Consider the following 57,671-nt stretch of genomic DNA (forward strand, 5'->3'; position numbering starts at 1 on the left):
CATGATTCGTGCTTTTTTGAACTTATGCCGCTAACTTGGTAAAGTGTATATATAGAGTAGTATAAATCTTCTATATGGCGCCTCAGCCATTTAGAAATAACATTCGAATAGGGTCGGCAGCCATCCAAGCCTTGGAGCATGCGCACAGGGAGCAGGGCTACGCTGTACATAGAAGCGCACTGCAGATTCGAAGAATTTCGACATTCCAAGAAATATCCACAGAGAGAAAGGGTGTAGAGAGAACATGTCAGAACTTGTCGTTCAAACGAAAGACGGGCGCATTCAAGGCAGTTCGGAAAACGGAGTACGTGTATGGAAGGGAATCCCTTATGCGAAACCCCCAGTAGGCCCACTTCGTTTCCGTGCTCCTGTTCCCCCCGATTCATGGGACGGGATAAAAGATACCACCGCTTTCAGCCCCATGTGCCTTCAGCCACTAGAATCCACGTCAAGCATGCTGGGCGGAGGAGTGACCAAAACGGTGTCCGAGGATTGTCTCTACCTCAATGTGTGGGCACCCCTGAACACGCCAGCGGAGCCGCTGCCCGTCATGGTATGGATTCACGGGGGCACTTTCATCACGGGCTCCGGCAGTTTGCCAAGCTATAACGGTTCATCTTTCGTACTCCGAGGCGACGTGATTGTGGTCACCATCAATTACCGTCTGGGTCCGCTAGGCTTTCTCCATCTCTCCCCATACGGCGAATCCTTTGCCTCTAATACCGGTTTATTGGACCAGATTGCCGCCCTGCAATGGGTACGGGATCATATCTCGGCCTTCGGCGGCGACCCCAAACGGGTTACGGTATTCGGAGAGTCGGCCGGCAGCATGAGCATTGCAGCTTTACTTGCAATGCCGGCAGCCAAAGGGTTGTTTCAGCGAGCCATCATGGAAAGCGGTGCTGCCCAGGTGATGGCTCCGGAGCAGGCACAGATGATAACGGCTGGTTTGCTTAAAGAGCTGGACATCACGCCGGATAAGGCCCATCAGCTTGAATCCCTCACAGGTGAGCAAATATTCGAAGCCGGGGAACGGCTGAAGAAACGGATCGGTCCCGGGGTCAGCATGATCTTCCAACCAGTGCTGGAACCCCACACGCTGCCTCATGATCCGCTGCAGGCTGTCCAATCGGGCTGGGCAAAGGACGTGCCGATCCTGATCGGAACGAATCTCGATGAAGGCGCCTTGTTCTTCCGGCCGGACATGCCGCTTGTGAAGGAGGACGATCTTGTCCGCACCGTTGAAATGATGACCGGCATCCAGGATGCAGCACCCATCACCAAGGAATACCCGTACAGCATCGACGGACATGCCCAGATTATGACCGACCTGTATTTCTGGCGCTCGGCCCTGCAATTCGCTTCCGCTCAGAGCAAGCACGCGCCGGTATGGATGTACCGATTCGATTGGACGCTGCCGAATCATCCGGTTCTCGGCAAAGCGATGCACGCCCTGGAAATACCGTTTGTATTCAACACGCTGGCGCTGTTTCAGAACATCGGTGTTCAAGTCGATGCCGCCACGCAAGCCCTGTCCGACCGGATACAGGATGCTTGGATTGCATTTGCGCGCAATGGCTCACCGGATACGGAGGCGCTGCCGTGGCCTGCTTATGATCCAGTATCACGTTCAACGATGATATTTAACAACGACAGCAGGATCATCGAGGACCCGGATGCGGAGAAGCGCGAAATGCTGCAATTATAAAATGGTCAAGCCATAAGCAAGTTCCCCTCTCGCAGGAGGGAACTCTTATGGAAGCAAAAAAGCTGTATTTCCAGACATGACATCATGGATATCATGCCGGAATACAGCTATTTGTTATGAGCGGCAAATCCATAAACAAAAAAAAAGCCAGCAGATCAGGGTCTTCGTCCTGATCTGCTGGCGAGGATCGGCTATCATTTCATAGCCCGATTCAACCTACTCCAACCATTTTTTATGAATGCCTGCAAACTTGCCTTGCAGCTTCATTTCATCAATCCACATTTCCAGATAGCTTGCATATTCAAAATCACCGCGAGGAATCATGTAGCCTTTTTCGCTGTTCGTGAAAGGCTTATCCGTCAATGCAGCGTACAGTCTGGAGTCTGCTTTTGCATACGTAATCGCTTCGATCGTATCGGTAATCATCACGTCATACGTACCGTCCGCTACCAAATGCGGGATATCCAGGTTATTGGGAACGACAGTCACATTAGCTTTCGTCAGATGCTCGCGTACGAACACTTCGTTTGTTCCGCCCGGATTCACGCCAATGCGAACCGAAGGTTTGTTAATGTCTTCAATCGTCAGGTATTTGTTCTTGTCTTTGGCACGGATCAATGGTGCTTTACCGAAGGAAATGTAACCTTGGGATACATAAGCCGTTTTTTGTCTTGCCGTGTTGCGGGTAACGCCGCCCACTGCGATGTCGAATTTATCAGCCTGCAGATCCTTCATCATGTTGGACCAAGTGGTGTTGACGTAGCGAACTTCCACGCCTAGATCTTTACCAAGCTCTTCCATGGCGTCAACGTCATAACCTTCATACTCTTTTGTAACAGGATTCAAATATGTAAACGGTTTGTAATCCCCTGTCATCCCAACCCGGATGTAGCCTCTTTCGATAATTTCGTCAAGCTGGGAAGCTGCTTGTTTCTTTAGTTGCCCGGGTGCATTGGTCGAAGCCGATTTAGCGGATACCTCCGGCGATGTGAGCACTTCGTTTGCAGCAAAACCCGTTGCTACCAATGATAAGCTGACTACCCCTGCTAGTAATACCTTTTTCCAATTCTTAGCCATGTCTTCGTTTCCTCCAGTTTTCTTCTAGTTGTACATCCTAATGCCTTGATTGGCGGTGGCATTGTCTGCCTTCCCACTCTGAAAGACCTTAGCCTTTCCCTTGCTGCTTACTACCTCTTACTTCCTTGCCTTCACGTACTGCTCGATCCTCATTCCTTCCAGGCATCCCCCCTCTCAAGTACCCATATGTGCGGTCCATAAGATGTAGGGAATGCTACAGACTGAATTTGGCAAGCTCTTTGCTAAGCTCCTGGGCCACCGTTTCCAGCTGTCTAACGGAGTTGGAAATTTCCTTGATGGTTGAGATTTGATCTTCCACAGCGGTAGACACATTTTGTGCGTCGCTTGAAGTCAGATCCGCGATGGATTTCAGCTCTTCCACCGAAGCGCTGACCTGTTCGGATCCCGCCGACATTTCCTCGGAAGCCGCCGATACCTCCAGAATGTGATCAGCCACGTTGCGTGTCGCACTCAGAATGTTATCGAATTTCTCGCGCACCTCTTCAATCAACGCAATTCCATTCTGTACATCCTTCCGGCTGACGTCCATGACCTGTACGGCATTAATCGTGTCCTCGCGTATTTCTGTGATCAGCTTCGCGATCTGATCGGTCGATACCTCGGACTGTCCAGCCAGTTTCTTGACTTCTTCAGCTACGACTGCAAATCCGCGTCCATGCTCGCCAGCTCTGGCTGCTTCGATGGAAGCATTCAAGGACAGCAAGCGAATCCGGGAGGTCACTTCCGTGATGAAGCTCAGAATCTGCTCGATTTCGGAAGAACGCTCATTCAAACGCTCAATCGCCGTTCCGACCTTGGTTGTACCCACCCCGATGTTGCCGATCTGCTTCACGGCTTGTTCAACGACAACCGATCCGGTCTCTGCTTGACTTGCCGCTTCCTGTGCAGCTTCGGACACCATGGAGGACGTTTCGGCAATTTTGACGATCCCGCTGGCCATGTCACTCATGGATACTGCGATTTCGTTGGAGCTTGAGGCGTGAGCATTCGCACCGCTTGCAATTTGACGAATGGAGGAGCCGATACGATCCACGCTGTCCATAGCCGTCTCTACCCCGCTCGAGACAATTTCCGTGACCGACATAACTTGGCGGGAAGAATCGTTCACCCCGACGACCAGATGCTTCAGATGTGAAACCGTCTGGTTAAAATCGTTGGATAGGACCGCAACCTCATCCTTACCCTCAACCTGGATCGTTTTGGTTAAATCGCCTGCTGCAACTTCTTTAACAGCCGTATTAAGTCTGCGGATCGGCCGGACAATCTGTGCCGTAAACCAGACCGCAGCACCGGCAGAAACGAATAGCGCAACTACGGATATAATGACTAACGTGACCGACATCTCCGTGATCGGAGCATTCAGCTCCTTGGTCGGTGCCGTTACGAATATTCCCCAATTCAAATTGGATGGAGCGAAGGCTGCCGTGTATTCGACATGATCCAGATCATATTCGAATTGTCCCATCTCTCCTTGACGCACCTTGTCAAAAGCTTGCGATAATTCCGTGCTTTCCACATCTTCTACCTTCTTTTGAAGGACGAAGTCCTCGGATGGATGCCACATGAACGTCCCCGCTTTGCTTAGAAGAAAAGCGTATCCGGTATCTCCGAAGGTTTGGGAGGATACCTTTTTCTGCACCTCGTTGATCGGAAGGGTAGAGCCCATGTAGCCGTACTGTTTCCCGCCCTTCATCAGCGGAATGATCATCGTTACGATGTTGTTGCCCGTACGCTTGGAAAGCACGGGCTCCGATACAACCAGCTTGCCTTCGCCCTTCCCGGCCTCCTGATAGTGAACGCGATCGGATACGTCGGTCACTTCGCCCAGAAAGTTAATGACATTCTTCCCTGTCAAATCGTACGAGAAGAAAAAAGTTTCAAATTCCGGGTTCACTTCCTGCGCCGCTTGTATCAATTGCAAATCTTGCTCTTTATTCCCTGTAACGAATTTGCCCACGCTTTCAACCTTCGCAATTTCCACGTCCAGAAATTGGTCGATCTGAAGCGCCAGCTTCTCCGCGTTAAGCTGTGCCTCCTTGTCTAAGCTCTCCTGCAGCAAGTCAGATGACCGGTTGTAAGTTACGGCAAAGACGGATCCAAGACTGACGAGCAAGAGCAAACAAATCATTGTAATCATTTTTTGCTTGAGACTCTTAAGCATGCTGTAAACCCTCCCCAAAATAGTTCTTGGGTCCTATCCGATCATTCATCCAAAATTTTTGCAAGTGCTCTTTTTTCTGTAAGGACTTTCTCTCTACAAACAAAAACGAACAAATTATGTCGAAAAATTATGGTATAAAATGGTGTAATAAGACTCCACTTTATTAGTTATCGGTAGGGTATGTTCGTTTTTTGAGAGGTTAACAAGACATTTTACACAATTCGACATTAACCTGGGAGAGCGAAATATTTAGGAGTTTATCTAGTTCAAAAGACTCAAAAATATATCATCTTATTCATATATCTCTAGTCCCTTACAACATGTTGCAGGAATTTCTTGAGTTTATATGGAACAGAAGACATAGAAGCACGGCTGGATAAGAGCAAATAAGGCTGTCCCTATTAAGCAGAATGATCTGCTTAATAGGGACAGCCTTATTTCATTGCATATGGACCCTTAGTTTACGAATAGGGATCCCTGTTCATTATAGGCATGGAGCAGCGTGTACCGGCTGTTTCGAACCTTATGAGCTTCACCCAGGCTTCGCTTCAGCAATTCGCTCTTGATCGGAAGCTCCGATACTCCGGCCGGTCCGCCAACCGAGCGCATCAAATCGGCCAGCTCTGCAGGTTCCGGGATTTGCATTATATGCGACCGAATTTCGTTCCAATGCTGCGTGATCCGAAGTGCAATGTCATTCGCACCTCCGGAGGCGCCTCTGTTCGCCTCTAGCCCCTGTTCCCCGAGACGGTGATACAGCTTCGAGATTTCCACGCAAGCGGCCCCCACCTTGGCACCATGCAGCAGCTGCTTCTCACCTAGCCGGATAAACTCCATCTCCCAATAGTGGGACAGATGATGCTCCGAGCCCGAAGCCGGATGGGATTGACCGAACAGCAGCATGGCTAAGCCGGATTCGACGAGCGCACCCATTAAGATGCGTACCCCCTCTTCGGTTCGCTTCCCAATCTGCTCGACCCCGTTCACGCACTGGTTGAGCGCGGATCGCGTAATATCCGCCGAGATCTGCAAATAGGGTTCATCCGCCACCAGGCTGCTGAATTTCCAGTCGAACAGGGACGTATACTTGCCCAGCATATCCCCGAACCCGGCGGCGGTAAGCTGCGGGGGAGCCGACATGAGAATATCGACATCCGCAAAAATCGCGCTCGGTCCAATAGCCGGAATCGTCTTCTTCTCACCCCGTATAATGATGGGCGCTCCCTTGGAATTAAATCCATCCACCGAAGCGGCCGTGGGTACCGAGATGAATGGGATACCCGCGGTATAAGCGGCGTACCGGCTAATATCGTGAATCGTTCCCCCGCCTACCGCAAGCACCGCCTTCGCCCTGCTTTGCTGGATATTCAGTATGACCTGAATCAGGGAAACCTCATCGGCGATAACATCTCCCTTCCGGTCAGGAAGAAGCTTGGTGACTTGGACCTGAATCGAGGATTTCGTGAGCAGGTTCGCAAGCGGCTGGCCCGCTATTTCATAAGTATTGCCGTCTACGACCATCACCACCGAGGTCCACTGTTTCGTCTCAAGATAACCCGCGACCTCGCGTAGAGCTCCCGACTGGATCTGAATCGACTCCACTTCGTCCAGATTCGAAAGCTGCCTAGCAGGTAAATGCGCCGCCAAACCTCGGATATTCGATAAAATGGAGGTCATATCCGCGTGCCCTTCTTTCCGATCATACCCAGCGCCGGAAGGGGGTTATTGCAGGTCATGCCGGTAACCCCGCATTCCAGCGAATAGCGGACACCCTCCTCATCGTCCGGGCAATAGCTCCAGACCAGCAGCCCCTGTTCCTGGAACCGGGTAACGAGCTCCGGCGTAAGCAGTGACATCTCTACGCCGATTGCCCACATCTTGGAGTAGGTTCCATCCTCCTCGAAGTCAAATCGGGACATTTTCTCACCCGGGAAGCCCTGTGTTTTCAGACCATGCGTATCATGAATATGCGTCAGAACTTCTGCATCGAAACAGGTGAATACACAGCGCGGCAGGTACCCGTATTGGTTCAGCATATCAACCGCCAGGTCTGCGGTTTCTTTGGCATCAGGGCTTGGCTTAATTTCCACGTTGCACAGAACTTCCGGATATTCCCGGAGAAGCTCGCATAGCTCCGCAAGCGTCGGGATCTTCAATCCTTCAAACTCCCGAGCGAACCAGCCGCCCGCATCCAAAGATTTCAATTCCGCAAGCGTAAAATCACTTACCTCGCCAGCACCGCTAGTCGTACGCTGAACCGTTGCATCATGGATAATCACCACTTCCTTGTCACGCGTCAGCCGGAGATCAAACTCTAGCATATCTACGCCTAACTCCAGCGCCTTGCGAAAGGCAAGCAGCGTATTTTCCGGATAAGCTGATTTATACCCGCGGTGTGCAGCCACCATCGTACAGGATGGTTCCCGTAGTCGTTCGATCATATGTCCTGCCACTCCTTTACCAGTTGTTATTGGGCCAAAATCCGTTCCGTCTCTTTCTTGAAGGTATCCAGCGTAGCCGGAATATCCTTGCTGTCGTACATGATCGCTTCCATAGCCGAGAAGAACTCATGCATAATCTCCGGCCATGCCACGTCCTTATTGGTATCGACGGCAAATTCCAACTGATCATAAGCGACTTTGCGGTTCGGTTCTTTGGCCCACAGCTCTTGGATCTGCTCCGACTCCACCATCTTCTTCGTGAATGGCAGGTAGCCAGATTGCAAAATAAATTCAAGACCGCCTTCCTCTTCCATCTCCATCCACCGGATGAATTCCCATGCCGCTTCCTTGTTCTTGGAAGAGGACAGCATCGTCACATTCGCGCCTCCGGTCGGATTCGCATACACTTCGTCCTTAGGCAGGAACGCTGTCACGTAATCAAAATCCACCGCGCTGGACAACCCGCCAATCGATCCCGTAGATTGATACATCATTCCGACCTTGCCTTCCACAAACATGCTGTTCACAATGTTGCCGGAATCCTGAGCCGGCGGATAATACAAGGCGCCTGTGCTCTGCAGGTCTTTAAGGTAAGTGAACATCTTGGCGCCGGCGCCGTTATCCCCGAAACCGATCGACGTATTGTCATCATTGAAGAAAGTGCCGCCCGCCTGCGAGATCATGGCAATCGGATACCAAGTGTCATAGGGCATCGTAACGCCGTATCGCTTATACTCGCTGCCTTCCTTGACCACAAGCGCATTTGCGACCTCCTTCAGCTCCTCCCATGTCGTCGGAATTTGCAGCCCCTGCTCATCCAGCAAGGTTTTGTTCACATGCAGAATCGGGGTGGAACGGTTCAGCGGCAGCGATACCAATTGCTCATTGAAGACGGAGTGTCCCATCAGCCCCGGCGTAAAGTCATCGGCGCTGATGCCAGAGCCCTCAAGATAAGGCGTCAGGTCCTCAAGCACTTCCGAATCTGCGAACATCTGAACATAGGCTCGCTCCAGCATGCTGACATCCGGACCGGTATCGGAGGCTATCGCTTGCTGCAGTTTGGTTACCGTCTCGTCATAACTTCCCTGGAAGGTGCCTACCACTTCGATATCCTCATGGGATGCATTAAAGCGCTGAATAAGCGCATCCATGTATTCCCCGTTCTTGCCTCCCAGCGAGTGCCAGAACTGAACTGTAGTTTTCCCTTTATCTCCGGACGGGGCTTCGGTTCCCCCGCTTCCCGGCGCTTCGCCCGTATCACCGGAAGTTCCCCCACCACCACACGCAGCAAGCAAACTGAACAGCATAATGACGGATAGCAGTGTATACCATTTGGATTTCATATGACTCATTCCTCCAATAATCATTCGATTATGAATTGCCGAACCCTGTTATTTCCTGTAATTATTTAATGCCTGAATAAACAAAAGCCTTCACGATGTGCTTCGAGCAAAATACATATACAAGCAGGATGGGCACCACCAGCATCACATTGCCGGCCATAATGATATGCCAGTTGCTGATGCCCTCGGTCTCCCTTAGCATGGCGATCCCCAGGGTCAGCGGCCGGACGGCAGCTGAATCGGTCATGACGAGCGGCCAGAAATAGTCATTCCAGTGACTGACAAAGCTGAACAGCGCGATGGTCGCAAGTGCCGGTTTCGACATGGGAACCATGATTTTCCGAATGATTTTGAATTCGCTCGCATTATCAAGACGGGCCGCTTCAATGATTTCCTCCGGAATCTGCATGAAGTACTGCCTCAGCAGGAAGATGCCGAAGGCATTCGAGATGAACGGGATGATCTGCGGCAGCAGGGTTTTGACCAATCCCCAATCGGCCATCATCAGATAGACCGGTATGAACGTAACCTGGCCCGGGATCATGAATGCCAGAAGGATCATGCCGAACAGCAGCGTTTTTCCCGGAAACTTATACTTAGCAAATGCATACGCGGCCGGAATCATGATCAGGAACTGCAGAACGATGATGGATCCGGTAACGACAACCGAGTTCCTGAAATAGGTAAGAAAAGGACCTGCATTCATCGCCTCCGCGAAGTTGCCCCATTGCGGCGAGGCTGGAAACCACGTCGGTGGAAACGTCATCGTTTCCCGGAATGTCTGGAGTGATGTGGAGATCATCCACATAAACGGGAAGATGAAAATCATGAGCACAACGGCCTTCAGCAAATAGCCCAGCACCGTCCATACGATGTTTAAGTCAAAGGTCTTCACACTGTGCCTCCTTTCTGCATGGCCAAAGTCTTATTGATAATGGACCTTCTTGGACAGCAGCCGGAAATAGACGAACGTAAGCAATCCGATAATGGCCATGAGCACGACGCCTGTCGCAGCCGAATAACCGATATTGGTCGTTCGGAAGCCGTATATGTAATACACAAGCGTGGTCGTTGCATTATTCGGTCCTCCGCCTGTCATCACCTGAACGGTATCGAATACTTTGAAGGAACCGATCGTCATGATGATCAGGATAAAAAACAGCTGCGGCGAAATCATGGGCAATGTGATTTTGTAAAACACCTTGAACCTGCTGGCATTATCCAGCGCCGCCGCTTCATAAATGCTTGGCGATATGCTCTGCAGGGCCGCCACGATAATCAGGGTGTAATAACCGATAGCCTGCCATACCGATACGATAATGACGGATATCAATGCGGTCTTGGAGCTTTGCAGCCATGCGGAAGGCGGGAGCCCCATCAGCTTGAAGAGGTAGTTGAGAAGTCCTTGATTCGGCTCCATCAGCCACAGCCAGACCAGCGAGATCGATACAATGGAAACGACATGCGGCGTGAAAATCCCGGCCTGAACAACCGAATTGAAACGCCCCTTCTTGTTCAGCCATACCGCAATCAACAGGGACAGCAGCATGGTTAGAATCACGACGCCGACTGTATAGATGGAAGTGTTCCAGAGCGCTTTGTAGAAATCCCCGCGACCCAGAATCTGAGTGAAATTGTCCAGTCCGACAAACTTGCTCTTGTCTTTGTTCATCAGGTTGTATTTGAACAAGCTTAAGTAAATCAGATAACCTACCGGATACATCACAAATAGCATGATACCCGCCATCGCCGGCGCGATTAGCACGTAGGGCCTGATGCCTTCCCAAATCCGCTTCTTATCCATGGACCAGCCCTCTCAGCCGCTCCATAAACTCCCCATACCGGACGTCCTTCTCTTCGACCCGATTCTCATCCGCCCCGAAGAAAAATAATTTATCCGCTGGCACGCCGAGATACACCTCCTGATCGACATGGAATTTGTCATCCTGGCACTTCACCATGAAGGCCTGGTCCTCCGTCGTCCTCACCTGATAAATGGTCTCGGAGCCCAGCATTTCGCGCGTGATGATCTCACCCTTGGTCGTATAATGAAACGACTCCGGTTCTATTCCGATCACTACGCTCTCCGGACGAAATCCGAATGTGGTGCGATCGTCGCCCAGCGGCGCAATGTTCATGGGGGGAACCCCGATAAACTGGGCCGCAAACAGATTGCTAGGCTCGCGGTACACCGCTTCAGGCGGCGCTTCCTGCTGAATAACGCCTTTGTTCATGAGCACGATGGTGTCTGCCATCGACATCGCCTCGATTTGGTCATGGGTCACATAGACAAAGGTCGTTCCCAGCTTCTTGTGCAGCTCAATCAGCTCGATCCGCATCTGAACCCTCAGCTTGGCATCCAGATTGGACAGCGGCTCATCCATCAGGAATACGGACGGATTCTTAACCATCGCCCGGGCCAAAGCCACTCGCTGCCGTTGTCCGCCAGACAAAGTGGAAGGCTTACGATCCAAGTAATCGTTCAGTCCCACGGTTGCCCCAATGGTCTCCACCAGACGTGTACGCTCGGCTTTGGGAACCTTGTTGTTCACGAGACCAAACTCGATATTCTCGCGGACCGACATCGTCGGGTAGATCGCGTAATTCTGAAATACCATGGCCACGCCGCGCTTACCCGGTGCAATTCGCGTAACATCCTTGCCATCAATAAGAACGGAACCGGAGGTTTGAGGGTCAATGCCCGCGATCATCCTTAAGAGCGTTGTTTTCCCACAACCTGACGGACCGACCAGCACGGTGAATTTTCCGTCTTCGATGGTAAGATCCAGGTCCTGGATGACGGTTTGACGATCAAACGACTTGCTTACTTTCACAAATTCAATGGATGCCAAGAGCGATCCCCCTCACGAAAGTGTAATGATGCTGTCATGACAAGCGAAAAATCAATGAATCCATAAAAATGAAATCCCTTACATGCGCCTCATAATAAGTACGCATCAAATGCACATGTAATGATCACTTTTGCTCATTTTTATTTAATTTGATTGTAGATGTGCAATATTAGGAGAGTGTTAGACCTTCGTACGGATTTTGTAAATTCGCTTCGCATCAAGGGATTTAACATGGAATTAACATAATGGGAGTACACTATTAAGACATGGAATTCTTAAGCATAAAAGAGCAAAAGTGCGCATTCTATGTACAAACGCCTCTACAGCTCATTGTCCGTTTAGGAAGGGAGAAATTATCGATTGCTGGCACATGAACGAAAGAAAAGGATCATTGATTACGTAAGGCAATACCGAACAGCAACGGTTGCTGCGCTGGCATCGGAATTCGGTGTTCACACGGCCACCATTCGCCGTGATCTGGCGGAGATTGAACAGGAAGGTGCTTTGAAGCGCACACATGGCGGGGTCATCATGGAGCAATGGACGCATAACGAGCCATCCTTTAATGAGCGAACCAACTTTCACCGGGACGAGAAAATACGCATCGGTCAGCTTGCGGCTTCGCTTGTGGAAGACGGGGAGAATATCATCATTGATTCGGGAACAACCACCCTTCATATTGCGATGCATCTTGTGCACCGCTCGGACATTACGGTCATTACGAACGATATGAACGTCGCTGTTGAGCTTCGCGATGCTCCGGGAATCAAAGTCATTCTGACCGGCGGGGAGCTGTACCCCTCGAGTTATATGCTAAACGGCATGTTTACCGATCATGTGCTGAAATCCCTGCATGTCGAGAAAGCGTTCATCGGTACCCCTGCCCTGCATCCTCAGCATGGCCTCATGCACCCGGAAGCGCTGCTCGTCCCGGCCAAACAGAACATGATTCAAGCCGCCGGCGAAATTATTGTAGTCACCGACCACAGCAAGATTGGCAAGCTGTCTCTGCACACGGTCGCTCCCAACAGCGCAATACATACCCTCGTTACCGGTACTGAGGCTTCCGACTCGGATATCAGGCCGTTTCAGGAACGGGGCATCACCGTGTACAGAGTTTGAGGCTTGAGGCTTGCGCACTTTGCATACCTTGGCATACCATTGCATACCTTTGCTTGCCATTGCATGCCATTGCGTACCTTGGCATACCTTCACATACCACTGCGTACCTTGGCATACCTGGACATACTCCTTGCAGAAAATACAATAGGCACCCCTAGGGGTGCCCCAGATCAAGCTGCGGCTTGCTGGCAGCTTATTTATTTCTATTCCATGGCTATGTTTACCATCCAAGTAACAACAAGCTCAGCTGCCTTTAACTCTCAAGGATAGCTCTTCAGCTACCATTAAGACTAGTTGGGGAGCGGACTTCGATTCCCCTCGCTTAGACCAAAAGGGCATAAGCAGAAATTCACTGTACGTCCAAAAATACGATCGCCATATCATTCAAGATGTCCAAAACTCAACTTGTTCTTTGGTGTGAGGACTTCCTTACGGACTCAGAATACCTTATTTCATAGAAAACAGCCCTTTTAGTAACTTTAGCGGACCCAGCAAACCTTATTTGCTGTTTTAATCGGTGTTTGCTCCCGTAATTCTCATAATAGCGGATCTGGAGTCCGGTACATTGTGAAAAATCGGGTTATGATCTTAAATAACGGAACTAGGGTCCGTTAAAGTTGACGAAGGCCATGAAATCATCGAATGAAGAACATCGACAGTCAGTGAACCCACAACATTTCGATAGGTAATTCCAAGAGCCACCAGGGTCAATGCGTAGCCGACGGGAGCTATTTCCTCTACACATATTAATGAACCCCACTCTCTCATTCCCTCCCCGGCTGCTAAAAAAAATCCGGCAGTCATAAGACGCCGGATCCTCTCACACTATTCGATTAAGGGATGACCTTCCAAACATCGGCAGATCCAGGAGTTTCGCCTTGAGTCCACCATTTTGCCTCATAGTTCACGCCATTGTAGCTGACTTTGCTGCCACCTAAGTAAACGGCTGTTGCATTCCATGCCGGATAGGTCGCTGAGCTTCCGGATGTTGACACGGTAAGCGGGGCGGATGCTGATGATTTGCTGCCCGTACTGCTTACGGCTACCACAGTATACGTATAGGAGGTTCCTTCGGCTAACCCCGTATTGGTATAGGAGGTTGTTGTGGATGTACCCACAAGAGATCCGTTACGGTAAATTTCGTAACTGGAAGCACCAGTGGAAGCTGCCCATGCCAAGGAAACACTGCTGTTGGTTTGGGATGGGGAAGTAAGTCCTGTCGGTGCTGGTACGCCTGGGTCCGGAGTTCCGCCGCCACCGCCAAAGTCCACGTCGATGACGTTATAGAAAGCGTTAGGTGTGTCAGCTACTTCCCATACCGCCAGAATGACATGGTAACCGGATTTAGCAGGAACGTTACAAGTGGACGCATAGTTTGTCGGAGGTTTTACACCGCCGTAGTCAATGGAGCAGAAAGGCGTCAGATCAAACGAAGCTCTGCTCAGCGGAGCATTTTGATTCCAGCCGTCTTTCGTAATGTAGTATTTCCAGCTTGCCGTTGCATGGTTGGCAGTCAAATGCCATTGGAACGTTGTAGTTCCCGGGGAAATGCTTACTTTGCTCCAGCGAGTTGCGGATTGCTCGTCAAGTTTAGGGAACGCGCCGCCTGCACTGGCGATTTTGCCATCGGCAGGGCCTGCGTTCGGCCAACCTTTAGGAGCTTCCAAGCTTTGAGGCTCATACACGATTGCGCCGCAATCGGTATTTTGCCCCTGCTTACACAGAATGGCGCGGCTGCCTGGAGAATCGACATACCCGTGGGCAAAAGCTTTATCTGCAAATAAAATCATAAATAAGGTCATCAACAACATCGTGGAACCGGCAATGATTAGATTCTTGAGCCATGCTTTGTTCGGCAAACTTAAAGTCATACAATTCTTCCTCCTTTAATATAAATTAATAATTAAAGCGTTTACACAACTTCAGGGCTGCTAGGCCACCTCCCTTCCTTTGAGACAAGTGTTGCTATCTGACTCGACTGAACTTGGAAATCATCAAACTGCATCGTCCAAGCTTTACCAGTACTATCATTATTTTAAAGCATCCGGAAGCCGTATCCCATAATACTAATCAACGATTTGTTACACATTTCAACGAAATTGGATATATATGTAACATGAACTGTTATGAAAATGCACGGAAATTGCTGAAAACAATCAAAAAAACAAAAAATAAAAAAGCAAGAATCCCTGGGGATTCTTGCTTTCATCCAAACGTTTTATCCGTTCTGTTCGGCAGAACGACTCCTATTCCACGCCATCCTTAAAATGCTTCTTATAATGTTTATCCCCTTTGTGCTCCAAATCCTCAATCGTCAGCTCCAGGGTATGCACAATTTGTTCCTTAACCTGATTCAAGGTGTCGAAATAAACATGTTCCTCCGTCCCTACAATGCGTGTACCGCTGAGTGCCTGAACGGCCTGGTAGACCCGGTGCTGTTCGGCCAAATCATCAACGGCTTTCAACGTATGTTTCATCTGAAGAAACAGATCCTTATGATGCTGGGTCGTCAACCGCTTTTCAAGCTCCTCGATTCTGGCATTCATGGCAGCTCTCTCCTTCACAATAAGATGCTTTCGATTATACTTCCCTGGCATTCGCATTTCCAATAAATTCTTCTTATATATATCACGGTTTCTTTCCAATGAAACAGGAAATTGACCACTGCTCAGCGAACTATGATAACGTTAACATTTTGCACAGCTACATACACTCAGAAGAACGAAATCGATCAAACATTTGGAGGTAGCAATGGAAAACAACGGACTCGGAGGAAAAAGCATTATCCTCAGACTAGAAATGAATACACAAGAAATCAAATTCGGTCAAGTTGCATCCGCCATATTTGAAGCGGGGGGAGACATGGTCGCCATCGACGTCATTCAGGCGAGCGGCCACATTACCGTACGCGATATTACGATTACGGTTACGGACAGCGTGGATATCGGTAAAATTACAAATTCAGTAAAAAATCTAAAGGGCGTCCGGCTCGTCAACGTTTCGGACCGCACCTTCCTGCTGCATCTCGGCGGCAAGATCGAAACCCAGCCCAAAATCCCAATCCAAAACCGCGATGACTTGTCGCGCGTCTATACGCCAGATGTTGCCCGCGTATGCGCAGCCATCCAAGAGGACCCAAAAAAAGCCTTTACGCTTACAATTAAAAGAAATACGGTGGCCGTCATCTCGGACGGAAGCGCCGTGCTCGGTCTGGGCAACATCGGTCCTTATGCGGCCATGCCGGTCATGGAAGGAAAGTCGATGCTCTTCAAACAGTTTGCAGGCGTAGACTCCTTTCCGATCTGTCTGGATACCCAAGATACCGAAGAGATCATTGCCTGCATCAAAGCAATGGCTCCGGCTTTTGGCGGCATTAATCTGGAGGATATCTCCTCCCCGCGCTGCTTCGAGATTGAACAACGACTGCGGGATGAGCTGGATATTCCCGTGTTTCACGATGACCAGCACGGCACGGCGGTGGTTCTGTATGCGGCACTGATCAATTCGTTGAAAATTGTCGGGAAATCAATCGATAACATTAGGGTCGTGGTATGTGGAATCGGTGCTGCGGGCGTAGCATGCAGCAAAATCCTCCTGTCCGCCGGTGTCAAGGACATCATTGGCGTAGACCGCGAGGGTGCACTGGTTGGCGGACATGCATACAGCAATAGTATGTGGCAATGGTACGCAGAGCATACGAACCCGAATAAAGTCGAAGGTTCCTTGCGTGAAGTGATCCAAGGTGCCGACGTGTTCATCGGCCTCTCTGCCGGCGGCCTGCTCCGCCGTGAGGACGTACAAGCCATGGCCGATCAACCGATCGTATTTGCAATGGCAAACCCTACGCCCGAGATTAAACCGGAAGAGGTCGAGGATATTGTAGGCGTCATTGCAACCGGACGTTCGGATTATCCGAACCAGATTAATAACGTCCTCTGTTTCCCGGGTATTTTCCGTGCGGCTCTGGACTGCAGAGCGACCACGATTAATGAGGAGATGAAACTGGCTGCAGCCGAAGCTATTGCATCCGCCGTATCGGACGAAGAACGCAACCCGTCGTATATTATTCCAAGCGTGTTCAACCAGAACGTTGTGAAAGCCATTCGGGAGCTTGTCGTGAAAGCAGCTGTCAAAACCGGCGTTGCCCGGAGAATTCCGCGTGAATAAGAAATCCCTCATTCGGAAGTTCAATAAACAGGCAGCGATATATGAAAGGAACACCAGGCAACGGAGGCTCGGTGAATGGAGACAGCGGCTGCTTCAGGATGTAGAGGGTGACGTGCTTGAGGTAGCTGTTGGCGCCGGCGCGAATTTCCCCTTTTATCATCGCGATAAGGTGAACGTAACGGCTGTCGATTTCAGTCCTGAGATGCTAAGCCGTGCGCGGCGGATGGCCTCTGAGCTTGGCATTCGGGCCAATTTCCTGGAACGGGATATCGAGACGCTGGAGCTGCCGGAACGTTCCTATGATTGTGTTGTATCCACCCTGTCTCTATGCGGCTATGAGGATCCGGTCAAAGCTTTGAATAAAATCAACCGCTGGGTCAAACCCGGCGGCCGCGTATACTTGCTGGAGCATGGCATGAGCACGAACCGGCTCCTTGGCGCCATGCAGCATCTGATCAACCCCGCAGCACGGCGGATATCCGGCTGTCATTATAATAGGGACATGATCCAGATCGCGAATGCCTCGGAACTGAATATCGTGAAGACGGAACGCTATTGGAACGGCATCGTCCATCTAATCTGGGCACAAGCTACCTGATCCATTCATTGATTTTGACCTGTCGGCATCATTTTAACGTAAACTCTTATTAATTGATCTGGAGGAACTTGTTATGAATACAAGGCCTGATTCTAATGAATATTTGCTCCTCGCCGAAAAATACGTCTCTCTTGTCCCCGAAGGCCATATTGCCGAGGTATTACAGCGGCAGCATGATGAAACGTTGAGATCGCTCAGCGATCTGACGGAAGAACAAGCGAATGTTCGTTATGCCGAAGGGAAATGGAGTCTAAAACAGGTGGTCGGACACATTGCCGATGTAGAGCGCTTATGGAACTACCGCATTCTCTACATCGCGCGTGGGGATGCCCGTGAATTTTCGGGATACGACCGGGAGATTTTTGTCCAGAATTCTCCCTTCAGCCATCTTCCGTTACGGGAAGCCCTTAAGGATTATGCTGCCGTCAGGCAGTCTACCATTACACTGGTTGGAAGCTTGACGGAGGAAGCGCTGCTGCGTCAAGGCACTTTCAATAATTACCCGCTCTCCGCCCGGGCAGCCGCCTATGTCATTGCTGGGCATGAGCTTCATCACCTGAATATTCTGCGGGATAAATATTTAACGTAATTTATGAAGGTGGCTTAGCAAAATGGTTTAATATCACTTCTCTTTACCAAAAAAAGGCCTCAGTTGGGGCCTTTTTTCTATGTAATATGTAGAGGTTCAGACATAATCTGCCCTAACTCCAGTTCCATACCTCGATGCGGCCCAAACGGAATTCCCAGAATTCCGATTCCTCCTTTAGCTTCTCCAGCTCCCGCACAGGTCCCGTAACGGTCGCTCCGTAAACTTGAACTCCATTTTTCTTCAAGTAGGCCAGCCGGTGTTTGTCATCATCCACACCGTTATATTTGATATTGTTGGTCATCCATTCAGCGTCGGTGATCAGTTGCTGCTCATGATCCGTTATCCCGGCATCCAGCGAGAAGAATGTGTGCCAACTAGAAAGAGCATGGGTATCGCTAAACTGAACTTTGGGCCTCAATGTAAGATGGGGAATCGTATGACCAGCGTTGCTAGAGCCATAATTACGCGGATAAAATTCCTTCAGTTCACCTGCATAAACTGCCATACTGGTTGCCTTAACATCATACTTTGACAAGAGCTCCAAGACCTGCTCCGGTGACTTAAGCGTTCGAAGCGAGAAGAATAATTCCGCTACGTTGCCGTCTTCAAGTTTCTCTAACTGGTCCATTACACCATTCGGACGAGAGGAGTCTGTAATCTTCCCACCCCCCAGCAGCGCAGAGTGCAGGTAAAAGGAATCTCTTTCCTCCACGTTCAGATAAGGCCCCCGTTCTTCAATAGAATAGGTAAGTTCTCCCCATAGCCTCTTCTTCGCGTGAAGCTCACCGACAATCACCTGCCATTCCCCCACATCCTTATACACTTTCAGCGTTTTCTTCTGGGTGAGGAAGGGCGTCACTTCTACCGAAGAGAAGCCGCGTTTATTTACCATAAGTCCACTCTCATGCAATTCAACCGTTGTTATGACAGACCTTAAGAATTTATCGTTCAGGCCGGATTGTTCATGATAGATGTAGACGGCTGAATAATACATGCCATAAATCAAAAATACCATCAACGCGGCTGATAAAATTTTCGCAAACAGCCTCAAGGGCGTTCGCCAGATCATCCGATTCATCACTTTCGTATCCATCTCCTCTCTACCTTCTCATGTAGACAACGGTTTGATCGCGCAAATGTTACGGTAAAATAAGAAAAATCGCTACAGCAGCTAAAAACACGCAGCTGCCGTAACGATTCCATATCACATAAAATTTTATATTATTTTGCTTCAGTGGATGGGTTGTAATGTCCATCCCAGCACTCCACATCATCAAGCCCTTTGATGCTATCTTTGGTGAAGACAGGGTTCACGCCAGCCCGCTTCTGCTTCAAGTAATCTTGAAGCGCTGCAAAGGCCGTTCGGGAAAGCAGCGTAATGGCCACAAGATTCACAATCACCATCAATCCCATGAACAGGTCGGCCAAATCCCACACCAGCTTCACGCTGGTAACGGAGCCGAAGATGACCATAGCCAGCACAGCAGCCCGATAGACCCATATCCATGCCCGACTCGACTTCAAAAATTCGATATTGGTTTCCCCGTAGTAATAATTGCCGATCAGTGTGCTGAACGCAAACAGAAAGACCATGATCGCCAGGAAGTCGGACGCCCATGCCCCCATCTCCATGCCCAGGGCAGCCTGAGTCAGGGCGATTCCATCAAGTCCGGTCTGCTGGTAGGCACCGGTAAAAAGAATAATGAAGGCGGTGCTTGTACATATGACCAGCGTATCAATCATTACGCCCAGCGCCTGCACCAGCCCTTGCTTGGCAGGATGGCTTGTTGTGGCGGTAGCCGCTGCGTTAGGCGCGCTCCCCATGCCGGCTTCGTTGGAGAACAGCCCTCTTTTGATCCCGTTCATGAGAGCGGCACCGATCGATCCGCCAACGACCTGCTCATAACCGAACGCGCTTTTGACGATAAGAGCAAAAACTTCCGGCAGCTTGGTGATGTTGGCTAATACGATAAACAGCGCGGTACCGACATACACCACAGCCAATACAACAACGATCAGCTCCGACATTTTGGCGATCCGCTTCACGCCGCCAAAGATGATGACGGCGAAGATAACCACCATGATAATTCCGAGGGTTAAACGGTCGGTTCCGAATGAATTCTCGAAAGCAATCGTAATCGTGTTGGACTGGACCGCATTAAAGACAAGCCCGAAGGACAAGGTGATCAGGATCGCAAACAACACGCCCATCCACCGTTTCTTTAATCCTTGCTGCATGTAATAAGCGGGACCGCCGCGATAACCGCCCGCCCCATCTTTTACTTTATAGATCTGGGCCAGCGTACTTTCGATAAAGCTGGATGCCGAACCGATAAGCGCAATAATCCACATCCAGAATACGGCCCCGGGTCCGCCAAGCGAGATGGCCAGAGCAACCCCGGTTATATTCCCTGTCCCGACACGGGCTGCCATACTGATGGCAAATGCCTGAAAAGGCGAAATGCTGCCCTTCGCTTTACTCTTGGGTTCGCGGATGACCCGAAACATCTCGCCGATTAGGCGAAACTGCAGAAACTTGGTCCCCACGGTGAAATACAGCCCAACGGCAATCAGCAATACGATGAGCAGCTTAGACCATAAAAAATCATTAAAGATATTCACTACATGCTGTACAATTTGATCCATACTCTACCCTCGCTATATAAGTCATCACCCATGGTGTAGGTTTTGTGTAAAATAGTCCACGTTTCATCTAACCATTACTTCCCCTTCAAATACAAGAGGTTAATTGTGGAAATCGATCCCCTAACTTAGGCGGGGAATCTCTCTGGTCATTCCCGGCGCTTTTTTGTCGAGCTCATGGCGGGGCTTTCGGACATTCAGTTAAAAAAAGACCCTCTCCTCTGCGTGTTAAGCGCAGGGAAAGGGTCCCGTATCATGTTCAGGAGGCTGTACCTACAACCAGCCTTTCTATGATGAAGAGTTCATGCCCGTGTAGATTAGAATCGCATCGCGGAGGAACTCTGCCGTTCCGGGCTGCTTCTCATCGTAATGGGCGGTAAAACGCTCATCGTCAACGTACATCTGAGCGAGGCCTGCGTGGGCCTCTTTGCTATAATCGTTCCAATAATAGGTGAGCCAACGCTTGTGAAGATCGGCCGCCTTCTGGGCCAGCTCACTGGCAGGATCGCCTTGCTTAAACGCTTCAGCCAGCGTCTCGTACAGCTCATCCGCCAGACGCGTTACTTCCTCATGCTGCGCTTGCGTCATATTTTTCAGCTTGGCATTGGATTTATTTATAGTCTCTTCGCCATACTTCTCGCGAATTTCCTTGCCATATTTCTTCTCATTATCATCAATCAGCTTCTGCTTGAATCCTTCGAATTTCTCTTGGTCACTCATAGTCTTTCTCCCTTCGGCGGAGGCAATTGTGTTCTCCACATTGGTAATCAGCAAATCCAATTGCCTTCTTTTGTCTAGGAGCTGCGCATGGTGTTCCTGGAGCGCCTGAGCTCGGTTGAAGGATGGCGAGGTCATAATCTCTTTGATCCCGTCCAATGGAAGTCCGAGCTCCCGGTAAAACAAGATCTGCTGCAATTGATCGACCTCCTCCTGCCCATAGATCCGATAGCCTGACGAGTTGATTCTGGCCGGCTTCAGAATGCCAATCTCATCGTAATAACGGAGCGTCCGGGTACTTATTCCTGCCAACTTTCCAAGCTTCTGCACCGTGTATTCCATGGTTTCACCTCCTAACAACATCAATGTACACCTTTACGTAACGTTAAGGTCAACACTTTTCGCGAAAAAAATGATACCCGCCATCCTCAGCATACAAAATAAAAAAAAGAAACTGAATGCATTCTTAACAGAATAACATCCAGTCTCCTAAGCGATCCCATTCAGTATGTTAGTTTGCTTCCTCTTCCGTTTCCGCTGCAGCGGCTGCGGATTTATCGGCAGCCGTATGCTTCTCGTTAATCCACTGCTTTAAGGGCTCGGTCATTTGATCCTTCAGCTTCTGAACCAATTGATCCTCAGTAATCCCCTTCGTGGCGGCTATCTCGGCTAGCGATTGCCCTTCCTTCATTTCCGCCTTCAGCTCGTCCTCTGACAATCCGAGCAAAGCTGCCATTTCCTCCGGATTACCGAATTTGCCGAAGCCTCGGCCGCCTTTGTCATGACCTTTTCCAAAACCGGCTTCGCTGCTCTCTACGATTTGAGTAAGACGGTCGCTCAGAGACTCTTTCCACTCGGCTGCTTCGGTTTCCGTGATGCTGCCTTCACTCAGGCGTTCATCGATCTTGGCGGTTTCCAGCTCGGTCAGCTTCTGTACGAATACGGATGGGGTCATTCCTTTGCCTTCGGCAATTTCAGCAAACGTGCTGCCCGCTTCAAGCACCGTCCGGATCTCTGCCTCCGTGAGCCCAAGGACCTCGGACGTCTCTTTGACGATGTTACCGCCGCGAGGTCCGCCCGCTTTATGATCCATCCACTTTCCATTTCGGTTCTTCGCTGCATCCGCAGCCGATGAGCCTGTCCCCGTCTGTCCATCCTCGGATACCGAGGTGGAAGCGTCCGTGCTCGCCGTCGCTGCAAAAACCTTACTCTGAACGTACCCGGCTCCTCCCAGGACAATCGCTGCTGCCATGCTGCTTGCTAATACTTTTTTACTTATCGGATTCATGGTCATCTCTCCTTTTAGAGTCGTGGTTTGTCTTACAATTTGAAGTATAGAGGAGGAATCTGAAAGTAAACTTAGGGGAACGTTATGCCAGGCTTAGGCTCAGCTGAAGGTTTGCTGAAGGCTAGACACAAAATACCGTGTTCACCAGGATCGCGGACACGGTTTGCAGCTATTCCGAATCAAAGAACAACGTAAAAAAACCGCCGGAGGCAGCCTCCCCAGCGGTTCCTGTCTGTGTATTCCTTCACCATTCCATAAGCAAACTATTCTCGAAACGGCCTCATCTCATCCTATCGAGAGCTTTAGTCTCCCTTCTCCTCCGCTTCCGAAATGGCTCGATTAGCCAGATTCGTCAGCACGACATCGTCCATAGGCGGATTATGGAGACCTGCCCGGACATCCCTGTACATTCGTTCCAACGGGAGCTGCCGGGAGAGACTCAAGCCTCCAACGATCCGCATGGCGTGATCGACAATCCGAACCGCTGCATTGGTCACGACATATTTGGCAAGGCCCAGCTCGGGCTTGAGCGCAGCGCGGTTCTCCACTTCCTTGTCCCAGCGGTCGGCAGTTTGATACAAATAACTGCGGACCGTAAGCAGATCCACTTCGATTTCAGCGATGTGCCTTTGGATATTCGGCAATTCGGCAATGGGGACCGTCAAGGAATTCGGTTTATGATAACGGGCAAAATCGATGGCAAAATTGCGTGCGGCATAAGCAATCCCCATATAACATGCCGGGATATGAAGCAGAATGCCTTCCGTCGGCACGGGAAACTCAGGTTTCTCATAATCGAGTCCCCGAATCACTTCCGTCTCCGGCACGAAGACATCCTGCAAAATCATGTCATGACTTCCCGTTGCCCGCATGCCCATCGTATTCCAGGTTTCCTCGACCTTGACTCCGGGTCCACTGCGAACGAGGAACGCACCGACCTTCTCGCTATGCTCGATACCGGCCGTAACCACAAATTGCTTCAAGATCGGGCTTAACGTGCTGAAGGTTTTGCGTCCGGTAATGCGCCAGCCGCCCGACACCCGCCGTGCCGTGGTCTCCGGCCTTCCGCCCCGGCTGGGACTCCCTGTCGCAGGTTCGCTCGCCAGTTCATTAATGAGCACGCCTTCAGCTACAACGTCCTTGCACAGCCTCTCAAATAACGGCTCCGGCCAAGCCCCGGATAGGCGCAGCTGAAGGATTTGCCCGATATGCCAACCGACTGCCAGCGCCGTAGAGCCGTCGCCTCTGGCGAGTCGTTCCTGGGCAAGCACCATTTCGTATACGGAGGCTTCTTCTCCTCCAAAGGATGCCGGTACGGTCAACTTCAGATAGCCCGACTCCTTCAGGTCATCAAAATTCTCGAACGGAAACGACCCCTCCAAGTCGTGCCGTGGAGCTCTTTCCGCGAATTTGGCCCCAAGCTTATCCGCCCGAGCTGCGATCATGGCTTCGCGTTCATTCCGTATGAATGGATCTGTGGAACCGGATCGTTTCAAGTTCGTCCCCTCCCTCACTAACCCTTGTATTCCGATGGATATATACTCAAAATTGTAGCAACCCTATTTTAAGGTGTCAATGAAGGGGCTCACTGATAGCCGCTCCCCCTTTAACTCGGATATATCCAGTGTATGAATTCCGAATCCTCGTGACTCTTCCGGAATCCTAGTTTAAGCAAAACATGCTGAGAAGCTGCGTGTCCGGGTTCACATCTGGCTGTGATGGACTTGACGTTTCGATGCCGCAAAGCCCATATGAAGTCTATGTGCTCATTGCATCCATAAGAAAAACATCAATCGACGCACTTCAAATAGGATAGTCTACATCGCGTTCTCTGTCAGAAATGAAGCGATGGCTTCATTGACTTCATCCGGGTTATCCAAATTCGTTGCATGGTGAGCGTTCCGGATGATTCTTAATCGCGAATTCGCAATTCTCTCCTGCATGTATTCCTGCTGCCTTCGGATCATCGTGTCGCTCTCTCCTTGAAGAAGCAAGGTTGGACAATGGATCTTATGCAGATCCTGCGTGCTCTCCATCCGGGTCACCGCATCCCATATCCGAACCCAGTTGGAATGCGGGATGGAACGAAAGGCTTTCTCTATATAAGCTTGATTGCTCTTATTGTACTTGGATAGCATTTTCCCTTGCATTTTTCCCGATAAGGACATCGGCATCAAGTAACTTGACCAGCGATTTAGCGCCACGAACATTCGCTCATACCAATTGAACGCATTCGTGAACGGAGTGCCGATCAGTACCAGGGCTGCAACCTTGTCAGGATAGCGAACGGCAGTCTGCAGCGAAATATGCCCACCCAGGGATAACCCGCAAAGGATCGCTTTCTCGATGCCCAGATGACTTAGCAGATCCGCCAAATCCCTGCTAAAATCCTCCGAATCCACCTTGCCGCCCGGCAAGGAAGACGAACCATGTCCTCGAACATCCCACACCACGGTTTGGTACTGACGAGAGAAATAATCGACTTGCGGCTGCCATTGTTCATGATTCCATGAGGCCCCATGCGTAAAAACAATCGGCTTTCCTTCTCCCTTTACTTCATAATACAGATCGACTTCCCTTCCTTTAAAAATCGGCATATAACCATCCTCCTTGCTATATTTGAAATGATTCCGTACCGACATGCCATAACGGAGCAAATATCACCTGAAAGCACTCATCAAACAGTTCATCCAACGTTCGGTTTGATTCTTTAATCCAGATCATCATAGCCCCGCTGATGGAGGCTTGCAGTACCCTGCTAACCATAGCCACGTCACATCTAGCGATTTCTTTGTTCGTAATCGCCTGTTTCAGCATCTGCCGGGTAAACTCATCGATGAGCTGCAGTCGGTACCGGGTCTTCTCCAACAAATCCGGATCATTTGTCCCTTCCAGATAGAAGGAAGTGTGGTTAGCCAATTCAACAGGATCTTTCATATGTAAAACTGCATGCTGAAACACGGCCTTTAGTGCATCAATTCTGGATCGATCGGATAGGCTGGCCTCCTGGAAGGCATGCTTGGTTAATTCAATAACATAATCGCTGTAGGCCAGGAACAAATTCTTCTTCGAACCGAATCGCTTCATTAAGGCTGCCGGCGAAATATTCACTTCATGCGTGATGTCGGTTAATGCTGCTTGACCGTATCCTTTTTTGCACAGTGCCCGGTAGACACCGTAGAAGATAGCCTCATCTTGAAATTCGCGAGGTCTTACCATAACGTTATCTCTCCTCTCCTCAGTTAGTGAATGACCATTTACTAACTATTGTTTCATAAACCTTCTCCAATGTAAACCGTGAAATGCCTGGAGGCGATCACGCACATCAAGATACAGCCTGACTCCTGCAAAAAGGCTTTGTTCACCTCTGCTGACCGCTCTGGTGTGTAATCCGGCTGTCGTTTTTAATAGAAAAACGCAACTTCCTTATACTCTTGGACCGAGTTAACCTCTATACTGGCAGTAGAAGGAAACCATAATCTAGGAGGAGCTGAGCACATTGCGTACCAAATTCATTTACCAGTCACCTGCAAACGGTTATCCCGAATGGAATAATAATCCGAATGTTTTTCAGCTAAACCGTCACAAAGCCCATGCTTACATGATGACGTTCCCGTCGGAGTCTGAGGCGCTAAGCCGTGTCCACTCCATGTCCCCCTGGTATCAGTCATTGAACGGGATGTGGAAGTTTGCATTTGCCGAAACCCCTGACAAGCGCATCCAACATTTCTACGAGACCGATTATGATTCTAGCAGCTGGGCCGATATGCCCGTCCCTTCCCACTGGCAGCTTCAAGGCTATGACTATCCTCAATATACGAATGTTAGATACCCCTGGTCCGATTCGGAGCCTGAATTGAAAGCCCCCTTCGCGCCAACGCGATACAATCCCGTGGGCTCCTACATCCGTAAATTCACGGTGCCGGACACATGGAAGGAACAACCCGTGTATATTAGCTTCCAAGGTGTTGAATCCGCTTTCTATCTATGGGTGAACGGCGAACTGGTCGGATACAGTGAAGATACGTTTACGCCGGCCGAGTTCGATTTGACGCCCTACTTGATCGATGGCGAGAATAAATTGGCTGTTGAAGTGTATCGCTGGTGTGATGCGAGTTGGCTGGAGGATCAGGATTTCTGGAGGCTTAGCGGAATCTTCCGCGAGGTCTACCTCTATTCCGTGCCTGCCATCCATATCTCTGATTTCTTCGTGCGGCCGGTTCTGGATGACGAATACCGGAATGCCGAACTGCAGATCGATGCAACCGTTACGAATTACTTTCATGAAACCATCGATAAGGATAAGCTTCAGCTTGAGGCGCTTCTTTACGACCAGGACCGTCAGCTGGTCCGGAAACAAACGCTCACGATAGCGGATTACATTATGGAGGATAGCACCTTCACCCTCCGTATGGATGTTCTCGAACCCAAGAAATGGAGCGCGGAATCACCTTATCTGTATACCGTCGTTCTGGCATTAAAGGATACGGACGGAGCATGCTTCGGAGCCGTAAGCTGTCGCACCGGCTTTCGCCGCTTCGAGCTGAAAGACGGATTGATGCGGATTAATGGTCAGCGCATTCTGTTCAAAGGTGTGAACCGGCATGAATTCTCCCCGGATACCGGACGGGCACTTAGCCGCGAAGACACGATCACTGATATTGAGCTGATGAAGACACATAACATCAATGCGGTACGGACTTCCCATTACCCGAATCAATCCGTATGGTATGACCTCTGCGATGAATATGGCTTATATGTGATCGATGAGACGAATCTGGAGACGCACGGAACGTGGGAATACGGGCAGCAGGAACTGAAAGAAACAGTCCCCGGCAGCAAGCTCGAGTGGCGCGACAACGTGTTGGACCGCTGCAATTCAATGTTTCAACGAGACAAGAATCACCCCTCCGTCATCATCTGGTCGCTTGGCAATGAATCCTTCGGAGGCGACAACTTCATTGCGATGCACGATTTCCTGAAGGAGGCCGATCCGTCACGGCTCGTTCATTATGAAGGGATCTTTCATTACAGGGCATCCGAGGCGGCTAGCGATATGGAATCCACCATGTATGCAAAGCCTCAGGAAGTGGAGAAATATGCAATGAGCAACCCGAGCAAGCCTTACATCATTTGCGAATACAGTCACGCGATGGGCAATTCCTGCGGCGGGCTTCACCTGTATTGGGAGCTATTTGAGAAGTATGACATTTTGCAGGGAGCCTTTATATGGGATTGGATCGATCAAGCGATCCGCACCCAAACGGCCGACGGTATCGAATATTTAGCGTATGGCGGGGATTTCAACGAAACGCCGCATGACGGCAATTTCAGCGGAAACGGTCTGATCTTCGCAGACCGCAGCAAAACCCCCAAGCTGGACGAAGTGAAAAAATGCTACCAGAACGTCAAGTTTGAATGTTTGGACCCTGCCGTAGGCCGGATTCGGGTCAGCAACTGTTTCTTGTTTACCAATCTCGATCAGTATCTTGTAAAATGGGAGATCCAACGGAACGGAGAAGAAAGTCAATCCGGCACGCTCCAGCTCTCGCTCCAGCCCGGTGATCATACCGAAGTCGAAATTCCGTATTCCCCTATAGAGGACGATGGAAAAGAAGCGATTCTCACCGTCTCCCTGATTCGGAAGGAGAGCGCCAAGTGGGCACCCGCAGGACATGAAGAGGCTTGGGAGCAGTTCGCGCTAACGCCCTATATAGCGAGCCAATCGGAAACAGACACTTTTGCAAACGCGAAAGCCTTGGAAGTTACCGAAACGGATGAAGAACTTCTCATCACAGGTCCTGCCGTTTCATTACGCTTCCACCTTGGCACTGGCGATCTGACATCTTACGCGCGATCCGGCAAGGAATACCTGCTGGCACCGGCCAGACCGAATTTCTGGCGGGCCGTCACCGATAACGATCTGGGCAACCGGCTCCCTGAACGCTGCGGCGTATGGAGAACGGCCCACGACCGGCGGAAGCTGCTGGCTCTGCGCTGGCATACGGAGGGCCCTGCCGTCGTGGTCTCCAGTCACTATCAGATCGAGACAACTCCTATATCCGGACTGACCTTGGAGTATCGAATCTTCCCGGATGGAACCATCCGCGTGCATGAAACCTTCATCCCGGGCAGCGGCTTGCCTGACATTCCGGAAATCGGCATGCTGTTCCTGCTGGATGAAGGTCTCGATATACTCAGCTGGTACGGCCGGGGGCCACATGATAATTATTGGGACCGGAAGACAGGAGCCAAAATCGGTCGATACACGGGAAAAGTAGCCGATCAGTTCGTTCCTTATCTGAGACCTCAAGAATGCGGGAACAAAACCGATGTCTACTTCGCGAGCCTTACCGAAGGAAGCAGCGGGGAAGGTCTACAATTCGAAAGCTCCTCCCTCATGGAGTTGTGCGCCCTGCCGTGGACGCCGGATGAACTGGAGGGGAGCGACCATGTGTACAAGCTCCCGCCAAGCGATAAAACCGTCCTACGCATCAACTACAAGCAAATGGGCGTAGGCGGCGACGACAGCTGGGGAGCGCCAATCCATGAAACGTTCACGCTGCCCTCCAACCGTTCGTACAGCTTCAGCTTTACGATAGGGGCAGCGCGCTGAACCCATCTATAAACAAATACAAAGAGCAGCTTCTAAGATTAGAAGCTGCTCTTTCCATGATTCAAGATCTTGCTCTCTCCCCACCGGATGGGTAGCTAAAGAGCATTTTCATATTCTTAGATCGTGCCCGATGCTAGTTCGCCATCACTTAGGCCTGTGCACCCTGCAGTTCGTGACGATCCGATTCGTCCCGAATGTCGCCCACGATTTCCTCCAGGATATCCTCCATCGTCACCAGCCCGATCGCCGTGCCGGATTCATTCGCGACAACGGCCATATGCACGCGGATTTGCTGCATCTTGATCAGGACGTCCTTGATCGAAGACGATTCCGGAAAACGCGGCATGTCATGAATAAAGTCATTCACGCTGCAGTTTCTTCCGGCCGCTATGCCCGTCAGCATCTCCTTCGTATGGATAAAACCGATGAAATCCTCCGCCCGTCCCGCTTCCGTCACCGGGTAACGGGTATAGTCGTACTCCCCGAGAACTTCCAGGATATTGGCAAGGGGCCACCCTCGTTCTACCGTGACGATGCGATCTCTCGGGACCATGATTTCCCGCAAGGTGCGCTCCTCAAAAGCAAATATATTGGTCAAATAACCCATCTCGGTTTGGTTAATTTCGCCGCTCTCGTAACTCTGATCCACGATCCACTTCAATTCCTCTTCGGAATGGACCGTTTCATGCCCTGCCGGCTTTACGCCGAATAATCGAAGCAGAAGACGCGAAGCTCCATTCAGTGCATAGATAAACGGATACATGATCTTCCCGAACCAATACAAGGGAGGTGCCAGCAGTAACGTCATTTTCTCGGCAAATTGAATCGCTAGTGTTTTAGGTGCCAATTCCCCGATGACAACGTGCAGGAACGTAATGATCCCAAGGGCAATGGCATAAGAGAGTACCGTTGCCACCGCCGCCGGCACGTCGAATCGATCAAACAGCGGATGCAGCATTCTTTCGACGGTAGGTTCGCCCAGCGCGCCGAGCACGAGGGCCGTAATAGTGATTCCAAGCTGGCAAGCGGACAAGTAGTAATCCAGCTCATGGGCTACCTTCCTGGCCGTGACCGCCCGTTTATTCCCCTCTGCGATCAATTGATCGATTCGGGACAGCCGCACCTTCAAGATGGCGAATTCGGCGCCCACGAAAAATGCAGTCAGTCCTATAAACACAGCTACCAAAAATAAATTTAACACGATTATTCCGTCCAATGATTTCCCTCTTGCGAGGGATTCACCTCCAAAAAAGTTATGGTCTGAATGTACACGGGATCACGCTATGCACTTGATCACCCGTGTCTGAGAATGACGTGTTTGATCTGGAAATTATCCGTTTCGGCTACGGCCCATACATGCTCGCCATGCCGGATCTCATCGCCGTCTTGAGCCGTCTTGAGCCGTCGTGCCTTTCTGATACTGTATCCAGCCGCCGATCGTATCCATCTCCTCGTTATCCTCGAATACCAAGCCGAAGCGCTTCTCAAGCTCCTCCAAGAGAACCCGTCCGCTTATCAGGTATTCGCGTTCACCGATCATGCGGATATCCGCTACTTCATCTTCATCAAATTCGTCGCGAATTTCCCCGACGATCTCTTCCAAGATATCCTCCAGGGTCAGAATCCCCGCCGTACCGCCGTATTCATCAATCACCAAAGCCATATGCATCTGCTCTCGCTGCATCTTCAGCATGGCATCCTGGATCGGCGTAATTTCAAGGACGACCGGGAGATCCCGAACGAATTCTTCCAGCTTGCGGTCTCGTCCGGCCACGATGTGGGGCAGCATCTTTTTGACGTTGACGACGCCAACCACCCGATCCTTGCTGCCGTCCTCGATGACAGGGTACCGCGTATAGTTATGTTCATCCAGGATGCGGACGATGTCCAGGTGTTTCATGCCTTTATCAAGTGTGATCAGATCCGTTCTCGGTACCATAATGTCTTTGGCCACCCGCTCATCAAACGAAAACACGTTTTCCATGTAAGCCAACTTGGTCTCATTGATCTCGCCGCCCTGAAAGCTCTGCGCCATGACGATGCGCAGTTCCTCTTCCGAGTAGGCCTGCTCATGGGGCGTAGGTTTCACGCCGAACAAACGAAGGAGCACGCGCGAGGCTCCATTCAGCGCCCAAATGAACGGATACATCAACTTTCCGAACCAATACAGCGGGGCTGCAAGGAGCAGCGTCATCTTTTCCGAGAATTGAATAGCCAAGGTCTTAGGTGCCATCTCCCCCACCACGACATGCAAAAATGTCACGAGAATGAACGCAATGGCGTAAGAGGCAATCGAGGCCGTTGAAGCCGATACGTCAAACCAATTGAATACCGGGTACATGAAACGTTCAACGGCAGGCTTGCCGATGGCCCCGAGCCCCAGCGCGGTAACCGTAATGCCGAGCTGACAGGCCGAGAGATAGTAATCGAGATCCCCGGCTACCTTTTTGGCAACAACCGCCTTCTTGTTTCCTTGCGTTATCAATTGATCGATCCGCGACATGCGGATTTTAACGACAGCAAACTCGGACGCTACGAAAAAAGCGGTCAACGCAATCAGTATGGCAAGTATGATTAAATTAGTGATGGTAATAATGTCCAATGATTTCCCTCTTCAGAGGGATTCACCTCCAGATTGAATTAAAGGCCATAGGTTATGCATCTGAACAGGTCATGTCGATATACGATATTTCCATGAAAAAGAGGTAGTTCGCCGAAGAAAATATTACCGCCTAATTCCGCAATTTGATCCATTTGCAATAACGCCTTCCCAATGCACTACCTCCTCTCCTGGAATCTATTTTTCATATTTATGAAAAAATTATATCATGGCAGCACTCAAACCATCCAGTTGTACGTTATGGTTTGAAGGCGGGTTCCAGCACGAATTCACATAATTCTCACTTGTTTGATGAGGTATATTCCTACGTGATACTAAATATGCCCTGTTATGTATTAAAATGTACGCTTCATCTATTGTTCATCCATTCATAACCATAATGGCATTCGTCTGGAGGGATCCGTGCAGGCTGGTTCAACTTACAGGGAAAAAACCGCAGGATCGTGACTGGATCCTGCGGTTTTTTCATCATCTTGTTACGTATTTCGTTATCCATGGAGATCTACAGTTTTATTTATATCCGAGTCACCTTTCGGTTCTTGGCCCACCATTTTCTTGAAGAAAGCTTTGACCGTTTTGGTTTTGTTTCCGGTTTCCCAATACTCCGCGGTATCCGTATCCACCTTGATCAAAATAATGTTGGGATCGTCGTAGGACGTTTGCAGAAACTTCTCGTATGCCGCATTCCAGAGCGCTTTTTTCCGCTCAAGGTCATCCACGACCTGGGCCGTTCCCCGAATCGATACATAGGAGTTGCCGACATAAGCGACATTGACGTTGGGATTGGCCATAATTTCTTGATATTTGCTGGTATCCCTCTTCGTTAAAAACCACAAATCGCCGTCGAATTCGATATCCTGCGTTTGCATCGGTCTGGAATTGATCCCGCCCTCCGATATCGTGGAGAACATCGCCGTTTCGATATCCTTGATAATATCCTTCACGGTCTCGACCGCTTCCTGGTTCACTACGGTTCCGTTTGACATCTCAATCACCCCATCCTTATATTTAGTCTGTACTTACACTTCCCATAATGAAGTTAAACGATGAATCCTTTATAATTCCGTTTTCCTTTGCTGAGTCATCTATCATAATCCAGGCAGAGCCTAAACCATCCGCCTGCACCAAAAAAGCCGGAAACTGCCAGCGCAGTCCGACTTTTTGTGAACCATTCGTTATGAAGCTTACTTTATTACTTTGTACCTTTGCCACACTATATGCTCACTTTGAATTCAAGTGCGTAAACAGAAAAAGGTTGTAATCGATGCCCCCGCTCCCATGCTACTGCCGGAACCCTGCTTTCCTTGCACACGATATGATCCGGTTGGAATACGGAGTTAATATCATCGTAAGAATTGCCGGTGATTTCATAAAGGATCGTTTCCCCGGAAGCCTCGAAGTCCCGCAAATCCAGCACGGCTGTTACCTCCTCCAAGCTGCGGTTAACGATAAATACGGTGACTTTGCTGCCGTCGTCATTCGTCCCGGCCACTATGTCCAGGTCCAAAAGCGCATCTAGCTCCATAGGCGTCTTCTTGCTTGATGCTACGGAGAAAGTTCCGCATTCCGCTTGGACCGGGAGTAGACGCCGGACGTCCCGATTCGCGTAAAGCTTTAACACTTCGTAAGTCGGCGTCCCGTATATCGTGAGCGGAAGCCCGCTCCATCCGGGCTCTTTGCCGCAATACTGATCCGCATAGTAGTCCCCGACCCGGATGCATCCTCCAAGCCAGCCATTCACAAGATCGGAAAAGCTGCCGATATGCACCATGTCGCTGCAGCGAATCATTTCATTCAGGTTGGCGGCATTGGCGACCGCGGCACCTAACGTGTGCTCGTTCGGCAGCCCCTTTCGCACTGTATTCGGATAGTACATCGTGTTATATTCGGTGATCGCCAGCTTCACGTGGCTGTGCTTCGCCTTGGACTCAATAAGCTCCGTTGTCTGCCGGATATGGTGCCGGGTCCACTCGGGATAAGAGGCAATCGCTTTATATCGTTCCTCTGCCGGCGTATCCCGGTTCATGCCGAAGGGGCCGTAGCCGTGGTACAAATGCAGCGTCAAATAATCCATATACTCCCCTGCAAGATCCAGCACGGTTCGGTTCCATTCCTGCTCGTAATGGCCGCAGGCCAGCAGCACGATGGAATCGTCCGCCTTCTTCATCGCCTTGGCAAACGAGATCGTCCGCTCCGCAAACTGGTCTGCCGTACAAGTGCCGACCTGCCATTGACCCCATACCTCATTGCCGATCTCCCAATACTTGACGTTGTACGGCTCAGGGAAACCGTTTCGGGATCGTAAAGCGCCCATCGGCGTATCCACGCTCCCATTGCAGTATTCGATCCATTGCGCAGCTTCTTCAGGGGTACCCGATCCATCGTTCACGCATATCAAAGGTTCCACCTGCAGCTCGCGGCAAAAGCGGATAAATTCGTCCGTGCCGAAATATTTGCTGGTCCATCCTCCCCAAGCCTCGTTGTACATGACTGGTCTCTCCAGAACCGGACCGATGCCATGCTCCCAGTGGTATGCGCTGATGTAATTGCCCGCGAGCCTCATCATGCCCGCATTCAGCCCTCTAGTCATCTCGATCACTTCACGCTTCACCATGGCGATGCTATCGATCGGCAGCAGAGACACGTGATCGATCCAGAGCATGCCGGTGGATACGTGATCGATCCACCTTGGATGCTCGACCGGGACATATACCCGGATCTCGGCATCGCTGCAAGCGCGTGATATGGAGAGTTCTCCCTCGTATTCCTGCCAGTTGTGGCTGCCCAGCTCCACGCGAAGCTGACCAAGCGTTTCCTCCGTGCGCCGGTCCACGGCTTCGACCCTCACGTATTGAAGCTCAATGGAAGCGCGGGCAACAAGCCGGACCGTATACTTCATCGGACCCTTTAATGCCGCTTTCTGCGCGATGCCGGCGTAGGCTTCGTCATCGCTCAGGATCCGGATACGCTGGGCGCGTCCAGAATGCCGGGGTGCCGCCGCTTCCATGGCGTACCTGGTGTTCCGCCCGTTGGTATAGGCCCGCCAGCTTCCCGATACCGGCGTCTTGGTCTCCGCCTCGCTTTCAAAATCCATGTCCTTTAACGGAAACGCAAGCATCGCCTCCATATGGTCCCGAATATCCTCCACGAAATGCCCGAACAAATAAGGATTGATCGTATGCTCGCTCTTTCGACTGCAATCAATGGTAATCGTTGCGTTCGTTTTCAACATAAAACCTCCCAAAGGAATTTTAGGCTGACCCGTGCGATCGATATTGGAAATCAACCTTTAATCGAGCCAATCATGACGCCTTTAACGAAATGCCGTTGCACGAACGGATACATCAGCAGTACAGGTAAACTGGAGACGATAATCACCGCGTATTTGATGCTCTCGGCAAGTAAAATTTTATCCTCCAGTCCAACGCTGCCGTCCACGGAAGCGGATTGGCTGATCAGCAGAATTTCGCGCAGCACCAGCTGAAGCGGGTGCAAATTCTCGTTACGAGTATAGATGAGCGCATTAAAGAATGAATTCCAGTGACCTACCGCATAAAACAAAACCATGACCGCCAGGATCGGCTTGGATAGAGGCAGAATGATACTGAAAAGCAGCCTCCAATTGGAGCAGCCGTCGATATGGGCGGCCTCCTGCAGCTCCCAGGGAATGCTCGATTGGAAATAGGTCCTCATCACGATCAGATTGTAAGTGGCGATGGCACCGGGAACAATCAGCGCCCACATCGTATCGACCATTCCCAAATCCTTGACCAGCAGATATGTTGGAATCAACCCTCCGCTGAAGAACATGGTCAACGTGATAAACACCATGATCGCATTGCGCCCCGGAAGGTCAGGTCTCGATAGCGGGTAGGCCGCCAAGATCGTCATGATAATATTGATCACTGTGCCGACGATCGTATAGAAGATCGTGTTGCGATATCCTATCCAAATCTTTTCGTTTTGCAAAATATTCGTATAGGCATCCAGCGTGACGCTTTTCGGCAGCAGCCAAACTTCGCCGTTCAATACCCTTGTCGGATCACTGAACGAAGCGCTGACAATAAAGATCAACGGGTACAGCACAATGACGATAATGATCGCGGCGATCACATATATGATGACATCGAATACCCGCTCATTCGCGGCCTCTTTTACTGTCGACGGCTTAGACATGGCGCACTCCCCCCTTTACCATAAGCTTGTCTCTGACGTCTTGCGTGCAATCCGGTTTACGAATAGCAGCAGGATCAGATTGATGACCGAATTAAACAGCCCGATCGCTGCCGTGTAACTGTATTCTCCCTTTAAAATGCCTGTCGTGTAGACAAACGTGGAAATGACGTCGCTCGATTCCAGATTCAAGTTGTTCTGCATCAACAATATTTTCTCAAAGCCAATGTTCATGAAATGGCCGATATCCAAAATAAGCAAAATGATAACGACAGGCGCGATTCCCGGCAAAGAGATATGCCAAATACGTCGCAGCCTCGACGCCCCGTCCATCTTGGCCGCCTCGTAGAGCTGCAGGTTCACCCCGCTCAGCGCCGCAATATAGATGATGGACTGCCACCCCATGTTCTGCCAGATGTTAGAGCCGATAAAGATGGTCTTGAACCATCCGGCTTCCTCAAGAAAACGGATCGGCGTACCGCCAACGGCCTCAATCAACAGATTGATCGGACCGCTATTGGGCGAGAGGAACACGTTCAGAATGCCAACAATCACAACCACCGAAATAAAATGTGGAATGTACGTAATGTTCTGCAGCCATTTGCTGAAAGTCTTGTTGCGTATTTCATTGATGATCAGCGCCAGCAAGATCGGAATCGGGAAGGCGATCAACAAGGAAAACAAATTGATGGACAGTGTATTCCACAGCAGCCGCCAAAAATAATACGAATCAAAGAAGCGTTCGAAATGCCCGAAGCCCTCCCAACTGCTGCCGAGGATTCCTTTTGCCGGATTGAAATTTTTAAACGCAATCTGCAGCCCGTACAACGGACCATAATGAAAGACCAGATACCAGACGACCGGCAGAAGCAGCATGAGATACAGGTCATATCGCTTGGCCATTTGCCTTAAAAGGCGGGAACCCCGCCTCGAATCGCTTCGAGGCAGAGCCATCGATGTATCGGCTTTGACACGCTTCATGGGCATCCACTCCTTATCCATGATGTAGCAGCATTATTTCTGCATCTTGTCATAGGCATCCTGATACAATTTCTCCAGCTCGCCTATTTTCATCTTCTTGAGCGTGGATTGGAATTCTCCCCACTTGTCGAAGCCAAGCGCGCCAACAATGAATTTCGTGCTTTGCTCTTCGTAATATTTGTCGATGTCGTTGCGCAGTATGTTGACCTGCTGTGCGGTTTGCTCGTCAAACATCGGAGCCGCATAACGAACCTCCGGCATGAACGGATCCAGCTTCTGCTGCGCCTCCTGCACCTGCGGCGGATTGATGAAAGAAGCAACCTGCTCGCTGATGAGATGAGGTGCCCCTCCCCCGGCGTAAGGGGTGATCTTGGCCTGATTGGTGATATCCTTCAGGAAATCTTCTGTATAGAACGGAATCCCGTCCTTAAGCTCATAATGCTCTCCTTCCCTGCCGAACCTCAGAAGCGTCGATCCTTCGTCACTATAGAAATAGTCGATCCAGCGCATCGTTACTTCCGGATACTTATTAATGGACGTGATGGCAAAGGCTCCAAAATCCCGCGCAATCGGCAAGGCCTGGCTTTGCATCCGATCTCCGTTCGGGCCAGCCGGAGGCGCGATTCCCGTATACTGGTCCTGGATCGACAGGAAGTTATTGTTGGTCTGGTCAAAGAAGAATCCCGCATTGCCCGACCCCTGCTTGGCCAAATATTGGGCTTCAGTGTGCGAGAATATCTCGGGATCTAGAAGCTTCTCCTTGTACAGCTTGTTTAAGAACAAGAGCATCTCTTTATTCTTGTCGCTGCCCATCCAGATGCTAACTTTGTCATTCTCGATATTGACGTTATAGCCAAGCTGGGAATCCAGTCCGAATGATCCGCTCATTGCGGCCACAACCGGCAATCCGAGCCGAGCCGTCATCGGAATTTCGTCCTGTTTACCGTTGCCGTTCGGGTCCCCGTCGCGGAAGGCAAGCAGCACATCATACAATTCGTCCGTCGTCTCCGGCACCTCCAGATTGAGCTTCTTCAGCCACATCTGGTTGATCCATTTCTTATCCGTCCGTGCCGCGCCCAGCGTTACAATGCCCGGAATCGCATAGATATGCCCCTCCGGCGTTGTGATGCCCGAGCGAATTTCGGGATATTGCTCCATCCATTTTTTCAGATTCGGCGCATATTCATCGATAAGGCCTTCCAGCGGAATCAATTGCCCTGCCGATCCGTAGCGAACGGCCTCAAGCGGTGATAGGCCGGAACGGAACAAGGCATCAGGCAGCTCGTTGGAGGCGAACAACAGATTTTTCTTCTCCTGGAAACCATCTGTCGGCGCTTCAATGAATTCAACCTTCACATTGCTTAATTTCTCGTAATCCTGAAATACCGGCATCTCTTTGAACGGACCGTTCACGGGTGCAATCCGGGTGAACATCTTGAGATCCACGGGCTGCTCTACAATCGGAAACCCTGTAGCATGAACCGCATTCTCTGTACCTTCGGGTACAGCTTCTTTCTTCGAACCTCCATCGGAACTGCATCCGGCCAGCATCAAGCTGGAAGCGATCATCGTGATGACCGCGTTTCTTCCCCAGCGTTTACGCATAAATAAGCGACCCCCATATGTCTTCATTCACCAAACGCCATTTGTAAGCGTTTACGATTGGTGTGTGATTATTATAATTCACCCTTCAAGACGGCCCGTTACAAAAATATGACCATTTACTCCACATATTTTACGGTATGAAAGCGGCGGCCTCCCCGCACGGTTCTTCTGCCGATCTGAATACTTGGTTTTTGGCCTATTCTCTTCCCAAGCGGTTCAAATACTCCTGTGGGGTTACTCCCGTTATTTCCTTGAATACTTTAAAAAAATAGTTATGGGTCGTGAAGCCCACTTGATTGCTGATTTCCTTGATCGAGTATTTGCCGCTTTCCAGCAGCTTCCGCCCTGCGTCAATTCGAACTCGATTCAGATACTCCGAGAACGTCCGCTGCGTCTCTTCCTTGAATATTCTGCTTAAATAAGAAGAGTTCAGACCGATTGCGCCTGCGGCAAGCTCCAGCGTGACATAACCCGGATACCTCTCCAGAATAAAATGAACGGCCTGCGTGACATGCCGGGAATACGGCCCTCCCGCACGGTGCTGCTTCAGCAGGCCAAGCAAGCCCGCATAGTAGGATTGCAGCCATTGCACCAGCTCCCCGACACTGCCGATTCTTCCGAGCTCGCTTCTTGAAGGAAGCTTCTCCTTCGCGGCTTCCGCAGATGGCATCCATGTCTTCCATGCCTTATCTCCGGTTAACATGAGCTCGCTGACGATCATCTGGACCGTATGCGAATGGATTGGCAGATGGCGGATTGAAGCAAAGATGGAGAAGATTAACCCGTGCACGTCTTCAATGTCCAGCCTTTCAATCGATAGCAGAAGCTGTTTGTGTTCCTCAATCGTCAAAGATACGCGCTGATGGTTTCCGCCCGCAAGTCCCCCGGCCCGGCCCGGTATCCTTGGAGCTGCACTGCTTCCGGACGGCTCTGCAGTGGAAGCGTCGAGCACCCGCTCAGCGGAGATATAACTTGAGCCGAGTTGTGACAAGCTGGTGCATACATGTCCGACGGAGACCACGCATTTTAAATTAAGGAACAGCTCAAGCGCATGCTGGAGCTTTCTCATCCGTCCGGCTATCTCGTTCTTGATGGCATGCTCGCTCCGCTCCTTGAACGCAAACACGACAATAAACCGTCCATCCTCCACGTAAGCCGCCGTCCGCTCCTGAATATCACCCAAGCTCTGCTGCATCATATCGACCACCTGCTGAACCAGCCGGTTCGTTTGCACGTCGCTGTATGACTCCGTCAGCAGCAGAAACGGAACAATCTGCACAGCCGCTGCCGCATAGCTTAACGCGTGGGTGTACAGGCGGTTTTTTTGTGAAAAAGCCTCCACCTCCATAGTTGCATCCTTCCGCCCATTAACGAGATACACGATATAATCGCGGATCAGCACGGGACTCGGCCTCTCGGCCACGGCCTCGTTAGCCATGCGTTCTTCCAGCAACCGATCCTCCTGCCGCAATTCCAAGACCGCTTTATTTAACAGGGTGACCAGCGCTACTCCGTCCAGCCGATGCTTCAACAAATAATCGATGGAGCCGTTCTTCAGGCACTCCCGCACGTAGTCATAATCATCATAACTGCTGAGCATAATCGTCTGAATGAACGGAAATCGTTCTTTGATCGCCCGGTTGAGCTCTACGCCGTTCATTTCGGGCATATTCACGTCAATGATCGCAATATGCGGGGGAGACTGCTCAATCATGGCCAAGGCCATCAATCCGTTATGCGCTTGGCCGCATAATTCGAATCCATGCTCATTCCAGTCCAATAACGTTCGCAGATCATGCCGCACGAGCGGCTCATCATCAACGAGCAGCACTTGAAACATGGCTTTATATCACCTCTTGTCGGGATTTGTCCGAACTCTCCATTTTTTTGGGCAGCCGGATCTCGGCCTTTGTATATAAACCCGGCTCACTGTACAGCTTGACGCCGTACGAATCGCCGTACATGTGAACGATCCGCTCATGCACATTGCGCACGCCCATGCCGCTAAAACGGGAGGTTTCCCCCTTCTTGCCCGCCTCGCCCAGCAGGTGCGCCCTCTGCCCTTCCGTTATGCCCTTGCCATTGTCGATCACTTCAATCCTCAAATCGCTGCCCTCATCGCATACGCGTATCAGCACGAGTCCTTCCTGCTCCATCGCTCCGATTCCATGAATGATGGCATTCTCCACAAGGGGCTGCAGCATCAGCTTCAGCACCCGGCATTCCAGCAAAATGTCGTCCTCGATCTGGGTAACCATCCGGATCGGCTCCATATACCTGTACTTCACGATCGAGATATAGCGTTCAACATAATCCAGTTCCTCCCTCACCGTCAGAAATTCACTCGAATTGCCCAGAACACCGCGCATAAGCTCAATCAGCGATCCGGACACCTCTTCGATATTCGGCACGCCGTTCATCTTGGCCAAATACTTGATCGTGTTCAGCGAGTTGTATAAAAAATGGGGATGAATTTGCGCCTGAAGCGCCGTTAACTCAGCCTCCCGTTTCTCCTTCTCGCTGACCCGGATCCCTTCCAGCAATCGCTTCAATTCCTCCACCATGCTGATAAAGACGCGGTACAGCTGCCCGGTCTCGTCTTCGCTTGTTATCTCTTTTCTCGGAAACGTCAGATTCCCTTCCTTCACAAACATCATTAAGGACTTCAACCTCCGGATATTAAGGGTGATTCGGGAAGAGACCTGCAGCGAACCGATCAGGACAACGATGAAGACGATAACCGATACCTCGGCCAACAGTTTACGGAGCCTTGTCGATTCGCTAAGCAGCGAATCCATCGGTATCAGAGCCAGGGTGGTCCATCCCGTATAACCGGATTGGCGGCTGACAACGATGTAGTCTCTGCCGTCAATGGTTTGCTTAATGGCATCCCCATTCCCTGCGAGTTCTCCATGGATGCTGAGGATCTTCTCGAACGACGGAGCAAAGGACGGCGCCGATTCGGCCTCATAGACAAATCCGCCCTGCTTGTCCAGCACATAAACCATACTATCGGTGGTCGGCTTCACGCCGTATGTTTTTTGGATGAAATCATAATTCAAATCCACCATGACAACCCCGATCGGTTCCCGGTTATATCGGATCTCCCGCCCAATCGTGATGGCATCCGACACCCCGGTCTGCTTGAAATATGCATGACGCGATCCATTCTGGAGCATGTAATCCATCATTCCGGTCCCTAAGACCGTCTTGTCCAGCCACGGACCACCCGAGAAAAACACCTTGCCGTTCAAACCGACCACGGCAATCCGTGAAATATAAGGCTTGTAATCAATCAGAACGGATAGAAACTCATCGATCCGTTTCTGCTCTTGAAACCATTCATAGCTAATTTCTTCATGAGGGCTCAGTAAGGTGTCGATCACCGTGTTTTTGTTGGTCACCACGACGGTATTCAGCCGGTCGATCTCTTCCAGCATCATATTCAGTGATTCATCCGCCTGCCTGATGCTGTCCGAAACCGAGGTGATCGCATTTTGCATGATCGTCTCGCGCATGCTCATATACACGATGACGGTAATGGAAACAATGGACACGAGCGTAACCGCACTGAACGCAATGAAGATTTTCCCCTGAATACTTCGTCTGGGTGATATCCACCTTTGAATCGTAGAGAGTTTCATGGTGCGCGTCTCCTTTTTCCAGATCAGAAGAAATCGATAGTAAACGTTTACAAAAACGTATTGCCGTCCGTACGGTCAGCAATGAGCTCCGCGCATGGTTATGGGAGGCACCTTATAATAGATCTTGAAAGCCCTGGTGAACGAATACAAATTCGGATAGCCGAGAGACAAGGCAATCTCGGTAATCGTTGCGTCCGTTTCTTGTAACAACCGTTTCGCCTTTTCCATTCGTATGCGCTGAAGGTATTTTAACGGCGGCATTCCTACCTGATGGGTGAACATATTGGAGAAGTACGACCGATGCACACCCGCGAATTCGGCAACCTGCTGTACGGAAATCCCCTCGGTGGCATGCAGCTCCATATAATCCAAACACTCGTGAATCCATCCCGCTAGTTCCGTCGGCTGTGCGTAAGCCATATCCGGGACCATGCCGGCGAGCAGTCCATAAATCAAGCCGTGCAGTTCCAGCGATACCGCCGGTTTCCAGCGCTCGACTGCGGCCAGGGCATCAATCACGTGTTCAGAGGATTCTTTGACCTTAGAGGATATCATTTGTTTGCCGAACGGGCTTTCCGGAAATAAGCCGGCCAGCGCAAGCAATGGCTTGACCCTGTTCCCGTCCACTGCCAACCAGCTCATCTGAAGCGGTGTTTCCGCAGGAAGCATGTGATAATAATAGGTCCGACCCGGAAACAAGCAGAACAGATCATTCTTCTGCAGATCCACTCGTTTGTCATCGAACTCTAGCCGCACCATGCCTTCATGTACAAAATGCAGGCTATAACACTCGATTCGCTTCGGTCCGACCCTGTAATTGGGCTTGGCAATGCTTCGCCCTGCCCGGACAGGCCAGATCTGTTCCTCTTTATCCAAATATCCCGGCGTATAATAGATGAACTCCGCATACTCATATTCGTATTCCTGCATCATGACTCCCTCCTCTTCCTTCATTTTTCCATCAAGAATAACAAAATGACAACAAAAATATAACACCTCGCTATTTTTATAACCCGTTATTTTCAATATCATCATACTAGGAGGGGATTACACTTGTCGAGAAGACCTAACATTTTGCTAATCACAAGCGATCAGCAGCATTGGAATACAATCGGAGCCTTTCAACCTGAGATCTCTACACCCAACCTGGACCGCCTTTCGCGTCAAGGGACGACGTTCGATCGGGCGTATTGCCCCAATCCTACCTGCACACCGAGTCGAGCCTCCATCATTACGGGAATGTACCCGAGTCAGCATGGAGCATGGACCTTGGGGACAAAGCTGCTGGAAGACCGCCATACCGTGGGAGAGAGCTTCCAAGACGCAGGCTACCGGACCGCGCTGGTGGGAAAAGCGCATTTCCAGCCGTTGAAATCAACGGAAGATTACCCATCCGTGGAGGCCTACCCGATTCTTCAGGATTTGGAGTATTGGCGGAATTTTAACGGCCCTTTTTACGGATTCGATCACGTCGAGCTGGCCCGCAACCATACGAATGAGGCCCATGTCGGACAACATTATGCCCTATGGCTGGAGGAGCAAGGATGTGCCAATTGGCGCGAGTACTTCCTGCCGCCTACGGGAACCATGGATCCTTCCCAAACATACACCTGGCCCATCCCGGAAAAATACCACTACAACACCTGGATCGCCGAGCGCACCAACTCTCTTTTGGACCAATATAAGAAGGCGGATGATCCTTTCTTTATGTGGGCGAGCTTCTTCGACCCGCACCCGGAATACCTGGTGCCGGAACCATGGGATTCGATGTATGATCCGGAAAAACTCACGATCCCATCCTTAACGCCTGGTGAACATGACCGCAATCCGCCGCACTTCCGCTTGACGCAGGAAGAAGATCCGGATTTTTCGCATCTCGCTGAAACCGGGTTCGGCATTCACGGCTACCGTTCCCATCATTATTACGAATACGGCTCGAAATCCAGGTTAACGGAGTACGACAAGAAGAAGCTGGTCGCCGTCTATTACGGCATGATCAGCATGATGGATAAATATATCGGCAGCATTCTCGATAAACTGGATATACTGGGACTGTCCGAGGATACGCTCGTGGTCTTCACCACCGATCATGGACATTTCTTCGGCCAGCACGGCCTTCAAGCCAAGGGCGGGTTCCATTACGAGGATTTAATCAAGCTTCCGTTCATTGCACGATATCCAGGGCGGGTGCCTGCCGGAATAAGGACAAATGCAATGCAGTCCTTGGTCGACCTGGCCCCTACCTTCCTCTCCTTCTGCAATATACCGATACCGCCAGCGATGACGGGCATCGACCAAAAGGAAGTGTGGCTCGGTAACGCGGACGCCACCCGGCAGCACGCTATCTGCGAATTCCGACATGAGCCTTCGACGATTCATCAAAAAACGTACATCGAGCAGCGATTTAAGATCACTGTTTATTACAATCAAACCTACGGCGAGCTTTTTGACCTTGTAGCGGATCCCGGCGAGCTGCGCAATTTATGGGACGAACCGGGGTACGAGCAGCTGAAGGCGGAGCTTCTGCTCAAGTATATCTGGGCCGAGCTTGGCAAGGAGCCGATGCCGATGCCGAGAATTCATCACGCCTAATGGAAAGGATAAACGCGTACTTTAGCAGTCTGAAAGAACGGTTAACGCTGCTGGCCCAGCTATTTTGGACCTTCTTTCGCATCGGGCCTTCCACCTTCGGAGGCGGATATGCGATGCTGCCCATCATTGAGCACGAAGTGGTGAGTAAGAAAAAGTGGGTAAACGAGGAGGAAATCGGTGAGCTTATCTCGCTTGCCGGTTCCGCTCCTGGCGGAGTCGGCGTGAATGCGGCCGCGATGATTGGCCACCGGCAAGCCGGTATCGCCGGGGCTGTTTCGGCTGTGCTTGGCGTGACGTGCCCTACGTTTTTGATCGTGATCCTGATCAGCGCAGGCGCCGTTTTTTTTCGGGATCAACCCAAAGTTGAAGCTGCTTTAAAGGGGATGCATGGGGCTGTTATTGCGTTAATCGCCGTCGCCGCTTACCGGATGGCCAAACATGCCGTCTTTGATGCAACGACAACGATATCCGCCCTTGCCACCGTATCCGTGATGCTGTTTACAGGGGTGCACCCCCTCTATCTTATTGCGCTAAGCTTACTATGCGGAATGGCCGTCATTCAGATTAAAAAACGGCTGGGCCTTCAAGCGAATACGGAGAAGAAGGCTGCGATCAACAGCTGCCCGGAACTGGAATATTACATTTGAGCGAAACGAATCGGGGCGATTGAAACATGTATTGGGACTTGTTCATGATGTTCATAAGGGTAGGCCTCGTGTCCTTTGGCGGCGGTTATGCGGTAATCCCGGTCATTCAGAAGGAGGTAACGGAAAAAGGACTGCTGACTGCCGCGGAATTCCAGCAGACCGTGGCGCTGGCCGGCATGGCGCCCGGTTCGATCGCCACCAATGCCGCTACGCTGATTGGCTATCAGTCCGCCGGCTATATCGGAGCCGCCGTCTCAACGGCGGGCATCATCCTGCCGTCGCTGGTCGTCATCGTGCTGCTGTCCGCCCTCTTCTATCGCATGCGGGGCAATCCATATGTACAATCTTCTTTATACGGCCTGCGTCCCGTAACGACAGGACTCATCGTATATGCAGCTATTCATTTTGGGTATCCCAATGAGGGTGAAGGGCTCATTCAGGGCCTCATTCCTACGCTGCTGATTTGCGGAGCCTGTTTATTTCTCCTGCTAAAGTACAAACTTCACCCGTTGTTGATACTCCTCATGGCCGGCGCTGCCGGTATTGTTTTATTCTAATAAGTTGGATGGCTGTCGGCCGTGCGTGAATGATTGGACTAGGTTGCCTTTCCAAAGCACGAATAACAAGCCGGAACCTTCATGGTCCGGCTTGTTTTAGTTTCTTTTTTATGATGTCATCCGTTCCGAAATCCTCTTGGCCATCCACTCGTTTACGTCCCATAGATCAGTAACAGGAGCTCCTGTGAAGGGCAGCGTATGCATGTAACCGGAATTGGCAGGCCCGAATTCAGGCGTTATGCTGGTATAGCTGAACCCTTGCTCTCTCCGGTATTGGACAATTCGTTTCCACCATGTTTCAAATGCGGCCAGTTCCCGGCTATATTCGGGCGCTCCGGGATGGGGAACCTGCGGGCCCTGAGCGTAACCTACGCGCGCGTGTATGTGAACGGCGCGTCGAATAGCGACCTCCAGGTCTTCCGCATAATCCTCCAGCATGGTCTCCGTCACACAGCACCAATGGCTGAAATCAGCCGTAATGCTCAGCTCGGGGAACTCCTCCAACAGGGTGCGTGTCGTCCATGGCGTGAACATCGCCCGTGATCGGTGGGTTTCATGGCCGATGGTAATGCCGACCTCTTGCTCAACCTTCAACGTGGCTTCGAAAAAAAACAACTGGTCCTCTATCTTCATGCCATCCCGGGCACTATGGGACACGATCAGCTTCGGATCGAAATCGGCAGCCCGGCGTACCTGCTCGGCGAAGGTTTCTTGATGGGGAACGGAAGTGACCACCTGGGCAATATAGTGAAGCTGCAGCTCGGCAAGCAGGTCTTTGAATTCGCGTTCCAGATCCCGAGGAGGCAGCGGGGCTTCAATCCCCGCATAACCGGCCTGTGCAGCCCGCGTCAATTGGTCCCTGTAGCTTCCTTCCATGCCCCATAGAGCTTTATACAGCTGAATATCCATTCGCGAATTCTCCTTTTTCCCTTCAGGTTATTCGTTGACGAATTTCGTTCCGGCTATATTCTTTCCGCGGGCCAGCCACACTTTAAAGCCCGGGTTCTTATCCGGATAGACCAGCGCGTCCGTCGAGAAATACCGCATGGTGTAGCCGCAGCGGCGGTACGGGCTAGTATTCGGCGCTGCTCCATGAATGATCCGCGAATCGTGAAGCGAGCACTCTCCCGCTTCCAACTCGAAGTAAACCGCTTGAGACTCATCGACGGAACCGCTCTTGATTTGGGTGTCGAACAAATTGCTCGCCCGGTCCACTTCCTCATAATCCGAGAAACCGTTACGATGCGTACCCGGAATGACCCGCATGCATCCGTTTTCCTTCCAGCTGCGGTCGATCGCCAGCCATACGGTGATAATCTTGTCGAAGCTGCTTAATCTGCCATTCCAGTAGGCCGAATCCTCATGCCATGGCGTAGCACGTCCGACATGCGGATCTTTACAGATAAAATGGCTGGACCACAACCCGATATTCGGACCAATGATCGGTTCAACCAGATCCAGTACCTCATCGGATAATAGAAAGTCGAGCAGCCTTTCGTCACGGAAATGCGGCGTATCCAGCTCGTCGGATAATTTGCTGCCCTTCTCCTCCAGCTGCTCTTCAAAGATCGATGTCAGAACCTGCATTTTTTCGGCACTAAAGAGCGGCTTCTTGTACAAGTAGTACCCATTTTCCTTATAAAACTCAACTTCTTGCTTCGAAAGGGCTTGCGTTGTCATCATCATAACCTCCAGTCAAGTAGGGATATCGTTAACTGTGGTCATTATATCCCGGACGGTCAGAGCCATACTGCGCATTCGTTAGGATAAATGCTGCATATCTTCGGTTATCTCTGCCTTGTTGCGGTACTGTCGGGGGGACATTCCTTTTCGCTGACGAAACACCCTTTCAAAATGCCCCAATGTATTAAAGCCGGAGACGTAACAAATTTCGGTAACAGGCAGCGAGGAGGCCTGAAGCAGCGATTCGGCGAATTGCATTCTGACATTTTGCAGATAACGTTGAAAAGACTGCCCCACGGATTTCGAGAAACATTCGCTGAAATAAGTAGCCGAGTATTGGGCCTGGCTCGCTGCATCCTCCAATCTCAAATCCTCACGGAAATGATGATGAATGTAGATTAGAGCCTTTTGCAGGTTTAAGTTGAGCTGCCGATCTCTCGTTTCGTTCGTGGGCTGGATGCGATTTGCGGAGCTGCCACGATACAGATCCACCAACAGCCGCTGAAGTGTAGCCCGGATCACGATCTCGCTGCCTTCCCGCCAGGCTCCGTTCTCCTCCCTCATCCGTTCGTAGTCGGCGAATACCCCCGGGAGCTGCTTCTCCTCAAGCTGTGCTTGCAGCAGACGTTTCCCGCCGAATAACCAATGGTAGACGTTATCCTCCATCATAGCCTCGGTGAAAATGACATTATAGATTTCAAGAGGTTCCTCTTCCAAGGAAACCAGCTCATGAAAATCGGCTGGTGTCAGCAAGAAGATGGTTCCGGAAGACAGCGGATACGCGGAACCGTTGAGCCTGTGCTCGCCTTTTCCGGAAACCACATAACTCAGCTCGTAAAATTCATGCCAATGCAGCGGAATCGTCCCCGGATGGATGCCATGAAACACCTGAACAGGCGCGTGGGGCTGCAATTGGTAATCTTCATTGGTTAGCCTGGGAGGCTGCTTGGTTTCCACTTAAGTCGCTCCTTTTCGCTTTTGATTTCACAATAATTCCAACACGGATAAGACGAGCAGGCTAGAATCCTCTTCGAGCGATGTCCTGCCGGTGCGATTCGGCGAGCCTCGCAAAGTATCGAATGATGAAATCCCGGAACAGTACCGCAGTTTGCATGAGGTATCGGTCCTCGGGCCAAGACAAGGAGATTGAGCGTTTGCACCAGCTTTCTTCGAGCCGCAGTTGGACGACATCAGGTCCGGTTGATCCGCCCCACGTAACGGCTGGCAGGAAGGCAACTCCCTGACCGGCTCGAATTAATCCTCGGACGGTGGCGGGATCGTCGCTCTCAAATCGGATACGGGGGGTAAATCCGGCAAGGCGGCAAAAGGCATCGGTTGTTTCACGCAGCGATTTACCCGGAGGCAGGGTAATGAAGCTCTCTTCCTTGAGCTCCTGCAAGCTGACCTGGTTCCGATCCGCAAGCGGATGCTCGGCGGGAACAGCAACCACGATATCCTCTTCGAGCAAGCAGACCGATGCGGTTCCCTTTGGTGGTGTTGCGCCATCGGATAGGCACAGATCGAAGCTCGGCATACCTTCGAATGACGAAACATGCTGCTGCAATTGAAACTCTGCATTCGGCCATTCTTTGCGGAAATCGGCCAATAGATCCGGCAGTAAATGCGAGGAGACGCGAACATCAAGTGTGAGGACGGCGGAGACACAGCCATTAGCATCCTGCAGCTGCAGCTTTCCATCCTCCAGCGCTTGCAGCGCGATATCCACTTGATGGAGAAACAGCTTGCCGTGCTCGTTCAGCCGTATCGTTTTACGCTCCCGTTTGAACAGTTTGGTTCCCAGCTCTGCTTCAAGCGACGCGATCATTTTGCTTAGTGCCGGCTGAGAGATATGTAGGCTATGGGCTGCTTTCGTCATATGTTGCATTCGGGCGGCAGTCTGAAAATACTTTAATTGCAACAGTTCCATTCCGATCCCCACTTTCTACAATACATAACTCAGAAGTTATAATTAATATAAATCAATATATATTAGGGTTCATGAAATATACAAGATATAATAGTCTCAAATCGTAAGGATAGGAGACGATCAACTTGATCGTACAGACATTATCAGGAAAAGTCGCAGGCGTAAAATTAAAAGGTTCGTATGTATTCCGGGGCATCCCTTATGCCGCCCCGCCAATCGGTAAGCGAAGATTCAAGCCTCCGGCCCCTCCGCTCTCTTGGCTGGGCGTACGGCAGTGCAATCAATTCGGACCTATCGCACCGCAGAAGCATAATCCGCAAGGCTGCATGCCGGAGCTTGTACAATCCGAAGATTGCTTAAACTTAAATGTGTGGACATCAGGCGCAAGTGAAAAATTAAAGCCTGTCATGGTCTATATTCATGGCGGCGGGTTCGTGGGGGGCAAGGGGGCGGAGTGCGACGGATCTCGATATGCAGCAGAGAATGGAATCGTCTACGTATCGATCAACTATCGGCTTGGCGCTTTAGGTTTCTTGTATTTGGGAGGACTGCTGGGCAAAGATTATGAAACCTCGGGCAATAATGGAATGCTCGATATCGCAGCTGCACTGCAATGGGTTCAGTTTAATATTACCGCTTTCGGCGGCGACCCGTCGCGAGTAACCGTCATCGGCAATTCTGCCGGGGCCAAATGTACGGCCGCACTTTACGTCATGAAGACGACACGAGGCCTTTTCCACCGGGCTATTGCCCAGAGCGGCGCGACGCAGTCGATACGAGATTGTCAAACCGCTAATGTAACGAGTCTTCGGTTGGTAGAGAAACTTGGACATACGCAAGCGAATTCGAATCAACTGCTTGAATTCCCTGTGGAGAAAATAATCGAAGCGCAGTCAACGATCGGTTCCGATACCTCGCGCAGCCTGCACATGTTCGGTCCGGTAGCCGATGGCCATGTTATCCCCGTGGATCCCCTGGCGAGCCTAATCGGCAGCAACGGTCTGCCGCCGCTGCTGATCGGCACGAATGAGGATGAAGCGGCCATCTTCATTCATGATGATCCCATGCTTCAATCACCGGCCTTCGAGACGCTCGAACGATTCTTCGGAGCGAATGCTGCTGTCGTGTGGGATGCTTATGGTCGTTATAATCAATCTATGTCATCAAGTGGTGCATGGAACAAAGCGTTAACCGAGCATCTATATACGATTGGAGCGATGCAATTCGCAGAAGCCGTGGCATCGTCCGGAACATCGGTATGGATGTATCGGCTTCAATGCGGCGGCACACTCGGCGCGATACACGGTTATGAAGGCAGTCTCATCCATGCGGCGTTAACCCACAATCCTATGTCCACATTGCCCACCAATGAGGATCCATATGCTGTAACAGCTGAGCGTTATGCACTGGCAGGCGCCATGCGGGAAGCATGGGTTGCATTTATACAAAGCGGAGATCCGAATATCCGTGCGCTGCCGGCTTGGCCCGTATATGGAAGCGGGCACGCCACTATGGTTCTGGACAAGATTTGCTGCGTTCGCGAAGACCTGCCGGTTCCGGCTGGGATCGGCGTTCCCCATCAGGTTTGGAGGATGGTCTGATGCAGTTGGTCGATATTGCCCTCGTTATGGTGCTGCTCGGACTCCTTCTCGGTTTCGTAGGTGCAGGCGGCTCAGGTTTCATTATCTCCATCCTAACCGTTGTATTCGGTTATCCCATTCATACCGCGCTGGGTACCGCACTGGCGGCGATGTTCTTCTCGTCGCTTTCCGGTTCTGTCAGCCATTACCGGGAAGGGAACATGGTACTGAAGACGGGGGCCGTCGTCGGCTTGGCCGGTGCGGCAGGGGCATGGGTCAGCTCGGGCTGGTCCTCGCTTATTCCCGAGGATAAGCTGGGCTTCATGACATCCGGTATGCTGTTCGCCTCTGGACTAGCCTTATGGTTCAGGATGCTGTACGTCTCACGTCGGTCGAAGGCTTCCGGGGACTCGGTGCCATCCGTCGTCCATGACTTCCGATACTGGCTGCAGGCGCTGCTAATCGGACTCATAACCGGCGCCTTATCGGGGCTGTTCGGAATCGGCTCCACCCCTTTCATCCAATTAGGGCTTATGCTGATCCTCGGCATGTCAATGCGTTTTGCCGCCGGCACGACCATGCTGGTCATCATGCCAATCGCACTGGCCGGAGGAGCCGGGTACTTCTCGATCGGGTACCTGGATGTTCAACTGCTCGTCGCTGTTGTGATCGGCACGATGTCCGGCTCGTATGTCGGGGCAAAGTTTACGAAGCGGGTTCCCGTTGTCTGGCTGAAAACCTGCATGGTCCTCACCCCAATGATTGGTGCTGCCATTCTATTGCTGTAGAGGTTGCCCAACCAGTTAGGGAGTTGAATGAGCAAACATAGCTTGATTTGATTTATCGGGAGAGCGGATGGAAAAAATAAGGATTATAGTGAGTATTGAAGTGTGCGTTTTTTAATGAATGGATAGATTCAGATGGATTCAATTACATGGAAATATCCACGTCCACCCGCTCCGGTCGGATAGCAGATTCAATTTTTTTATAAGCGACAGCCGCTGTAAACATAAACAAACAAGTAAACACTGTTGTCAGCGGGAGTAGCAGCACGACATCATGCGTGAAGATGAACGGAAGCAGCGGGAAAGCATATATCGCGGGCATACGAATCTTAACCAACCACTGCAATAACAGCATCAGCATCATATCCAGTACCGTTACGATGACCAAAGAATCCAAAGTCAGAAACAGCAGTGTCCCTATCGTCGCGGATACAGTTAATGCAGCTCCCTGCTTCAATGCCAGCTTAGCGCTATACTCACTTTTTTGAATCGACTCATACACCACGACAATAATGGGCGGAATGACGGCCAGCTTCCCGAAGCCGGTGATCCAGCATATTCCGATCCACACAAAGATCAGGCACAGGAAAAAGTACGTATATTTATAATGGATCTGCACCTTCTTCTCCAGGGATGCATGCATCTGAAAGAATATGACCACCAGCATTAATATTAAAGTGGCGAGGAAGATGATCAGGACAAGCTTCCAATCATGCGCGTTGGTGATCAGAGGCAGTAAGCCGGTCGCAAGGGATGGAGCGAAGTTGGATTGGATCAAACGCAAACAGGCCATAATCAAGATGAAATCGATACCCACTTTAAAGAGATATGCAACAGGAAGATGATTGACGGTAAAACCGATCACGGATGTGAGTGTGGGAGCAAGGCAAATCTGAAGCGGATGCCTGAGCCAATTCGGATCCCGATAGACCCACATGGCGATCACCATGGCCGCGATTTCGGGAAGGATAAACTCATGATTATGACGAAGTTCCGAAGCCGCGGCCATCAGGATAATCATGGCGAAAGCCATCGTGTAAGCCAAGAGAGTTTTCCTTTTCTTCGTGTTCATGCATCCTCCCCTTATTTCAGCAACACGTCTGCGCTTCCCTCGTAATGAGAGGTGTCTCCGTACAGCTCGATGAATGGATGAGAATCATGAAATTTTAACGGAGAGTCCATATGCCCCTGCATCTTCTGTTCCACGTTCCACTGGGTCAGGCCGTATCTTACGAAATAAACGGTGGTCGTCATGTTGCTCCCTCCTTTGTTGGTAATTGAAGTATACGTCCACAATGTATAAAATAACAATATATGTTTTATATTATGTATTAACAAAATGTATAGAAGGTGATGGGATTGTCTATCAATCTGCATGCATTGATGCTGTTCTATAACGTTGCTCTTGCCGGAAGCGTTACCGAGGCCTCCAAGAGGCTGAATATCAGCCAGCCTGCCATCTCTACCCAAATTCGGAATTTTGAAAAGCAGTATAACGTCATTTTATTTGAGAAAAAAGGAAGAAACCTGGTTCTAACCTCCTTTGGCCAAAAGCTGTTTAAACCCACCGAAAAACTGTTTCTTCTCGAAGAGCAGATCGAAACCATGATTGAAGACCATCATAAACATCCGCAGGGAAAACTTCGGATCTCCGGAAATTACCTGGCGACTAGCGTTCTGATCCCCAAATGGGCTTCTTTATTCAAGCAAAGGTATCCGAAAGTAGAAGTGGAAATTACGACGGTGAATTCACAAGTTGCACTTGAAAGATTGACGAATTACGAGGCGGATATCGCCATCTTTGGAAACAGCGAAATTACAAATCAAAATGACCATTCCTTCCATTGCCTGGAATTATATCAAGACGAATTCAAATTTGTGGTTGCGCCGAATCATAAGTATGCCAACAGGCAAATTTCCATGGAAGACATGGTGAAAGAGCCGTTTATTATGCGGGAGGAAGGCAGCACGACCCGAAGGAGGCTCCTTGAGCTGTGCAGCGTTCAAGATGTCAGCCCGCCAAAGATCGAACTGCAATTTAACGGTCTTAACGAAACCATCCAAGCCGTAGTCGCCGGATATGGCGTCAGCTTTGTATCCTCTCTTGTGGCCAGTCCCTTCATCGAACGGGGAGAATTAGCTAAAGTGAATGTCATTGGCGTCCGTTTTACCAACAAAATCGTGCTCTGCTCTCATGATAAAGATGATCTGGAGGGATACATTCGCGATTTTATTTCGATCGCAAAAAAAGTTAGATCCACACTGTAATGGGTCTAATGGGTCCATGGTCGTCTATCGATTAAAAAAGGAAGCCGGATTTTCCGGCTTCCAAAGCGTTGGTTATGACGATCATCGCCTTCTTCAGCCAGTTGAGCACTGCATTCAAATTCATGTACGTGCCACCAGGAGTTCTAATAATTATCCATTTTCCGGGATATCTGATTTTCTTAGCTCATCTCATCGTTTTGAACAACCAGTTTCTTTTCACTCGTCGTTACCGATGCCCCTTCATTTTCCACATGGGCTTTGACGAAATACTCCCCGCCTTCAGAGAACAGCGTTTTAACACGGTAATTCCCATCCTGGTCTTGAATGGCAGTGATCATATCATGTTCGGCGCTGTCTTTTTTCCATATTTCGAATTTGACTTGCGCGGTATCGACGATTGAATCGCTTCCCTTCGTTATATGGGCATCTATGAGAATTGCACGGCCGGACACGAGGACGTCTTGAACGGGATTCACTTCAACTTCCAGCTTTTCCGATTCTTTGGCCTCTCCCCCGCCAACGCCGGAACAGGCAGCAGAGATCAATAAACATACGGCTGCAATCAAGAGCAGCACACTTCTTCTCACACGAATCATCTCCATTTCTCGGATAGCCAAATCTCGTGGTGCATCCTAAGTATACAGAGACAAGTCATTAAGAAATAATATATTATATGTCCGATATATAAATAATAAGTATATATGGTAATGGAAGGAAGCTTTCAATTGCATCAGTAGCTATTACGCATGAATCTAAATTGAGCTAACGTTTTAGAACCCCATAAAAATGTAACGATTAAAGCTGCTAATGCTGTAACGATAAAGATAGAGAACAGGGTGATACTTGAATCGTAATTGGGAAGCAAAAATGAACAAACGTTATTCATTGCATGAAATATGGCTGCTGCAAGTACACTTTTGCCTGTATTTTTATAAAACCAAACAATCAGTATCCGCAATAAAACGGAACCCGCGCACTGCCAGAGGATCCATGCTGGCGAATGATGATTTTGTAAATGGGGAATGACGTGCCATAATTGCCAAATAACCCCCAGAACGATGCTGGCCCCCAATGCGTGCCAACGTTTTTCCAGTATGTCGAAAACATAGCCTTGCCAACCGATCTCCTCGCATATAGCTGCGATGAAAAACACCGCGAAAAAGGTCAATGCCGTCAGGATGGAAAAGTGCAAGTCAGGGAGTGGTTCTCCCATTAATTTGATCAATCCATGTGCACAGATCGTAATGACAGGCATCAGGAAGAAGAGAGGGACAAACCAGATCTTGTTCTTCATGCTCATATGAAATGACTTCTTCAATAGTTGTTTGATGCCGCCTGGACCGTGATTCCTATAGACGAGGATGAAAGCCGCGATCATAGGGCAAACAAACATAAGAGCACTAAAAGGGAGATTTATCGGAATTTCTCGTTGCCAATGTTCGGCTGCCATTCCGATCAACCAGAACGGAATGGAGAGAATGAAAACCAAAAAGAAAAAGATCCAAGGAGTATGATTTGAGAATTTATTATTTATGTCCATAATCGATCGAATTAAACAGGCTCATGGTAATCATCGTAAAGACTTGACGTTCCAAGTCATCGCGGGAATATTCATTTTGATGGCTAAGATAGTACTTCGAAGTGCTCTCCAGCGTACCGATAATACTGACCGCAGCCAAATTCGAGTCAAGATCACGGAGATAATTTTCATCGCACTTTCCTTCTTCTAGGATCTTTGCCAAGAAGTTGAGATGCTCCTGTCTGAGCAGTTTTAATTCACTCAGAACGTCTTCCTCAAATCCGTTGGAAGTATCATTGAAAACAACATGTGACAAATGACGGGATTCCAGAAACAAATCAAGATGGTGACGAATCGTTTGCTGAATTTTATCCTTAAGCGGGATGAAAGACTGTAGGTCAGCCTCAATCCGCCGAATAAAGTCCTCAAAAGTACTCTTGACAACCGTTTTAAACAATTGGGATTTCCCTGGAAAATTGTAGTATAAAGTGCCTTTGGCTACCTGCGCACGCAGGGCAATTTCATCCATGCTTGCAAGGTGATATTCATTCTCAGAAAACACCTCAATGGCAGCTTTAATAATTCTATCTTTACTCAAATAGGATCTACCTTTCACTGTAAATTAGGAAAATTGAAATCATAAAACAAACTGACTTGCAAGTCTAAAAATCAGGTTAGCATTCCAGGAAAAATAAGTCAAGCGATATTATTTTCATTTGGTTTCGCTTTGGGAATCGCTGTACAGATAACCAGAATAGCAGTTAATAACATACTAAAGCCTAATTTCTCGGTGTTATAAACGAGAAATTAGGCTTTATATATTTGGGTTTTCTTAACGTTGTATATTCACTTCTTCCTGACACTACCACAATAAGCAATGTCCAGATTTGGCCTTTGTTTTTCCTAACGATACTTACGATCCTTAGTTCATTCAATGTTTGAAGCAGCCATTGAATACTTAATCATTTTGTTGTGCTGTTCTATCCGTCTTCGCCGATCATTTGCAGCTCAATTTGTTTCATTTCATAGAAATATCCCTTTTGCTCCATCAGCTCTGAATATGTGCCCGCTTCAACGACTCTGCCTTGGTCCATGACCACAATCCGGTCCATCTCTTCCAAGCCGGTCAGCCGATGGCAAATCAGAAGAAGCGTATCGTTAACCGCTTGCGCCAGTAGATGCCGAAAAACACGCTGCTCCGTAACGTAATCCAGTGAAGACGTCGGTTCGTCCAGAAGCCATAACCGTCCTTCTCGGAGCATCGCCCGAGCCAAGGCTAAGCGCTGCTTCTCTCCATCCGACAAGTTCTCCCCTTTTTCATATACCATATCGTCCAGGGACTTATTCGGCAGCTGTACTTTATCCAGTATAGCCGACAACGCTTCGTCGGAATGGTGTTCCTCATTCAACAGCAGGTTGTCCCGAATGGTACCCCGAAAGAAATGACTGTGCTGCAGTACTACCTTTGAGGCTTGCCAAATGCTCGCTTCATCCAGTTCCTTAATCGAAGTATCATTTAAACGAATCTGGCCGTCTGTCGGTGCGCGCAGCTTGAGCAGCAATTCGATGAGGGTTGTTTTCCCTGATCCACTGGGCCCCACAATAGCGGTTTTAGACCCCGGTGGAAGAGAGAGGGAAATGTGCTTCAGCGCTGGGCGCCACTCATCTTCATATTGAAATGAAACACCGCTTAGCTCAATGGAAACGGCTTTCTCGATAGGGAGGACGCCGCATGGCTGCGGCGGCT

Annotated in this window: 49 protein-coding genes and 1 pseudogene (1 of these 50 cut by a window edge); 12 read left to right on the forward strand and 38 right to left on the reverse strand. The window is 50.2% G+C overall.

Annotation, left to right across the window (positions count from 1 at the left end):
- Positions 1-244 precede the first annotated feature (244 nt).
- A complete protein-coding gene (locus tag ABEW73_RS24890) occupies positions 245-1,708 on the forward strand; it encodes a carboxylesterase/lipase family protein (protein ID WP_430173103.1) in 1,464 nt (487 codons plus the stop codon).
- A 216-nt stretch (positions 1,709-1,924) separates the two neighbouring features.
- Here the strand turns inward: ABEW73_RS24890 and ABEW73_RS24895 are convergent, their stop codons facing one another.
- The 8 genes from ABEW73_RS24895 to ABEW73_RS24930 form a co-directional block, all read right to left on the reverse strand.
- The gene (locus tag ABEW73_RS24895) at positions 1,925-2,785 is read right to left on the reverse strand and encodes a transporter substrate-binding domain-containing protein (RefSeq protein ID WP_430173102.1); all 861 of its coding nucleotides are present in this window, start codon (positions 2,783-2,785) and stop codon (positions 1,925-1,927) included.
- A gap of 214 nt (positions 2,786-2,999) precedes the next feature.
- Entirely contained in the window at positions 3,000-4,967 is a 1,968-nt protein-coding gene (locus tag ABEW73_RS24900; protein WP_430173100.1) for a methyl-accepting chemotaxis protein, read from the reverse strand.
- A 456-nt stretch (positions 4,968-5,423) separates the two neighbouring features.
- Positions 5,424-6,644 (reverse strand): sn-glycerol-1-phosphate dehydrogenase, encoded by a 1,221-nt coding sequence (locus ABEW73_RS24905; protein WP_430173098.1) that lies wholly within the window; start codon positions 6,642-6,644, stop codon positions 5,424-5,426.
- The gene (locus tag ABEW73_RS24910; RefSeq protein WP_430173096.1) at positions 6,641-7,408 is read right to left on the reverse strand and encodes a glycerophosphodiester phosphodiesterase family protein; all 768 of its coding nucleotides are present in this window, start codon (positions 7,406-7,408) and stop codon (positions 6,641-6,643) included. Before ABEW73_RS24910 ends, ABEW73_RS24905 begins: the two co-directional genes overlap by 4 nt.
- Positions 7,409-7,434: 26 nt before the next feature.
- On the reverse strand, positions 7,435-8,751 hold the full coding sequence (locus ABEW73_RS24915) for an ABC transporter substrate-binding protein (RefSeq protein ID WP_430173094.1): 1,317 nt from the start codon (positions 8,749-8,751) through the stop codon (positions 7,435-7,437).
- Between the two features lie 61 nt (positions 8,752-8,812).
- The gene (locus ABEW73_RS24920) at positions 8,813-9,646 is read right to left on the reverse strand and encodes a carbohydrate ABC transporter permease (protein WP_430173092.1); all 834 of its coding nucleotides are present in this window, start codon (positions 9,644-9,646) and stop codon (positions 8,813-8,815) included.
- Positions 9,647-9,676: 30 nt separating this feature from the next.
- A complete protein-coding gene (locus tag ABEW73_RS24925; RefSeq protein WP_430173090.1) occupies positions 9,677-10,555 on the reverse strand; it encodes a carbohydrate ABC transporter permease in 879 nt (292 codons plus the stop codon).
- Positions 10,548-11,603 carry an ABC transporter ATP-binding protein gene (locus tag ABEW73_RS24930; protein WP_430173088.1) on the reverse strand — a complete coding sequence of 352 codons (1,056 nt, stop codon included), beginning with the start codon at positions 11,601-11,603 and terminating at the stop codon, positions 10,548-10,550. Before ABEW73_RS24930 ends, ABEW73_RS24925 begins: the two co-directional genes overlap by 8 nt.
- A gap of 360 nt (positions 11,604-11,963) precedes the next feature.
- Here ABEW73_RS24930 and ABEW73_RS24935 point away from each other — a divergent pair, with 360 nt between their 5' ends.
- The gene (locus tag ABEW73_RS24935) at positions 11,964-12,725 is read left to right on the forward strand and encodes a DeoR/GlpR family DNA-binding transcription regulator (protein ID WP_430173086.1); all 762 of its coding nucleotides are present in this window, start codon (positions 11,964-11,966) and stop codon (positions 12,723-12,725) included.
- A gap of 833 nt (positions 12,726-13,558) precedes the next feature.
- Here ABEW73_RS24935 and ABEW73_RS24940 read toward each other — a convergent pair.
- The gene (locus ABEW73_RS24940; protein ID WP_430173084.1) at positions 13,559-14,596 is read right to left on the reverse strand and encodes a lytic polysaccharide monooxygenase; all 1,038 of its coding nucleotides are present in this window, start codon (positions 14,594-14,596) and stop codon (positions 13,559-13,561) included.
- Positions 14,597-14,971: 375 nt separating this feature from the next.
- Positions 14,972-15,271 carry a hypothetical protein gene (locus ABEW73_RS24945; RefSeq protein WP_098741883.1) on the reverse strand — a complete coding sequence of 100 codons (300 nt, stop codon included), beginning with the start codon at positions 15,269-15,271 and terminating at the stop codon, positions 14,972-14,974.
- A 205-nt stretch (positions 15,272-15,476) separates the two neighbouring features.
- Between ABEW73_RS24945 and ABEW73_RS24950 the strand changes: the two genes are divergently transcribed.
- From ABEW73_RS24950 to ABEW73_RS24960, 3 genes are all read left to right on the forward strand, one after another.
- Entirely contained in the window at positions 15,477-16,892 is a 1,416-nt protein-coding gene (locus tag ABEW73_RS24950; RefSeq protein WP_339270269.1) for an NAD-dependent malic enzyme, read from the forward strand.
- Positions 16,885-17,490 carry a class I SAM-dependent methyltransferase gene (locus ABEW73_RS24955; protein ID WP_430173082.1) on the forward strand — a complete coding sequence of 202 codons (606 nt, stop codon included), beginning with the start codon at positions 16,885-16,887 and terminating at the stop codon, positions 17,488-17,490. The genes ABEW73_RS24950 and ABEW73_RS24955 overlap by 8 nt, the downstream gene beginning before the upstream one ends.
- Before the next feature lie 73 nt (positions 17,491-17,563).
- Positions 17,564-18,079 carry a DinB family protein gene (locus tag ABEW73_RS24960; RefSeq protein ID WP_076325955.1) on the forward strand — a complete coding sequence of 172 codons (516 nt, stop codon included), beginning with the start codon at positions 17,564-17,566 and terminating at the stop codon, positions 18,077-18,079.
- Positions 18,080-18,191: 112 nt separating this feature from the next.
- On the opposite strand, the gene ABEW73_RS24965 is transcribed toward ABEW73_RS24960, so the two are convergent.
- From ABEW73_RS24965 to ABEW73_RS24995, 7 genes are all read right to left on the reverse strand, one after another.
- Positions 18,192-19,172, reverse strand: coding sequence for an anti sigma factor C-terminal domain-containing protein (locus ABEW73_RS24965; protein WP_430173080.1), 981 nt, complete (start codon positions 19,170-19,172; stop codon positions 18,192-18,194).
- 128 nt (positions 19,173-19,300) lie between these two features.
- Positions 19,301-20,725, reverse strand: a complete 1,425-nt coding sequence (locus ABEW73_RS24970; protein ID WP_430173078.1) for an alanine/glycine:cation symporter family protein — start codon at positions 20,723-20,725, stop codon at positions 19,301-19,303.
- 285 nt (positions 20,726-21,010) lie between these two features.
- Positions 21,011-21,781 carry a MerR family transcriptional regulator gene (locus ABEW73_RS24975; RefSeq protein WP_430173076.1) on the reverse strand — a complete coding sequence of 257 codons (771 nt, stop codon included), beginning with the start codon at positions 21,779-21,781 and terminating at the stop codon, positions 21,011-21,013.
- A 169-nt stretch (positions 21,782-21,950) separates the two neighbouring features.
- Positions 21,951-22,727 (reverse strand): hypothetical protein, encoded by a 777-nt coding sequence (locus ABEW73_RS24980; RefSeq protein ID WP_430173075.1) that lies wholly within the window; start codon positions 22,725-22,727, stop codon positions 21,951-21,953.
- Positions 22,728-23,029: 302 nt separating this feature from the next.
- Positions 23,030-24,223: an acyl-CoA dehydrogenase family protein gene (locus tag ABEW73_RS24985; protein WP_430173073.1), complete on the reverse strand. Its 1,194-nt coding sequence runs from the start codon at positions 24,221-24,223 to the stop codon at positions 23,030-23,032.
- Between the two features lie 321 nt (positions 24,224-24,544).
- Positions 24,545-25,324, reverse strand: a complete 780-nt coding sequence (locus ABEW73_RS24990) for an alpha/beta fold hydrolase (RefSeq protein WP_430173071.1) — start codon at positions 25,322-25,324, stop codon at positions 24,545-24,547.
- A 16-nt stretch (positions 25,325-25,340) separates the two neighbouring features.
- Positions 25,341-25,946: a TetR/AcrR family transcriptional regulator gene (locus ABEW73_RS24995; RefSeq protein ID WP_430138576.1), complete on the reverse strand. Its 606-nt coding sequence runs from the start codon at positions 25,944-25,946 to the stop codon at positions 25,341-25,343.
- Between the two features lie 280 nt (positions 25,947-26,226).
- Here ABEW73_RS24995 and ABEW73_RS25000 point away from each other — a divergent pair, with 280 nt between their 5' ends.
- Positions 26,227-29,343 carry a glycoside hydrolase family 2 TIM barrel-domain containing protein gene (locus ABEW73_RS25000; RefSeq protein ID WP_430173070.1) on the forward strand — a complete coding sequence of 1,039 codons (3,117 nt, stop codon included), beginning with the start codon at positions 26,227-26,229 and terminating at the stop codon, positions 29,341-29,343.
- Between the two features lie 148 nt (positions 29,344-29,491).
- Here ABEW73_RS25000 and ABEW73_RS25005 read toward each other — a convergent pair whose 3' ends face one another.
- The 11 genes and pseudogenes from ABEW73_RS25005 to ABEW73_RS25055 form a co-directional block, all read right to left on the reverse strand.
- Positions 29,492-30,559: a hemolysin family protein gene (locus ABEW73_RS25005; RefSeq protein ID WP_430173068.1), complete on the reverse strand. Its 1,068-nt coding sequence runs from the start codon at positions 30,557-30,559 to the stop codon at positions 29,492-29,494.
- A gap of 77 nt (positions 30,560-30,636) precedes the next feature.
- Positions 30,637-31,945, reverse strand: a pseudogene (locus ABEW73_RS25010) (hemolysin family protein).
- Positions 31,946-32,451: 506 nt separating this feature from the next.
- The gene (locus tag ABEW73_RS25015) at positions 32,452-32,949 is read right to left on the reverse strand and encodes a pyridoxamine 5'-phosphate oxidase family protein (RefSeq protein ID WP_430138588.1); all 498 of its coding nucleotides are present in this window, start codon (positions 32,947-32,949) and stop codon (positions 32,452-32,454) included.
- A 22-nt stretch (positions 32,950-32,971) separates the two neighbouring features.
- Positions 32,972-33,175, reverse strand: coding sequence for a hypothetical protein (locus ABEW73_RS25020; protein ID WP_430173067.1), 204 nt, complete (start codon positions 33,173-33,175; stop codon positions 32,972-32,974).
- Between the two features lies 1 nt (position 33,176).
- A complete protein-coding gene (locus ABEW73_RS25025; RefSeq protein ID WP_430173065.1) occupies positions 33,177-35,192 on the reverse strand; it encodes an alpha-L-arabinofuranosidase C-terminal domain-containing protein in 2,016 nt (671 codons plus the stop codon).
- A gap of 53 nt (positions 35,193-35,245) precedes the next feature.
- On the reverse strand, positions 35,246-36,139 hold the full coding sequence (locus ABEW73_RS25030) for a carbohydrate ABC transporter permease (protein WP_430173064.1): 894 nt from the start codon (positions 36,137-36,139) through the stop codon (positions 35,246-35,248).
- A 15-nt stretch (positions 36,140-36,154) separates the two neighbouring features.
- Positions 36,155-37,117 (reverse strand): ABC transporter permease, encoded by a 963-nt coding sequence (locus tag ABEW73_RS25035; RefSeq protein ID WP_430173063.1) that lies wholly within the window; start codon positions 37,115-37,117, stop codon positions 36,155-36,157.
- A 33-nt stretch (positions 37,118-37,150) separates the two neighbouring features.
- Positions 37,151-38,722: an extracellular solute-binding protein gene (locus tag ABEW73_RS25040; protein WP_430173061.1), complete on the reverse strand. Its 1,572-nt coding sequence runs from the start codon at positions 38,720-38,722 to the stop codon at positions 37,151-37,153.
- 196 nt (positions 38,723-38,918) lie between these two features.
- A complete protein-coding gene (locus ABEW73_RS25045) occupies positions 38,919-40,562 on the reverse strand; it encodes a response regulator (RefSeq protein WP_430173059.1) in 1,644 nt (547 codons plus the stop codon).
- Positions 40,563-40,566: 4 nt separating this feature from the next.
- Positions 40,567-42,366, reverse strand: a complete 1,800-nt coding sequence (locus ABEW73_RS25050; protein WP_430173057.1) for a sensor histidine kinase — start codon at positions 42,364-42,366, stop codon at positions 40,567-40,569.
- A 75-nt stretch (positions 42,367-42,441) separates the two neighbouring features.
- On the reverse strand, positions 42,442-43,296 hold the full coding sequence (locus ABEW73_RS25055; protein WP_430173055.1) for an AraC family transcriptional regulator: 855 nt from the start codon (positions 43,294-43,296) through the stop codon (positions 42,442-42,444).
- A gap of 123 nt (positions 43,297-43,419) precedes the next feature.
- On the opposite strand from ABEW73_RS25055, the gene ABEW73_RS25060 reads away from it, so the two are divergent.
- From ABEW73_RS25060 to ABEW73_RS25070, 3 genes are read left to right on the forward strand one after another with little or no spacing between them, the layout of a single operon-like run.
- On the forward strand, positions 43,420-44,958 hold the full coding sequence (locus ABEW73_RS25060) for a sulfatase family protein (RefSeq protein WP_430173054.1): 1,539 nt from the start codon (positions 43,420-43,422) through the stop codon (positions 44,956-44,958).
- Positions 44,958-45,605 (forward strand): chromate transporter, encoded by a 648-nt coding sequence (locus tag ABEW73_RS25065; protein WP_430173052.1) that lies wholly within the window; start codon positions 44,958-44,960, stop codon positions 45,603-45,605. Before ABEW73_RS25060 ends, ABEW73_RS25065 begins: the two co-directional genes overlap by 1 nt.
- 26 nt (positions 45,606-45,631) lie before the next feature.
- The gene (locus ABEW73_RS25070; RefSeq protein WP_430173050.1) at positions 45,632-46,162 is read left to right on the forward strand and encodes a chromate transporter; all 531 of its coding nucleotides are present in this window, start codon (positions 45,632-45,634) and stop codon (positions 46,160-46,162) included.
- 108 nt (positions 46,163-46,270) lie between these two features.
- Here ABEW73_RS25070 and ABEW73_RS25075 read toward each other — a convergent pair whose 3' ends face one another.
- From ABEW73_RS25075 to ABEW73_RS25090, 4 genes are all read right to left on the reverse strand, one after another.
- Entirely contained in the window at positions 46,271-47,071 is an 801-nt protein-coding gene (locus tag ABEW73_RS25075) for a sugar phosphate isomerase/epimerase family protein (protein ID WP_430173048.1), read from the reverse strand.
- A gap of 27 nt (positions 47,072-47,098) precedes the next feature.
- Complete coding sequence (locus ABEW73_RS25080) at positions 47,099-47,845, reverse strand: phytanoyl-CoA dioxygenase family protein (protein ID WP_430173046.1); 747 nt, start codon at positions 47,843-47,845, stop codon at positions 47,099-47,101.
- Positions 47,846-47,923: 78 nt separating this feature from the next.
- Positions 47,924-48,802, reverse strand: a complete 879-nt coding sequence (locus tag ABEW73_RS25085; protein ID WP_430173044.1) for an AraC family transcriptional regulator — start codon at positions 48,800-48,802, stop codon at positions 47,924-47,926.
- 61 nt (positions 48,803-48,863) lie between these two features.
- On the reverse strand, positions 48,864-49,772 hold the full coding sequence (locus ABEW73_RS25090) for a LysR family transcriptional regulator (RefSeq protein WP_430173042.1): 909 nt from the start codon (positions 49,770-49,772) through the stop codon (positions 48,864-48,866).
- Positions 49,773-49,897: 125 nt separating this feature from the next.
- Here ABEW73_RS25090 and ABEW73_RS25095 point away from each other — a divergent pair, with 125 nt between their 5' ends.
- Both ABEW73_RS25095 and ABEW73_RS25100 read left to right on the forward strand, forming a co-directional pair.
- Positions 49,898-51,373, forward strand: coding sequence for a carboxylesterase/lipase family protein (locus tag ABEW73_RS25095; RefSeq protein ID WP_430173040.1), 1,476 nt, complete (start codon positions 49,898-49,900; stop codon positions 51,371-51,373).
- On the forward strand, positions 51,373-52,140 hold the full coding sequence (locus tag ABEW73_RS25100; protein WP_430173038.1) for a sulfite exporter TauE/SafE family protein: 768 nt from the start codon (positions 51,373-51,375) through the stop codon (positions 52,138-52,140). The genes ABEW73_RS25095 and ABEW73_RS25100 overlap by 1 nt, the downstream gene beginning before the upstream one ends.
- A gap of 142 nt (positions 52,141-52,282) precedes the next feature.
- Here ABEW73_RS25100 and ABEW73_RS25105 read toward each other — a convergent pair whose 3' ends face one another.
- Both ABEW73_RS25105 and ABEW73_RS25110 read right to left on the reverse strand, forming a co-directional pair.
- Positions 52,283-53,209 (reverse strand): hypothetical protein, encoded by a 927-nt coding sequence (locus tag ABEW73_RS25105; protein WP_430173036.1) that lies wholly within the window; start codon positions 53,207-53,209, stop codon positions 52,283-52,285.
- An 11-nt stretch (positions 53,210-53,220) separates the two neighbouring features.
- On the reverse strand, positions 53,221-53,391 hold the full coding sequence (locus ABEW73_RS25110) for a histidine phosphatase family protein (RefSeq protein ID WP_430173034.1): 171 nt from the start codon (positions 53,389-53,391) through the stop codon (positions 53,221-53,223).
- Between the two features lie 105 nt (positions 53,392-53,496).
- Between ABEW73_RS25110 and ABEW73_RS25115 the strand changes: the two genes are divergently transcribed.
- Entirely contained in the window at positions 53,497-54,405 is a 909-nt protein-coding gene (locus ABEW73_RS25115) for a LysR substrate-binding domain-containing protein (protein ID WP_430173032.1), read from the forward strand.
- A 179-nt stretch (positions 54,406-54,584) separates the two neighbouring features.
- Here ABEW73_RS25115 and ABEW73_RS25120 read toward each other — a convergent pair whose 3' ends face one another.
- The 4 genes from ABEW73_RS25120 to cydC form a co-directional block, all read right to left on the reverse strand.
- A complete protein-coding gene (locus ABEW73_RS25120; RefSeq protein ID WP_430173030.1) occupies positions 54,585-54,992 on the reverse strand; it encodes a FixH family protein in 408 nt (135 codons plus the stop codon).
- A gap of 143 nt (positions 54,993-55,135) precedes the next feature.
- A complete protein-coding gene (locus ABEW73_RS25125; RefSeq protein ID WP_430173029.1) occupies positions 55,136-55,855 on the reverse strand; it encodes a CPBP family intramembrane glutamic endopeptidase in 720 nt (239 codons plus the stop codon).
- 76 nt (positions 55,856-55,931) lie between these two features.
- Entirely contained in the window at positions 55,932-56,522 is a 591-nt protein-coding gene (locus tag ABEW73_RS25130) for a TetR/AcrR family transcriptional regulator (RefSeq protein WP_430173028.1), read from the reverse strand.
- Between the two features lie 382 nt (positions 56,523-56,904).
- On the reverse strand, positions 56,905-57,671 hold the end of the coding sequence (cydC, locus tag ABEW73_RS25135) for a thiol reductant ABC exporter subunit CydC (protein WP_430173026.1). 958 nt of this gene lie beyond the right edge of the window; the window shows 767 of its 1,725 coding nt (coding positions 959-1,725); the start codon falls outside the window, past its right edge; the stop codon is at positions 56,905-56,907.

This window comes from Paenibacillus lautus, from assembly GCF_050482385.1.
Taxonomy (GTDB): domain Bacteria; phylum Bacillota; class Bacilli; order Paenibacillales; family Paenibacillaceae; genus Paenibacillus_AQ; species Paenibacillus_AQ lautus_B.

Bases quoted from the DNA above. Each gene is read 5' to 3' on its own strand.
- ABEW73_RS25100 (WP_430173038.1), top strand. From the start codon at position 51,373: ATGCAGTTGGTCGATATTGCCCTCGTTATGGTGCTGCTCGGACTCCTT.
- ABEW73_RS25040 (WP_430173061.1), bottom strand. From the start codon at position 38,722: ATGCGTAAACGCTGGGGAAGAAACGCGGTCATCACGATGATCGCTTCC.
- ABEW73_RS25050 (WP_430173057.1), bottom strand. From the start codon at position 42,366: ATGAAACTCTCTACGATTCAAAGGTGGATATCACCCAGACGAAGTATT.
- ABEW73_RS24965 (WP_430173080.1), bottom strand. From the start codon at position 19,172: ATGGATACGAAAGTGATGAATCGGATGATCTGGCGAACGCCCTTGAGG.
- ABEW73_RS25055 (WP_430173055.1), bottom strand. From the start codon at position 43,296: ATGCAGGAATACGAATATGAGTATGCGGAGTTCATCTATTATACGCCG.
- ABEW73_RS24910 (WP_430173096.1), bottom strand. From the start codon at position 7,408: ATGATCGAACGACTACGGGAACCATCCTGTACGATGGTGGCTGCACAC.
- ABEW73_RS25075 (WP_430173048.1), bottom strand. From the start codon at position 47,071: ATGGATATTCAGCTGTATAAAGCTCTATGGGGCATGGAAGGAAGCTAC.
- ABEW73_RS24900 (WP_430173100.1), bottom strand. From the start codon at position 4,967: ATGCTTAAGAGTCTCAAGCAAAAAATGATTACAATGATTTGTTTGCTC.
- ABEW73_RS25030 (WP_430173064.1), bottom strand. From the start codon at position 36,139: ATGTCTAAGCCGTCGACAGTAAAAGAGGCCGCGAATGAGCGGGTATTC.
- ABEW73_RS24990 (WP_430173071.1), bottom strand. From the start codon at position 25,324: ATGCCGATTTTTAAAGGAAGGGAAGTCGATCTGTATTATGAAGTAAAG.
- ABEW73_RS25070 (WP_430173050.1), top strand. From the start codon at position 45,632: ATGTATTGGGACTTGTTCATGATGTTCATAAGGGTAGGCCTCGTGTCC.
- ABEW73_RS24970 (WP_430173078.1), bottom strand. From the start codon at position 20,725: ATGGATCAAATTGTACAGCATGTAGTGAATATCTTTAATGATTTTTTA.
- ABEW73_RS25080 (WP_430173046.1), bottom strand. From the start codon at position 47,845: ATGATGACAACGCAAGCCCTTTCGAAGCAAGAAGTTGAGTTTTATAAG.
- ABEW73_RS24940 (WP_430173084.1), bottom strand. From the start codon at position 14,596: ATGACTTTAAGTTTGCCGAACAAAGCATGGCTCAAGAATCTAATCATT.
- ABEW73_RS24905 (WP_430173098.1), bottom strand. From the start codon at position 6,644: ATGACCTCCATTTTATCGAATATCCGAGGTTTGGCGGCGCATTTACCT.
- ABEW73_RS24915 (WP_430173094.1), bottom strand. From the start codon at position 8,751: ATGAAATCCAAATGGTATACACTGCTATCCGTCATTATGCTGTTCAGT.
- ABEW73_RS25035 (WP_430173063.1), bottom strand. From the start codon at position 37,117: ATGAAGCGTGTCAAAGCCGATACATCGATGGCTCTGCCTCGAAGCGAT.
- ABEW73_RS24950 (WP_339270269.1), top strand. From the start codon at position 15,477: ATGGAAAACAACGGACTCGGAGGAAAAAGCATTATCCTCAGACTAGAA.
- ABEW73_RS25065 (WP_430173052.1), top strand. From the start codon at position 44,958: ATGGAAAGGATAAACGCGTACTTTAGCAGTCTGAAAGAACGGTTAACG.
- ABEW73_RS24945 (WP_098741883.1), bottom strand. From the start codon at position 15,271: ATGAATGCCAGAATCGAGGAGCTTGAAAAGCGGTTGACGACCCAGCAT.
- ABEW73_RS24960 (WP_076325955.1), top strand. From the start codon at position 17,564: ATGAATACAAGGCCTGATTCTAATGAATATTTGCTCCTCGCCGAAAAA.
- ABEW73_RS24975 (WP_430173076.1), bottom strand. From the start codon at position 21,781: ATGGAATACACGGTGCAGAAGCTTGGAAAGTTGGCAGGAATAAGTACC.
- ABEW73_RS25105 (WP_430173036.1), bottom strand. From the start codon at position 53,209: ATGAACACGAAGAAAAGGAAAACTCTCTTGGCTTACACGATGGCTTTC.
- ABEW73_RS25015 (WP_430138588.1), bottom strand. From the start codon at position 32,949: ATGTCAAACGGAACCGTAGTGAACCAGGAAGCGGTCGAGACCGTGAAG.
- ABEW73_RS25125 (WP_430173029.1), bottom strand. From the start codon at position 55,855: ATGGCAGCCGAACATTGGCAACGAGAAATTCCGATAAATCTCCCTTTT.
- ABEW73_RS24895 (WP_430173102.1), bottom strand. From the start codon at position 2,785: ATGGCTAAGAATTGGAAAAAGGTATTACTAGCAGGGGTAGTCAGCTTA.
- ABEW73_RS25090 (WP_430173042.1), bottom strand. From the start codon at position 49,772: ATGGAACTGTTGCAATTAAAGTATTTTCAGACTGCCGCCCGAATGCAA.
- ABEW73_RS24980 (WP_430173075.1), bottom strand. From the start codon at position 22,727: ATGAATCCGATAAGTAAAAAAGTATTAGCAAGCAGCATGGCAGCAGCG.
- ABEW73_RS25045 (WP_430173059.1), bottom strand. From the start codon at position 40,562: ATGTTTCAAGTGCTGCTCGTTGATGATGAGCCGCTCGTGCGGCATGAT.
- ABEW73_RS24995 (WP_430138576.1), bottom strand. From the start codon at position 25,946: ATGGTAAGACCTCGCGAATTTCAAGATGAGGCTATCTTCTACGGTGTC.
- ABEW73_RS25110 (WP_430173034.1), bottom strand. From the start codon at position 53,391: ATGACGACCACCGTTTATTTCGTAAGATACGGCCTGACCCAGTGGAAC.
- ABEW73_RS24890 (WP_430173103.1), top strand. From the start codon at position 245: ATGTCAGAACTTGTCGTTCAAACGAAAGACGGGCGCATTCAAGGCAGT.
- ABEW73_RS24925 (WP_430173090.1), bottom strand. From the start codon at position 10,555: ATGGATAAGAAGCGGATTTGGGAAGGCATCAGGCCCTACGTGCTAATC.